This window comes from Lysobacter sp. A289 (assembly GCF_054072675.1).
This window is the reverse complement of the sequence record NZ_JBSVRN010000001.1, coordinates 1,428,726-1,485,094: the sequence shown is the minus strand read 5'-3', so window position 1 is coordinate 1,485,094 and position 56,369 is coordinate 1,428,726. Positions and strand designations below refer to the sequence as shown.

54 protein-coding genes (2 of these 54 cut by a window edge) are annotated in these 56,369 nt (G+C 63.3%); 11 read left to right on the top strand and 43 right to left on the bottom strand.

Going from position 1 to position 56,369, the window contains the following annotated elements:
• Together ACW5DN_RS06785 and ACW5DN_RS06780 are read right to left on the bottom strand one after the other, a co-directional pair.
• Positions 1-1,789 carry the 5' portion of a tetratricopeptide repeat protein gene (locus ACW5DN_RS06785; RefSeq protein ID WP_456961969.1) on the bottom strand. Its footprint begins 956 nt before the window's first position, so 1,789 of the gene's 2,745 nt are visible here — the first part of the coding sequence; the start codon lies at positions 1,787-1,789; the stop codon falls past the left edge of the window.
• Positions 1,789-2,376, bottom strand: a complete 588-nt coding sequence (locus ACW5DN_RS06780) for an ECF-type sigma factor (protein WP_456961968.1) — start codon at positions 2,374-2,376, stop codon at positions 1,789-1,791. Before ACW5DN_RS06780 ends, ACW5DN_RS06785 begins: the two co-directional genes overlap by 1 nt.
• Positions 2,377-2,511: 135 nt before the next feature.
• Here ACW5DN_RS06780 and ACW5DN_RS06775 point away from each other — a divergent pair, with 135 nt between their 5' ends.
• From ACW5DN_RS06775 to ACW5DN_RS06745, 7 genes are all read left to right on the top strand, one after another.
• On the top strand, positions 2,512-2,946 hold the full coding sequence (locus ACW5DN_RS06775; RefSeq protein WP_456961967.1) for a hypothetical protein: 435 nt from the start codon (positions 2,512-2,514) through the stop codon (positions 2,944-2,946).
• Positions 2,947-2,993: 47 nt separating this feature from the next.
• Entirely contained in the window at positions 2,994-3,524 is a 531-nt protein-coding gene (locus tag ACW5DN_RS06770; protein WP_456961966.1) for a hypothetical protein, read from the top strand.
• A gap of 144 nt (positions 3,525-3,668) precedes the next feature.
• On the top strand, positions 3,669-6,842 hold the full coding sequence (locus ACW5DN_RS06765; RefSeq protein WP_456961965.1) for a YadA-like family protein: 3,174 nt from the start codon (positions 3,669-3,671) through the stop codon (positions 6,840-6,842).
• Between the two features lie 327 nt (positions 6,843-7,169).
• On the top strand, positions 7,170-8,498 hold the full coding sequence (locus ACW5DN_RS06760) for a Yip1 family protein (protein ID WP_456961964.1): 1,329 nt from the start codon (positions 7,170-7,172) through the stop codon (positions 8,496-8,498).
• Between the two features lie 98 nt (positions 8,499-8,596).
• A complete protein-coding gene (locus ACW5DN_RS06755; protein ID WP_456961963.1) occupies positions 8,597-9,151 on the top strand; it encodes a DUF2799 domain-containing protein in 555 nt (184 codons plus the stop codon).
• A gap of 84 nt (positions 9,152-9,235) precedes the next feature.
• Positions 9,236-10,225, top strand: a complete 990-nt coding sequence (locus tag ACW5DN_RS06750; RefSeq protein WP_456961962.1) for a hypothetical protein — start codon at positions 9,236-9,238, stop codon at positions 10,223-10,225.
• 34 nt (positions 10,226-10,259) lie between these two features.
• On the top strand, positions 10,260-11,174 hold the full coding sequence (locus ACW5DN_RS06745) for a hypothetical protein (protein WP_456961961.1): 915 nt from the start codon (positions 10,260-10,262) through the stop codon (positions 11,172-11,174).
• Between the two features lie 25 nt (positions 11,175-11,199).
• Here ACW5DN_RS06745 and ACW5DN_RS06740 read toward each other — a convergent pair whose 3' ends face one another.
• From ACW5DN_RS06740 to ACW5DN_RS06720, 5 genes are read right to left on the bottom strand one after another with little or no spacing between them, the layout of a single operon-like run.
• Entirely contained in the window at positions 11,200-12,081 is an 882-nt protein-coding gene (locus ACW5DN_RS06740) for a polyprenyl synthetase family protein (protein ID WP_456961960.1), read from the bottom strand.
• On the bottom strand, positions 12,074-12,337 hold the full coding sequence (locus tag ACW5DN_RS06735) for an exodeoxyribonuclease VII small subunit (RefSeq protein WP_456961959.1): 264 nt from the start codon (positions 12,335-12,337) through the stop codon (positions 12,074-12,076). Before ACW5DN_RS06735 ends, ACW5DN_RS06740 begins: the two co-directional genes overlap by 8 nt.
• A 31-nt stretch (positions 12,338-12,368) precedes the next feature.
• Entirely contained in the window at positions 12,369-13,697 is a 1,329-nt protein-coding gene (gene tilS / locus ACW5DN_RS06730; RefSeq protein WP_456961958.1) for a tRNA lysidine(34) synthetase TilS, read from the bottom strand.
• A 15-nt stretch (positions 13,698-13,712) separates the two neighbouring features.
• Entirely contained in the window at positions 13,713-13,979 is a 267-nt protein-coding gene (locus ACW5DN_RS06725; RefSeq protein WP_456961957.1) for a hypothetical protein, read from the bottom strand.
• 2 nt (positions 13,980-13,981) lie between these two features.
• Positions 13,982-14,941 carry an acetyl-CoA carboxylase carboxyltransferase subunit alpha gene (locus ACW5DN_RS06720; protein ID WP_456961956.1) on the bottom strand — a complete coding sequence of 320 codons (960 nt, stop codon included), beginning with the start codon at positions 14,939-14,941 and terminating at the stop codon, positions 13,982-13,984.
• Positions 14,942-15,101: 160 nt separating this feature from the next.
• On the opposite strand from ACW5DN_RS06720, the gene ACW5DN_RS06715 reads away from it, so the two are divergent.
• Positions 15,102-16,166: an NADH:flavin oxidoreductase/NADH oxidase gene (locus ACW5DN_RS06715; RefSeq protein WP_456961955.1), complete on the top strand. Its 1,065-nt coding sequence runs from the start codon at positions 15,102-15,104 to the stop codon at positions 16,164-16,166.
• A gap of 23 nt (positions 16,167-16,189) precedes the next feature.
• Here ACW5DN_RS06715 and ACW5DN_RS06710 read toward each other — a convergent pair whose 3' ends face one another.
• The 19 genes from ACW5DN_RS06710 to ACW5DN_RS06620 all read right to left on the bottom strand — a co-directional run bounded on the left by ACW5DN_RS06710 (position 16,190) and on the right by ACW5DN_RS06620 (position 33,349).
• Positions 16,190-17,488: a phage tail sheath subtilisin-like domain-containing protein gene (locus ACW5DN_RS06710; RefSeq protein ID WP_456961954.1), complete on the bottom strand. Its 1,299-nt coding sequence runs from the start codon at positions 17,486-17,488 to the stop codon at positions 16,190-16,192.
• Between the two features lie 50 nt (positions 17,489-17,538).
• Positions 17,539-17,871, bottom strand: a complete 333-nt coding sequence (locus tag ACW5DN_RS06705) for a YegP family protein (protein ID WP_456961953.1) — start codon at positions 17,869-17,871, stop codon at positions 17,539-17,541.
• 145 nt (positions 17,872-18,016) lie between these two features.
• Positions 18,017-18,565 carry a YdeI/OmpD-associated family protein gene (locus ACW5DN_RS06700; RefSeq protein WP_456961952.1) on the bottom strand — a complete coding sequence of 183 codons (549 nt, stop codon included), beginning with the start codon at positions 18,563-18,565 and terminating at the stop codon, positions 18,017-18,019.
• A gap of 34 nt (positions 18,566-18,599) precedes the next feature.
• Entirely contained in the window at positions 18,600-18,944 is a 345-nt protein-coding gene (locus ACW5DN_RS06695; RefSeq protein ID WP_456961951.1) for a TfoX/Sxy family protein, read from the bottom strand.
• Positions 18,945-19,001: 57 nt separating this feature from the next.
• A complete protein-coding gene (locus ACW5DN_RS06690; RefSeq protein ID WP_456961950.1) occupies positions 19,002-19,538 on the bottom strand; it encodes a hypothetical protein in 537 nt (178 codons plus the stop codon).
• Between the two features lie 57 nt (positions 19,539-19,595).
• A complete protein-coding gene (gene pruA / locus ACW5DN_RS06685) occupies positions 19,596-21,221 on the bottom strand; it encodes an L-glutamate gamma-semialdehyde dehydrogenase (protein WP_456961949.1) in 1,626 nt (541 codons plus the stop codon).
• 179 nt (positions 21,222-21,400) lie between these two features.
• On the bottom strand, positions 21,401-21,895 hold the full coding sequence (locus ACW5DN_RS06680; RefSeq protein WP_456961948.1) for a hypothetical protein: 495 nt from the start codon (positions 21,893-21,895) through the stop codon (positions 21,401-21,403).
• 426 nt (positions 21,896-22,321) lie between these two features.
• The gene (locus tag ACW5DN_RS06675) at positions 22,322-22,729 is read right to left on the bottom strand and encodes a hypothetical protein (protein WP_456961947.1); all 408 of its coding nucleotides are present in this window, start codon (positions 22,727-22,729) and stop codon (positions 22,322-22,324) included.
• Positions 22,730-22,806: 77 nt separating this feature from the next.
• A complete protein-coding gene (locus ACW5DN_RS06670; RefSeq protein ID WP_456961946.1) occupies positions 22,807-23,349 on the bottom strand; it encodes a hypothetical protein in 543 nt (180 codons plus the stop codon).
• An 89-nt stretch (positions 23,350-23,438) separates the two neighbouring features.
• Positions 23,439-23,771 (bottom strand): YecR family lipoprotein, encoded by a 333-nt coding sequence (gene yecR, locus ACW5DN_RS06665; RefSeq protein ID WP_456961945.1) that lies wholly within the window; start codon positions 23,769-23,771, stop codon positions 23,439-23,441.
• Between the two features lie 102 nt (positions 23,772-23,873).
• Positions 23,874-24,296 carry a hypothetical protein gene (locus tag ACW5DN_RS06660; RefSeq protein ID WP_456961944.1) on the bottom strand — a complete coding sequence of 141 codons (423 nt, stop codon included), beginning with the start codon at positions 24,294-24,296 and terminating at the stop codon, positions 23,874-23,876.
• A gap of 120 nt (positions 24,297-24,416) precedes the next feature.
• Complete coding sequence (locus ACW5DN_RS06655; protein WP_456961943.1) at positions 24,417-24,980, bottom strand: hypothetical protein; 564 nt, start codon at positions 24,978-24,980, stop codon at positions 24,417-24,419.
• Positions 24,940-25,491: a hypothetical protein gene (locus ACW5DN_RS06650; RefSeq protein WP_456961942.1), complete on the bottom strand. Its 552-nt coding sequence runs from the start codon at positions 25,489-25,491 to the stop codon at positions 24,940-24,942. The genes ACW5DN_RS06655 and ACW5DN_RS06650 overlap by 41 nt, the downstream gene beginning before the upstream one ends.
• A 133-nt stretch (positions 25,492-25,624) precedes the next feature.
• Entirely contained in the window at positions 25,625-26,095 is a 471-nt protein-coding gene (locus ACW5DN_RS06645) for a hypothetical protein (RefSeq protein ID WP_456961941.1), read from the bottom strand.
• 252 nt (positions 26,096-26,347) lie between these two features.
• Positions 26,348-27,715, bottom strand: a complete 1,368-nt coding sequence (locus tag ACW5DN_RS06640) for an HNH endonuclease family protein (protein WP_456961940.1) — start codon at positions 27,713-27,715, stop codon at positions 26,348-26,350.
• A gap of 70 nt (positions 27,716-27,785) precedes the next feature.
• Positions 27,786-28,232, bottom strand: a complete 447-nt coding sequence (locus ACW5DN_RS06635; RefSeq protein WP_456961939.1) for a hypothetical protein — start codon at positions 28,230-28,232, stop codon at positions 27,786-27,788.
• Between the two features lie 126 nt (positions 28,233-28,358).
• Positions 28,359-28,877, bottom strand: coding sequence for an SLATT domain-containing protein (locus ACW5DN_RS06630; protein WP_456961938.1), 519 nt, complete (start codon positions 28,875-28,877; stop codon positions 28,359-28,361).
• Positions 28,878-28,993: 116 nt separating this feature from the next.
• Positions 28,994-32,584: a DNA polymerase III subunit alpha gene (dnaE, locus tag ACW5DN_RS06625; protein ID WP_456961937.1), complete on the bottom strand. Its 3,591-nt coding sequence runs from the start codon at positions 32,582-32,584 to the stop codon at positions 28,994-28,996.
• A 93-nt stretch (positions 32,585-32,677) separates the two neighbouring features.
• Positions 32,678-33,349 carry a hypothetical protein gene (locus ACW5DN_RS06620; protein ID WP_456961936.1) on the bottom strand — a complete coding sequence of 224 codons (672 nt, stop codon included), beginning with the start codon at positions 33,347-33,349 and terminating at the stop codon, positions 32,678-32,680.
• Between the two features lie 136 nt (positions 33,350-33,485).
• Here ACW5DN_RS06620 and ACW5DN_RS06615 point away from each other — a divergent pair, with 136 nt between their 5' ends.
• Both ACW5DN_RS06615 and ACW5DN_RS06610 read left to right on the top strand, forming a co-directional pair.
• Positions 33,486-35,735, top strand: coding sequence for a tetratricopeptide repeat protein (locus ACW5DN_RS06615; RefSeq protein WP_456961935.1), 2,250 nt, complete (start codon positions 33,486-33,488; stop codon positions 35,733-35,735).
• A 64-nt stretch (positions 35,736-35,799) separates the two neighbouring features.
• Positions 35,800-36,240, top strand: a complete 441-nt coding sequence (locus tag ACW5DN_RS06610) for a hypothetical protein (RefSeq protein WP_456961934.1) — start codon at positions 35,800-35,802, stop codon at positions 36,238-36,240.
• Positions 36,241-36,255: 15 nt separating this feature from the next.
• On the opposite strand, the gene ACW5DN_RS06605 is transcribed toward ACW5DN_RS06610, so the two are convergent.
• The 13 genes from ACW5DN_RS06605 to pyrH form a co-directional block, all read right to left on the bottom strand.
• A complete protein-coding gene (locus ACW5DN_RS06605; protein ID WP_456961933.1) occupies positions 36,256-36,915 on the bottom strand; it encodes a ribonuclease HII in 660 nt (219 codons plus the stop codon).
• Positions 36,908-38,122: a lipid-A-disaccharide synthase gene (gene lpxB / locus ACW5DN_RS06600; RefSeq protein WP_456961932.1), complete on the bottom strand. Its 1,215-nt coding sequence runs from the start codon at positions 38,120-38,122 to the stop codon at positions 36,908-36,910. The genes ACW5DN_RS06605 and lpxB overlap by 8 nt, the downstream gene beginning before the upstream one ends.
• Positions 38,119-38,904 (bottom strand): acyl-ACP--UDP-N-acetylglucosamine O-acyltransferase, encoded by a 786-nt coding sequence (gene lpxA, locus ACW5DN_RS06595; RefSeq protein ID WP_456961931.1) that lies wholly within the window; start codon positions 38,902-38,904, stop codon positions 38,119-38,121. Before lpxA ends, lpxB begins: the two co-directional genes overlap by 4 nt.
• Positions 38,901-39,362, bottom strand: coding sequence for a 3-hydroxyacyl-ACP dehydratase FabZ (fabZ, locus tag ACW5DN_RS06590; RefSeq protein WP_456961930.1), 462 nt, complete (start codon positions 39,360-39,362; stop codon positions 38,901-38,903). The genes lpxA and fabZ overlap by 4 nt, the downstream gene beginning before the upstream one ends.
• On the bottom strand, positions 39,359-40,402 hold the full coding sequence (gene lpxD, locus ACW5DN_RS06585; RefSeq protein WP_456961929.1) for a UDP-3-O-(3-hydroxymyristoyl)glucosamine N-acyltransferase: 1,044 nt from the start codon (positions 40,400-40,402) through the stop codon (positions 39,359-39,361). The genes fabZ and lpxD overlap by 4 nt, the downstream gene beginning before the upstream one ends.
• A 17-nt stretch (positions 40,403-40,419) precedes the next feature.
• Positions 40,420-42,936 carry an outer membrane protein assembly factor BamA gene (gene bamA / locus ACW5DN_RS06580; RefSeq protein WP_456962978.1) on the bottom strand — a complete coding sequence of 839 codons (2,517 nt, stop codon included), beginning with the start codon at positions 42,934-42,936 and terminating at the stop codon, positions 40,420-40,422.
• Positions 42,937-43,013: 77 nt separating this feature from the next.
• Positions 43,014-44,396 carry an RIP metalloprotease RseP gene (gene rseP / locus ACW5DN_RS06575; RefSeq protein WP_456961928.1) on the bottom strand — a complete coding sequence of 461 codons (1,383 nt, stop codon included), beginning with the start codon at positions 44,394-44,396 and terminating at the stop codon, positions 43,014-43,016.
• On the bottom strand, positions 44,389-45,621 hold the full coding sequence (locus ACW5DN_RS06570) for a 1-deoxy-D-xylulose-5-phosphate reductoisomerase (RefSeq protein WP_456961927.1): 1,233 nt from the start codon (positions 45,619-45,621) through the stop codon (positions 44,389-44,391). The genes rseP and ACW5DN_RS06570 overlap by 8 nt, the downstream gene beginning before the upstream one ends.
• A 17-nt stretch (positions 45,622-45,638) precedes the next feature.
• The gene (locus tag ACW5DN_RS06565; RefSeq protein WP_456961926.1) at positions 45,639-46,475 is read right to left on the bottom strand and encodes a phosphatidate cytidylyltransferase; all 837 of its coding nucleotides are present in this window, start codon (positions 46,473-46,475) and stop codon (positions 45,639-45,641) included.
• A complete protein-coding gene (gene uppS, locus ACW5DN_RS06560) occupies positions 46,472-47,230 on the bottom strand; it encodes a polyprenyl diphosphate synthase (protein ID WP_456962977.1) in 759 nt (252 codons plus the stop codon). Before uppS ends, ACW5DN_RS06565 begins: the two co-directional genes overlap by 4 nt.
• A 20-nt stretch (positions 47,231-47,250) precedes the next feature.
• The gene (gene frr / locus ACW5DN_RS06555) at positions 47,251-47,808 is read right to left on the bottom strand and encodes a ribosome recycling factor (RefSeq protein WP_456961925.1); all 558 of its coding nucleotides are present in this window, start codon (positions 47,806-47,808) and stop codon (positions 47,251-47,253) included.
• Positions 47,809-47,876: 68 nt separating this feature from the next.
• A complete protein-coding gene (locus ACW5DN_RS06550; protein WP_456961924.1) occupies positions 47,877-48,767 on the bottom strand; it encodes a cation diffusion facilitator family transporter in 891 nt (296 codons plus the stop codon).
• Between the two features lie 74 nt (positions 48,768-48,841).
• Positions 48,842-49,564, bottom strand: coding sequence for a UMP kinase (gene pyrH / locus ACW5DN_RS06545; protein WP_456961923.1), 723 nt, complete (start codon positions 49,562-49,564; stop codon positions 48,842-48,844).
• A 303-nt stretch (positions 49,565-49,867) separates the two neighbouring features.
• On the opposite strand from pyrH, the gene ACW5DN_RS06540 reads away from it, so the two are divergent.
• Complete coding sequence (locus ACW5DN_RS06540) at positions 49,868-52,918, top strand: TonB-dependent receptor (protein ID WP_456961922.1); 3,051 nt, start codon at positions 49,868-49,870, stop codon at positions 52,916-52,918.
• 206 nt (positions 52,919-53,124) lie between these two features.
• On the opposite strand, the gene tsf is transcribed toward ACW5DN_RS06540, so the two are convergent.
• From tsf to ACW5DN_RS06520, 4 genes are all read right to left on the bottom strand, one after another.
• A complete protein-coding gene (gene tsf / locus ACW5DN_RS06535) occupies positions 53,125-54,009 on the bottom strand; it encodes a translation elongation factor Ts (RefSeq protein WP_456961921.1) in 885 nt (294 codons plus the stop codon).
• 71 nt (positions 54,010-54,080) lie between these two features.
• Positions 54,081-55,019 carry a 30S ribosomal protein S2 gene (rpsB, locus tag ACW5DN_RS06530; RefSeq protein WP_456961920.1) on the bottom strand — a complete coding sequence of 313 codons (939 nt, stop codon included), beginning with the start codon at positions 55,017-55,019 and terminating at the stop codon, positions 54,081-54,083.
• Between the two features lie 367 nt (positions 55,020-55,386).
• The gene (locus tag ACW5DN_RS06525; protein ID WP_456961919.1) at positions 55,387-55,704 is read right to left on the bottom strand and encodes a hypothetical protein; all 318 of its coding nucleotides are present in this window, start codon (positions 55,702-55,704) and stop codon (positions 55,387-55,389) included.
• A 217-nt stretch (positions 55,705-55,921) separates the two neighbouring features.
• A protein-coding gene (locus ACW5DN_RS06520; protein ID WP_456961918.1) for a Csu type fimbrial protein crosses the window boundary here: on the bottom strand, positions 55,922-56,369 show its final stretch. It continues 578 nt past the right edge of the window; the window shows 448 of its 1,026 coding nt (coding positions 579-1,026); the start codon falls outside the window, past its right edge — the gene reads right to left on this strand; it ends in the stop codon at positions 55,922-55,924.

Sequence of the window (56,369 nt, the reverse complement as noted above, 5' to 3'; positions counted from 1 at the left end):
GCAGTGCCCCACCAAGGTCGTGTTGCGTGGAGGCCACCTGCAACGGGTCGGGGTGGGCCAGCTCCAGGCGCCCGGCCAGCACGTCGCGCAGCAGGGTCTCCGCCTTGTCGTCCTGCTGGCGTCGCAGCGCCAGCGTCGCCATGGCCTGCATGGTGTCCAGCGCCTCAGGATGGTTCGGGCCATGGCGGTCGCGTTGCAGCGCCAGCGCCCGGGTCAGCAAGGTTTCTGCCTCCTCGTATTTGCCCAGGCTGGTGTAGACGGCGCCGACGATGGCATCCATTTTTGCGCGGACGTCAGGCTGGTCGGCCAGTTCCGTCTGCATTCTGTCAGAGGCTTGTTCCAGTACCTCGCGTACGCTGATCTCCTCGCCCCGGGCCTGCGCCGGGTCGGCCGACTCCAGCATGCTGACCAGAAGACCGGTGACCTGCCGGGCCTTGGTCGCCTCGATGCGCGCCAGATCGCGTTCGTGGGTGATGTTGTTGACGTGCAGCGCGGCAGAGGCCACGGCAGCGATCACGACCAGCGCAGCTGCGGCCACACCACGCCGGTGCCGACGCAGGAACACGCCGGCACGGTATGTCGCCGTACCCCGCCTGGCAGTGACTGTTTCGCCATCGATGTGGCGCCGGATGTCATCGGCCAGTTGCCCGACCGATGCGTAACGCTGATCCGGGTCGCGGTGGATGGCCTTGAGCACGATGCTGTCGAGGTCGCCGCGAAGCTGGCGCGCGAGTTTCCCTGGCGTGGTGCCCCGAAGGGCTGCGACGGCGGCATCCTCGCGGCTCGCGGTCAGACTGGGCAGTGCCGGCGAGTCCTCCAGAATGGCGCGCTGCATGTCCCCGGGTGTGGACACGGCGGCCCCAAAAGGGTGCGTGCCGGTCAGGAGCTCATGCAGCAGCAGGCCCAGTGCATACACGTCGGAGGCCATGGTGGCCTGTTCGCCGCGAATCTGTTCGGGCGCGGCATAGCGTGGCGTCAGCAGCCGCTCGCCATGTTGGGTCGAGGCGCGTGCGGTCAGGTCGGCGGCCGGGACTGGTCGGTTTTCCGCCTCGCCGTCCCCGTCCCGCTCATTGTCGTCCGCGTCATCACCGAGCCCCTCGGCGATGATCCGGGCGATACCGAAGTCCAGCAGCTTGATCGTCGCGTCGCCCCGGCGATCTTCCTGCACCATCACGTTGGCCGGTTTCAGGTCGCGATGGATGACCAGGCTGCGATGCGCATGGGCGACGGCCGCGCACACGTCGCGGAACAATCCCAGCCGGGCACGGACATCCAACTGCTTGTGGTCGGCATAGGTAGTGATTGACTCGCCCTGGACGTACTCCATGACGAAGTAGGGGCGGCCGTCGGCGAGGCTGCCGCCATCGAGCAGGTAGGCGATGCCGGGGTGTTTCAGCTGGGCGAGGATGCGGCGCTCGTCACGGAAGCGTTCCAGCAGGTTGCCGCCGACGCCATGGCGCACCACCTTGATCGCCACCTCCTGCTTGAACTGGCCGTCGTTGCGCTCGCCGAGGTACACCGTGCCCATGCCGCCACGGCCGATCTCGCGGATGATGCGGTAGGCGCCGATCTGCTCCGGTTGCGCAACCTCCCCCTGGCCCAGCGCGTCGCGCAGCTCGCCGAAGTACGAGTTGGCTTCGTCGTCCAGCGCCACCAGCCGCTCCACCTCGGCTCTCAGGCCGGCATCGTCTCCGCAGGCTTCGGCAATCCGCGCCGCGCGTTGATCGGGTGCAAGCTCATCCAGCGCGCCCAGGATCTCTTTTGCGCGTAACCAGCGCTCGGCGTCCATCACCAATGCTGCCGCAACTCGCCATACAACCACGCGCGTGCGGCGCTCCAGTCGCGGGTGACAGTGCGCCGGGTGATGCCCAGCGCGTCGGCGGTTTCCTCCGCGCTGAGGCCGCCGAAAATGCGGCATTCCACCACTTGAGCGGCGCGCGGATCGACATCCTTCAATCGCTCGAGCGCTTCGTCCAGTGCCAGCAACTCCTCGCTGCGTTGCTCCGGTATCAGCAGCGCCTCCTCCAGCGGCAAGTGTGCCTCGCCGCTACCGCGCTTCTGCGATGCCTGGCGCTGGGCATAGTTGATCAACAGATGCCGCATGGCACGCGATGCGACGGCCAGGAAGTGCGAGCGGTTCTCGTACTCGCTGCCACAGCCCACCAGCTTCAGGTAGGCCTCGTGCACCAAGGCAGTCGCGTTGAGGGTCTCGTTGCCATTCCATCGCGCACGCTGCTGATGCGCGATGGTTTGCAGCGCGTCATAGACACGCGCAAACAACTCGTCATGCGCGTTGGCATCCAGCTCCTCGCCGCGGTGCAAGGCGTTGAGCAGGCGCGTCACGTCGCCCTCGATGGGTGCAGGCAATGCGGACATGGTGTTCGGTGGTACCCCCTCGGTCGCCGCCAACTTAGGCTCCCGGAAACGCAAAAGCAAATCCGATGTCCTCTCCCGGGCAGCTTTCCGGTAGTAATGGGTTGGACACCAATCCTATCGAACTGGAGAACACCAATGAGAGCATCCTGCCTTTCTGCCATTGTCGCGACCGTGGCACTCCCGCTTATTACTGCCTGTGGAGTTGCCGGCGACAGTGGTGGGCAAAGCATGGCTCAAATCACGTCGACGATAGAAAAGTCCGGGTTTACCTGTGAAGTGATGAAGCGACATCCAAAGGCGGCTTCCCAGGCCAGGCAATGCCGAGCGAATCAGGACAAATACATCATTCTCACGGTCAGTCAATGGAATGACCCGAAGGAACGCGATCAGATGTACGGACACCGGCTTCCCAAGATATGCGACACGGTCGGCCTGAAGGATCAAGTCCGGTGGTCGACCTCAGATAACTGGCTGCTGGTAGCCGGTGGCGGCAAAGAAAAGGACGTGAAAGCACTCGACGAGGCAACCGCCGCGCTTGGCTTCGAGCCGCACGCAGTGGCATGCCAGTAAGAAAAAGATCCTTGTCACGTGAAATCAATTCATCCGAGGGGTGTGTCATGAATAAATCAAGTCGAAACAGTGGCGCAAAGATCGTCATTCCAATGATCGTCGCGTTCATCGCCGGTGGCGCCCTTGTCGGCTGCTCTGGCGCCGGCCAGGACGAGCCGGCCAGCGCACCGCCCGTAGCCAGCGCAGACGGCGTCCGGCCCGACGCCGCGCCCACATCGGATACGGCAATGCCCGAGCCGGCGTCCAAACCCTTGCCGGAGGGGTATCCCGGCAATGCTGCGCCGATCTACGAGCCCTCCACGATCACGCACGTCTTCAAGATGGGATCCGGCGCGACGCTCAAGTACATGGTCACGGCACAGACCGGCGATAGCGTCGATGTCGTCGCGGCATCGCTTGCCGATGACTACAAGGCGCAGGGCGCCGAAGTCTCCGAGACGCCGTTGAACGAGGAAGGCACCGGCCAGGTCGTAGCGTCCAAGGATGGCTACGGCATCATCATGACCTACTCGACGGGTGACACGCCCGGCACCACCAACATCACCTACGACGTGCACAAGCAGAGAGGCCGCCGTTAGAAAAGGTGTGGGCAAATCCGATGTCCTCTCCCGGGTGGCTTCCCGGTAATGGATGGGGAAGACGTTGTCATGGGGCACTCGCGTCGGCTTCAAGCCGCGGGTGGCCGGGCAACGTCACTACTCACCAAAAAGGGAGAACACCACATGATCAGTCGCATTCCTCACCGCCAGATCGGCAACGAACAGCGCGTCACTCCGCGCAGCAACCAACTGGCGTTGGCGGTCGCTGGTCTGCTCGCTCTGGGCATGTCCGCCGGCGCCCACGCCGCCACGGTGGAGTGCACCGACACCACCGGCAACCCGGCCGGTGTGGCCGGCTCCAACGCCGTGGCCTGCGGCGATGAAGCAGTGGCGGGCGCGTGGGCTGTGGCCGTTGGCAGGAGGGCGGTTGCAGGTGACGAGGCGGTTGCGATCGGCCAGGCCGCCAACGCGGCTGGCCTGGCCAGCGTGAGTATCGGTGAAGGTGCCAGCGCCGCCGACCAGCAGTCCACGGCACTGGGTGCCTTCGCCTATGCCCGCGTAACCGACTCGGTTGCCATTGGCAGTCGTTCGGTAGCCAGCGACTTCCAGAGTGTTTCCTTCGGCCACGCCGCCGGTGACGCGCGACCCGGTGGCGGAACTTACACCACCGATCTCAACCGACGCCTGATGCACGTCGCCACTGGCATCAACGACACTGACGCGGTCAACGTCGCCCAGCTCAACGCTTCCCTGGCGGCCGCGGGTGGTTCGCCGTATTTCGCGGCTGACGACAGCGCGGACACCACGCCGGCCAACGCCACCGGCGGCAGCACCGCGGTGGGCGTAAGCAGCATCGCCGACGGCGACAGCACGGCGATCGGTTTCGACAGCGCGGCCAAGGGCGAAAGTGTCGCCGTGGGCCATGGCGCGGATGCGAGCGCCTCGCAGACCAGCGCACTCGGGCATGGTGCGCAGGCCACGGCTGACGGTGCCACGGCGCTGGGCTTCAGCGCGTCTGCAGCCGGCGCAGGTGGCATTGCCATCGGCAACCACGGCGTCGCCAGTGGTGACAGCACTACGGCGGTCGGCGGCTGGACGGACACCAACGGCGACGGCATCGTCGATGCGGACGAGATCACGTTCGCGCGTAACCAGCACACGAGCGCCTTCGGCAGCGGAGCGCAGGCCCTCAATGCCAGGGCGACCGCGCTGGGTGCGTTAAGCCAGGCCAGCGGCGTGGGTGCTTTGGCAGCCGGGGTCAGCAGTTCGGCCACCGGGTCGTACAGTGCCGCTGTCGGGAGTTCGGCCTCCGCGACCCAGTCCAATAGCACGGCACTCGGCACCGCCGCCCTCGCCGATGGCGAATTCTCCACGGCGTTGGGCGCTCGCAGCGAAGCCACGGGCAAGTCCGCCACCGCCGTGGGGAGCTGGGAAGACAGGGACGGCGACAACATCATTGATGCCGATGAAAGAGTACTGGCATCGGGCACCAACAGCAGCGCCTTCGGCAGTGGCGCGCAGGCCACCGCCGACAACACCATAGCCAGCGGTGCGGGCAGCGTGGCCGACACGATAGGCAGCAGTGCCTACGGCGTGGGAAGTGTCGCCACCAGCACCGGGCTTGCGGGTGGTGCCAGCGCCTTCGGTTCGCGTAGCAAGGCTACCGGGAGCGTGAGCACGGCCCTGGGTGCGGACAGTGAAGCCAGCGCCCAAGGAAGTGTCGCCATAAGTTATTTGTCTCGAGCAACGGGGGAGGGCGCCGCCGCCATCGGCGTGTGGAGTGAAGCGGACGGACAGGACAGCGTTGCGTTGGGTTCGTACTCGGTGGCCGCCGGCGCCAATACGGTCTCATTCGGTCACGCCGGCAGCGATCTGGATCCCTCCGGCACCGCCTACGGCAGCGACCTCAATCGCCGCCTGATCCATGTGGATGCCGGTGTCGATGCCACCGATGCGGTCAACGTAGGACAACTGGATGCGGCCATCGCCGGCGTGACTGTCGGCGGTGGCGGCACGCCCAACGCGGTGGCCTACGACGGCACCACGCATGCCGACCTGACCCTGGCTGGCACGGGCGGCACCAGCATCCACAATCTGGCTGACGGTGTGGCGGTAGATGACGCGGTCAACAAGGGCCAGCTCGATGCAGTGGGTGGACAGGTCGCCAGCGTGGCGGGCGATGTCACGGCTATCGATGGTCGTGTCACCACCGTGGAAGGTGATATTGCCGCGCTACAGGGTGCAGCCGGCGGGCTTGACTATGTAGGCGTCGACGGTGCCGGCGACGGCAGCGATGCCGCCAGCGTGGCAGCCGGTTCACGTGGCGTGGCGGTGGGCTCCAACGCCGAAGCCGGTGGCGCGCTGGGTACCGCCATCGGTGCCGACAGCTATGCGGCTGGCGCCAACGACACCGCGCTGGGCGGCAATGCGAAGGTCAACGCTGACGGTAGCACCGCGGTCGGTGCCAATACCGTGATCGACGCGGCCGCCACCAACGCGGTGGCCGTGGGCGAGGGTGCCTCGGTGACGGCCTCCGGTGCGGTGGCATTGGGCCAGGGTGCGGTGGCCGATCAGGCCAACACGGTCTCGGTCGGCAGTGCCGGCAACGAGCGTCGCGTGGTCAACGTGGCCGATGGCACCGCTGCCACCGACGCGGTCAACAAGGGCCAGATGGATGACGGCGACACGCAGGCCCTGGCCGACGCCAAGGCGTATTCGGATGCGCAGGTGATTGCTGCCGGCGCCATCACTCCCGACCAGGTGCAGGCCCGGGTTGATGCCGGTGATGCGGCCACCCTGACCTCGGCGCAGGACCATGCCGATGCGGGCGATACGGCGACGTTGGCAACCGCCCAGGGCTATGCCGACACCGGTGATGCAGCGACGTTGGCGACTGCCCAGGGCTATGCTGACGCGGGCGATACGGCGACGTTGTCGACCGCTCAGGGCTATGCGGATGCGGGTGATACGGCGACGCTATCGACTGCCCAGGGCTATGCGGACACCGGTGATGCGGCGACCTTGCAGTCGGCGAACAATTACACCGACCAACAGGTCCTGGCTTGGGACCAGAGCCTGACCGAGTTCCGCAATCAGGTGGACGACCGTTTCTATCGCACCGATGACCGCATCAGCCGGCAAGGTGCGATGAGCGCGGCGTCGATGCAGATGGCCATGGCCGGCGCGGGTGCGAGTCGCGATGGTCGTTTGGCTGCGGGCGTGGGCTTCCAGGACGGACGTGCCGCATTGGCGATCGGTTATGCAAAGGCTGTCAGTGACCGCGTGCGCATCAACTTCGGTGGTGCGTTCAGCGGTTCGGAGTCATCGGCCGGTATCGGTATCGGCGTCGACTTGTAATACGCCGGCAGAGCGCGGGTTGCGGGCGTTGACATGCCGGCAGCCCACGTTTGGCCGGATCTGTTTGTGCTGTCGCCTGCCCGTACGAACCTCATCCCGGACGCATCGGGCAGGCGGCAGTGCAAGCGTCGTGTGACGGATCCACACGGACGATGTTTGCTACTGTCGGGCCGGGGATCAAACGACGAGTTGCCTGTTCGGCATGAATTGGTGCGGGCGCTTTCGGCGCCTGGCGGCCGCTTTAATGTCGCTTGCACGTTGGTTGGTCGGGAAAGGCGCAATGGCGCCAACACATTCCATGCAACACCAGAGGGGAGTACGGCAGTAATGGATATCGGAAAACTGGTAGAGCGAGTCACATCGATCCTGTTCTCACCCAAGAGTGAGTGGCCGGTCATCGCCGACGAGCCGGCCAGCGTCAAGAGCCTGTACACCGGCTACATCATGATCCTGGCGGCAATACCGGCCGTGTTCGGTTTCATCAAGGGCAGCCTGATTGGCCACAGTGCATTCGGCGTGTCGGTGACGACATCGATCATGGCGGGCTTGTTCGGGATGGTCGTCAGCTACATCCTGAGCCTGGTGATGCTGTATGTCATCGCGCTGATCATCAACGCGTTGGCGCCGACGTTCGGCGGCCAGAAGAACCAGTTGCAGGCGCTCAAGGTCGTTGGTTATGCGTGGACTGCGGCCTGGATTGCCGGCATCGCGACCATCATCCCGTGGCTGGGTTGGCTGATCGCGCTGGCGGGCGGCATCTACAGCATCTATCTGCTTTACCTTGGCCTGCCGCACACGATGAAGTGCCCGCCGGAGAAGGCGGCTGGCTACACCGCCGTCAGCGTGATCATTGCGGTGGTGCTGAGCGTGTTGCTGGGCGTGGTGGTCGCCGGATTCATGGGCATGGCCGGCCTGACCGGTGCTGCGGTCAATGGCAGCGCACGGGGGGGCGACAACGTCACCTTCGACGAGGACAGCCAGCTCGGTCGGTTGGCCGCAATGGGACAGCGCATGCAGGCGGCGGCCGAGGCCCAGGCCGAAGCGGCCAATGGCGGTTCCGATAATTCCGGTAGTGCTGGTGCCAGCTCCAGCTCTGATGGGTCAGGCGGCGATGCGCAAGCGCAGGCGGAACAAGCCATGGGCGCGATGATGGGCGCCATGCTCGGCGGCAAGGATGGCAAGGTCGCCGCTTCGCTGACGCCCGATCAACTCAAGGCATTCCTGCCCGAATCGATCGGCAATCTCGCGCGTGAAAGCGCGTCGTCCAGCCGCAATGGCGCCATGGGCATGCAGATCACTGAAGCCAAAGCCAGCTACGCCAATGCCGACCGCAGTCAACGCGTGGACCTTCAACTGACTGACGCGCCTGCTACGGGCGGGTTGATGGCGATGGCCAACGCGTTTGGCGGCGGCGGTGAGTCCGAGAGCCAGAGTGCCGACGGCTACGAAAAGACCTACACCCTCGACGGTCAGCGGATCCACGAGCAGTGGAACAACAAATCCCAGCGCGGCGAGTACAGCATCTCGGTCGGCGGCCGCTTCCAGGTCGAGGCCAAAGGTCAGGTCGACAGCATGGACCAGCTCAAGGGAATTGTTGGCAGCCTCGACCTGAAAGGCCTTGCTGCGATGAAGGGTGCGGACGAGCAGAAGCAGTAGGCGATTCCATATCCGCCTGTCCTGTCCGTGCGGCTTTTCCGGTAACAGATGCTACGGATAGGTAGATTCGGATCCGCACCGTTCACAAGGAAGATTTCATGACGTGTCGTCACTATTTCGCTGCACTTGCCATCGTCGCGGCATTGTCAGGTTGCACCACTTTGTCGCAGGGCGAATGCCTGACCGGTGACTGGTACGCGGTGGGTCGCAATGACGGCAGCCGCGGCATGACAACTTCGCGCCTGTTCGAGCATCACAAGGCCTGTGTCGAATACGGCGCCCGTCCCGATCCGGTGGCCTATGACGCCGGACGCGAGGCTGGATTGTTGCTGTATTGCACACCGTACAAGGGCTTCACCGAGGGGCGCGACGGTCACCCCTACCGCAACGTGTGCCCATTGGATACCGAGCGTGACTTCATGGCCGGCTACCGCAGCGGCAGCATCATCCACGACGCCCAGGAAGCGTTGGACGACGTCCAGCGCGAGATCAAGACCCGCCAGTTCCGCATCGACGACAAGGACACCAGCGACAAGGAGCGGGCCCGGCTGCTGCGGGAGCTGCGTGACCTGCATCGCGACCGCAACTTCCTGGAGCGCGAGGTCAGCCGTCTCAAGTACCTTCATGCGCCGCCAGGGGGGCGCTATCGCTGAGCAGGCGGCGGGAGTCGAGCGGCCAATAACGCGGTTGATGCGGCGCGGCCAATGGTTGGGCGCGCCTGGTGATAGGAGATCACGATGAAGCAGATGGTTTCGGTGCTTGTATTCCTGCTGATGGCCGGTGTCGCGCCGGCTGCTCACTCGTTGGTACTTCCGGCCGAGCTCGGGGAACAACTGGAGCAGCGCATCGATGTATTCGTCGCTGCGCCGGGCTATGAACCACTGGATGTCGAATCCATGGTGGACGAGGACTGGTACGCCCAATTCCACAACGCCGGGGAGTCGGCGTTGCCACCTGACGCCGACCTGGACCCGGTAACGCGCAGCATGCTGCTGTTCGACAGCCGGGAGGCGCCACTTGGCGCGGACGGTATCCAGGCCAGGGCCCGCTATCGCATCACCCGCCATCAAGACTCGCTCGGCGACGACTGGTCTGACGTCCGGCATTCCTACATCGAGATCACCCGCTACAACCTGGCGCCGTCCTGGCACCGGATGCTGGTCGCCGAATACGGCGATCGCGCGGCACCGGCCGGGCCGGCCATGGAGCTTCCTCACGTCAGTTGGCGCCTGGTCACGACCGGGGTGATGGGGCAGCGTGCCTCCGTTGTCGCCGCCAGCCATCGCGTGATCACACCGGACGAAGCGTCACAGGCGGTGTGCCTGGGACAGCCGTGCCTGGCACTTGAGCCAATGGAGCCGACGGATACAGCTGATTTTGAGCCGATGCCGGCACCGGAGCTTGCACCCGCGATCTATCGCGGATCGACGGTTGCCCAGAGCGAGCCGGAGTTCGCCATTGCCGCGCCGGCACGCATCGCCCAGGCGTTTTTCCAGCTGGCCACTGGCGAATATGACGAACTGCACGAAGGCGCCACGCCCGAGCGGCCGGAGATCACCATGTTGATCGGCCTCAACAGCAGCGGGCAGGAGCGCAATTCAAGCGCGCTGATGCACTTGACCGCCTTGATGGACGACGCCATATCGGCGAGCTGGATCCAGCGGCTGGAAACCCCTGGCAACGTGGAGTGGCAGCGCGTCGATGTCGCGCGATCACGTGGCCATTAGTTATTACGCGCAGCACATGCACAGGAGCAACTCCATGAAAGTGACGACATTTGAACCACTGCGCAGGGCGACGCTGCCACTGGCGCTGATTGCTGCCGGCATGCTCGCTGGTTGCAGCGGTGGCACCCCCGAGTCCGCAGACGCGGATGTATCAACGACGCCCGGAACGTCAACGCCGTCCCAACCGGCGACGAAATCGGAGGTGCGTGCGCCGGCGGATTTCGAAGGCACCATGCAGCAGTTGATGATCTCGCTGGGGCCTGATGCGATCAGCTCGATTGCCGGCAGCAGCGATCTGGAAGCCATTCTTGCGCTCTCGCCCGACCGGGTCATCGAGGCCGTCAACAACGGGGAGGTGGAAGCCGAGTCGATCCAAAAATCGACAGTGGAGATCGACGGTCCGATGGGCCGGGTGGAGTACGAAGGCCAGTCGGGTTACACCATCATCGATGGTGAGCAGCAGGCGATACGCGTGGTGGATGGCGACAACCGCACGATCATGACCATGCGCCCGAACGAAATGGCGGCTGGGAAGAACGGAGAAGAGTCCAGTCCAGTGGAGCCCGACATCGAGACGCTCGGAAAACGCGAGATTCGTGGCTTCGATGCGACCGGCTACCGTTTCGGATTCCTGGTTGACAGCATCGTCACGATCTGGATGTCGGAGGACCTCGGATCGAAAATTGGTGCGGTCTTCGACGTCTGGACCGACCTCAGCCCGTACGGCCACATGGACCAACTGGGCGACGGTGTGCCTGTGCGTACGGTGACGGTGAACCACGAGACGTTGGCGGCGGGCCGTGGTTTCATGCCGGCATACACCATATTGGAGCAATATGACCTGCAGGCGGGTGATATCGATGACACCCGCTTTGAACTGCCCGAAGGTTACCAGCAGATGGACATGGCCGACCTCGCACGCGGCATGCAGATGCCGTCCGGAGAGTAAGGCCCGCCGGGCGGGTGGCCATCATTCAGCGGTCGCGCTGTACCGCCAATCGTCCCAGTGACCGCAACAGGTCGGCGCGTTGGTCGAACGGTGCCAGCGCGTCGTCCATGGCGACGGTCAGTTCCTGCAACCGCTCCCGGGAGGCCTGCATGCCGATCAGCGCCGGGAAGGTGGCCTTGTCCTGGGCGATGTCCTTGCCGGTGCTCTTGCCGAGCACCGCGGTGTCACCTTCGACATCGAGGATGTCGTCGCGGACCTGGAACGCCAGGCCGAGCGCGTCGGCGTAACTGTCCAGCGCCTGCAGCGCATCCTGGCCGGCACCGCTGCAGAGCGCGCCCATCCGCACCGCGGTACGGATCAGGGCGCCGGTCTTGAGCGCATGCAGTTGCTCCAGGTCGGCGATGGTCATGCCGTGGCCGTTGCCGGTCGCCTGCAGGTCCAGCGCCTGCCCGCCGCACATCCCGCGGCTGCCCGCAGCAAGCGCCAGCGTACGCAGCAATTCGACCCGTACGTCGGCATCGACCGGCGTCTCCGCCAGCACCGCGAAGGCCAGCGATTGCAACGCGTCGCCGGCGAGAATCGCGGTGGCTTCGTCGAAGGCGACATGCACGGTGGGCTGGCCGCGGCGCAGGGCGTCGTCGTCCATTGCCGGCAAGTCGTCGTGGACCAGCGAATAGGCGTGGATCAACTCGATCGCGACCGCAGGTGCGTCGAGCACCATCGGATCGGCGACGAACAATGCGCCGCTGGCGTGGACCAGCAACGGTCGCATGCGCTTGCCGCCCAGTAGCGCGGCGTGGCGCATGGCGGCATGCAGGGTCTGGGGCTGGGTGTCGAGTGCGGGCAAGGCCGCGTCCAGCGCGGCGTCGCAGCGCTCGCGCAAGACGACCAGTTGCGGGTCAAGCATCGGGCGCGGAGGGTGGCGCGAACTCTTCCGCGCTGGCGGGATCCTGAGGATCGCTGAGCAGGCGTACGCGCAGTTCGGCCTGTTCCAGCGCGACCTGGCAACGGCGATACAGCCCGACGCCGCGCTCGTAGGCGGCCAGCGATTCTTCCAGGTTCATCTCGCCCAGTTCCATCTTCTCGACCAGTTGCTCGAGCGAGTCGAGCGAGGTTTCAAAATCGGCGACCGGCGATGCTTCGGGGGTGGCTTTGCGTGGCATGGTGCAAGTGTGCCGCCGGGCTCGGGGATGGTCAATCGAGCGATGGCTCCGGCGCCGTCGGATGCCATTGCAGGCACGCGTCGTGGTCGCGCAGCCACTGATCCAGCGCGGCGGAACGGATCCGGTCGCCGGCCGCCAGCAGTTCGCCTTCAGCTGTAGCCAACAGGGGCAGCTGCACGCGTTGCCACGGCGGTATCGCAAAGTCCTGCAGCACCTGTTTCAGTGCATGGCTGTGGCGACGCCCGGGCAGGGTAATCCGCTCGCCGCCGCGGCGCGCGTGAACCAGCAGACTGCGGCCAAAGCCGTCGGGGATGGCGGGATCAAGCGCCAGCGTTCCGCCACCGGGCAACGGCAGCGGCGCGGTGCCGTCCCAACTGGCCTGCCATTGGTCTGGCAGCGGCGGTTGCAGCGATCCGGCATGAAGCAGGTCGCGCCAGGCATGGATGACCGCGCCGTGCCAGCCAAAATTGGCCGATGCGTCGGCGGGGGATGGCAGTAGCGCGGTCTCGATCTGCGCGATGCCCGCGGCCGGTAGCGGCGGCAGGCCAAGCGTGCCGATCCAGTGGCGCAACACGCGCGCGCGCCGGGCCGGTGGCAGTTGCGCCAGGCGCGAACGCACCAGGCTTGCTGGTTCATCGGCGATAACGTCCGACAACGCCACCGCATCCTGCGTGTCGAGCAGTGTGGCGGCCTGCTCGCACAGTGCCGCCGAGCGCGCCAATGAGCCGGCCGCGTGTGGCCAGCGCTCCTGCAACAGTGGCAGCACCCGCTGGCGCAGGAAGTTGCGGTCGAACGACTCGTCGGTGTTGCTGGGGTCTTCAATCCAGCGCAGGCGATGCTCGGCCGCATAGGCTTCCAGAGTGGCGCGTGATAAGCCAAGCAGGGGGCGCCACAGATGACCCCGGCCAAACTTTCGCCACGGCTGCATCGACCCGAGACCTTCGGGGCCGGAGGCTCGCATCGCGCGCAACAGGAACGTTTCGGCCTGGTCGTCCAGGTGATGAGCGAAGGCCAGGATCTCGCCATCAGCCAGTCCTCGCGTAAAGACGCCATGACGTGCATGCCGTGCCGCGGCTTCCAGGCCCTGTCCGTCGCCGCGCGACACCGTTACCCGGGACACTGACAGCGGTAGCTCCAGCGCGTCACAAAATGCCTGGCAATGCCCGGCCCATTGGTCGGCGTCGGGGTGCAAGCCATGGTGGACATGCCAGGCACGCAGGCCACGGTCGCGAACCGCCGCGATGCCCGCCAGCGCGTGGAGCAGCACGGTCGAGTCCAGTCCACCACTTAGACCTACGCACAACGGCCCGTCAGTGGGCGCTTGCAGGGCTTCAGCGAGCAGGGCAGCGACCGGGCGCATCGCGCATCGCCGCCCTCAGCGAGGGCCCCACTTGCGGCGGTGGTCGCCGTCATGGCGCCCGTCACCGGTGGACTCGTCATCGGTGCTGCGGTCGCCCCCGGACGTTCTGGCGCGTGGCCTGGGATCCAGCAGCAGGCAGCTCAGCGCGACCAGGAACAACGCGATGGCCAAGCCGGTGAACATCATCGCGAAGATCACGTTGACCTCCAGGCTGGCCAACGCACCGACGACCATCACGGCGCCGGCGATGGCCCACAACGCGGCGTAGGTGGCATTACGCATGATCAGGCCGCCGCGTACGCGCCATAACCGCGCAGGCGCTCGTAGCGACGCTGCAGCAGTTCGGCAGTGGGCAAAGCTTCAAGGGTGTCCAGCTCGTTCATCAATACCGTCTTCAACCGGATTGCCATTTGTCTGGGATTGCGATGGGCACCGCCGGTCGGCTCGCGCACCACCTTGTCGACCAGTCCCAGCCCGCGCAGGCGCACGGCGGTCAGGCCTAACTGCTCGGCGGCGTCCTTGGCCTTGCCGGCGTCCTTCCACAGGATCGACGCGCAGCCCTCCGGTGAGATCACCGAGTAGGTGCTGTGTTGCAGCATTACCGTGCAGTCGCCGACGCCGATCGCCAGCGCGCCGCCGGAGCCGCCTTCGCCGATCACGGTGCAGATCACCGGCACCTTCAATTCGGCCATCTCCAGCAAGTTGCGCGCGATCGCCTCGGACTGGCCGCGCTCCTCCGCGCCGATGCCGGGATAGGCGCCGGGGGTATCGATGAAGGTCAGGATCGGCAGCTCGAAGCGCTCGGCCAGTTTCATCAGTCGCAGTGCCTTGCGGTAGCCCTCGGGGCGCGGCATGCCGAAGTTGCGCTTGACCTTGCTCTTGGTGTCGCGGCCCTTCTCATGGCCAATGATGACCACGCTGCGGCCGTCAATCCGGCCCAGCCCGCCGACAATCGCGGCATCGTCGCTGTAGGCGCGGTCGCCGGCGAGCTCCTGGAACTCGTCGCATATCACCCGGAGGTAGTCCTTGGTGTGCGGCCGCGCGGGATGCCGTGCCAGCTGCGAGACCTGCCACGGACTGAGGTCGCGGAAGATCTGCGCGGTCCGCCGGCGCAGCTTGTCCTGCAGCGCGTGGACCTCGGTGTCCGCGTCGACCGCCGAACCACGGCTGGCCTGCCGGAGCTCCTGGATCTTGGCTTCCAGATCGGCGATGGGTTGTTCGAAGTCGAGATAATTCGGGTTCATGCGTGGACCAGGGCCAATGGCAGCCAGTAATGGCTGTGAAGCGCACAGTCTATCCGACCGGCCCGGGCCGTACCGAGGCGTGCCCGGGCCCCCGCTGCTGACATCGCGGTGACGCCATGGCGTGTCTACTGTCGCCACACACCCACCCAGGAGTGACAACGTGTCCCGATTGTTCGACCCGCTGACCCAGCGCGGCGTGACCTTCCGCAACCGCATCATGGTCTCGCCGATGTGCCAATACTCTTCGCGCGACGGCGTGCCGGACGACTGGCACCTGGTGCATCTGGGCAGCCGTGCCGTTGGTGGCGCCGCGTCGGTGATCGCCGAGGCCTCCGCGGTCTCGCCGGAGGGCCGGATCTCGCCGGCCGATACCGGGCTGTGGAACGACGCGCAGGCGCAGGCCTGGGCCCCGATCGTCCGGTTCATCGACGGCCAGGGCGCGGTACCGGGGGTGCAGCTCGCCCACGCCGGCCGCAAGGCCAGCACCGACGCCCCGTGGCGCGGCGGTGGCGCGGTGGCGCCGGCGCAGGGCGGCTGGACGCCGGTTGCACCCTCGGCGCTGGCCTTCGACGCCGGCTCGCCGGTGCCGGACGCGCTGGACGCGGCCGGCATCGCCAAGGTCATCGAGGACTTCGTCGCCGCGACCCGGCGAGCGCTGGACGCCGGCTTCCAACTGGTCGAACTGCACGCCGCGCACGGCTACCTGCTGCACCAGTTCCTGTCGCCGCTGTCGAACCGGCGCAACGACGACTACGGCGGCAGCTTCGACAACCGCATCCGCCTGGTGCTGGAAGTCATCGACGCCGTGCGCGCGATCTGGCCGGAGCGGCTGCCACTGTGGCTGCGGATCTCGGCGACCGACTGGGTTGACGGCCAGGGCTGGGACATCGAGCAGAGCATCGCCCTGGCGCGGCTGGTCGGCGAACGCGGCGTCGACCTCATCGACGTCTCCAGCGGCGGCGCCGTGCCCAACGCAAAGATCCCACTGCAACCGGGCTACCAGGTGCCGTTCGCCTGCCGCATCCGCCGCGAGGCCGGCATCGCCACCGGCGCGGTCGGCCTGCTGACCGCGCCCGATCAAGTCGAGCGGATCATCACCGAGAACGAGGCCGACGTGGTCCTGCTTGCCCGCGAGCTGCTGCGCGACCCGTACTTCCCGCGCCGCGCGGCGCACGCCCTCGGTACCGAACTCACCCCGCCGGAGCAGTACGGGCGTGCGTGGTGAGCTGCGCGGGGTCGATTGGCACGCTATCTCTCAGGATGTGCACGTGCGCCGGCTTGAACCGCCTTTGCGCGCGGACGCAGAGCGCGGCGGGGTTCAACTTGCTCCATCCGCTTTTGCAGCTTTTTCGCGCTGCGCCACTGGACATTAAAGACGTCGAACTCGGCCGACTTGATCAGCGACACGCCAACTTGGCAATCAAGGATCGAACCGGTGAATTGACAGTTGCTGAAATAGGCATGCTGCGGATTGGCCCCTTGCAAGGCACCCCTGCGCCACTGGCTGTCGAGATAGGTTTTGATGCTGGCTTCCGCAGCGGCGGCAATCGACGGGCCCGGTGCTGCGCTTGTGAGCCAGGCGCGCAGCGAGGTATCGATCGAGTGCTCAAGATGGCGCAGGTAACGGTATCGCGAGACATACGGTTGGCCGCCTGGGTCCAGTACCCGTGCGCCCCAGATCATGGGGTTATTGCCCGGGGTAGTCTGGTGCAGCACATTGATGCTCTTGGGGTTCAAATAATCGAGTACCGGCCCCAGGTCGCGTCCCAGTGCCGGGTTCAAGATGGCGGAAAGTTCCGCACGCGTCCCCGCGGGGCTTTTAAACATACCCCTGGTGCGGTCGGTGCGCGCGATCACTCCCGCCACCGCCGCAGACGGCGGCATCGGGCGGCGGCCCGCGCTGGCGCTGGAATCATCCACGACCAGCCACGGCGCATACAGAGCGGCGTATGTGCTGTCGAGTCCGGTCCGATACGTCTTCAACCCGGCCGCGCCACTGTTTTCCGGCGCATCGATCAGGGCAAAGCGGTTGGGGCTGGTAGCGACGTGCTGGATCAGCGCCTTCATCACCGACCGCAGCGTTGCCGGGTCGCTGATGCAACAGGAGGCTCCCGGAAGCGCGACCAGGGTGACTGGCAAACCTGTGCTGGCGGCCAGGGCCCGCCGAAAATCACCGGCCGAGCTTCCGCCTGGATCGATCGCATACAAACGGTGACCCCCATTGGCAAAAAACTGCGCGGCGGCCAGCGCCCCAAAATCCGTCCCGCTTGAACGGCCGTAGACCGCCACGTACTCGGCCACGCTCTCGACCGGCCGGGCCGGTTCAACCACGTTGGCCGTCGGCACGATAAACAAAGCCGCATCGTCGTGATGATCTGCAACATTCACTGGGCCCTGCGCCGCAGCGCTTGAGCACATGACCAACGCCACCAGGAACAACCAGTATCGCGTCACCATCTGCATCACCTTGAGAAAACCGACAATCCAGCAAGCCGGGAAAATACGTCGTGTGCGAATGCACTTCTCGACACACGGTGAAAGGTACAACAGGCCGCCCGATTGGCCGGACGGCCTGCCATGGGTCGCCTGGCGAACGCTCAGGTGTTGTCGTTGATGGTGGCCGTGCCGCCGTTGACCTTGACTGACTCGATGCCGGCATCCCGCGCCGCTTCGCTGGCATACATCTGGCTGGAACCGATCACCTGGTGGTTGCCGGCCTTGAGCCTGAAATAGAACTTGCCGTTGGACGCCACGACCCGTTCGTAGCGCGCGTCGTTGCCGCAGTTGCTCTGCACCGACGCGATGCCGGCCTTGGCGGCCGCCTTGGATTCGTACATCTGGCTGGGGAGGATGACCTGGCCGTTGCCGGCCTTGAGGCTGAAGTGGATCTTGCCGTTGGTGGCTGTCTCAAGCGTGTAAGTACCTGCCATGTTGCTTTCTCCTCATTGGTGGATAGGCCGGAACACCCTAGCGCAAATGCGGCGTCACCTCCGCGACACGCTGCCAGGTAAGCATGCGGTAGCGCACATGACCGCACGTGCAGCCGCCTTCGATCGGGGCCTCCGTGGTTTCTCCCTAGTCCGCCGCCTCGGGCGGGGTGAGGCTGTTGCTGTACATCCCCGAGCGGTCGAAACAGCAGGCGCGTCGCTGGCCGCTGGCGAGCTTGTCGCAGGCGGTCTCGATCCGGCGCACCCGGGTTTCCGGGCGCTTGGGTGAGGTGATCCAGTGGATCCAGTCGCGCCGCGCGACCGGGGTGATGTCCCTCCACACCGCCCGGGCTTCCGGGGTGTCGGCCAGCGCCTTGCGCAGGTCGGCCGGGACCTTGGGCTCGGGTTCCTGCTCGACCGGGCTGATCTCCAGCGCGACCTCGTCGCCGACCTTGGCACCCGCCGCCTCGCGCAGCTTCTTGTCGACCTTGAGCCAGTGGCTGCCCTGGCCGTCCGGCTCGAGCGTGGCCTGGAACGGTGCGCCGCCGAGGGTGCCATCGACGGTGGTCATGCTGCGCGTGGGGAGCTTGCCGCTGGCGGCCTTGGGCAGGATAAGGAAGGTCCAGGTGGCCTTCGCAGGTTCTGCCGGCCGCAGGAGCCTGGTCTTGAAGTGGATGCTTGACGTGGTCTTGGTCATATCCAGTCAGTCCCGTTTTGTCGCGCCGCGAGCCTCAGGCCGGTTTGGGCTTCTTTGCCTTGGCCTTCTTCGGCTTGGGCAGCGGCAACGCCGCTTCGGTCGCCACCAGCAGGGCGCGCAACGCATCGCCATCGTCGAGCAACTCGTCGGCCACCGGGTAAAGTTTTGCGCCCGGGTAGGGCCGCCGCTGGGGCAGTCCGGCGGTCAGCGCTTCCGTCGCCGGCGTGGCCTTGATGAAGAGGCTGTTATCGCAGGCGAATGCGATCACCTTGTCGTGCAGGTACAGACCGTACTCGCCGAACATCCGCTTGTGGGTGAACGCGGCGCCGAGGTCGGCCTGCTCGGCGATGTAGTCGATGAACTCGCGGGTGGTGGCCATGGGTCGGGCTCCCTGATTGCACCGAAGCGTCGGGCAAATCGGCGGCGTTGCCAATACTTATGAGTCTTTAAATTCCACTTCGGCTCCATCCAGCAGCGGCATAAAGGGCTCGGAGGCGGAAAGTTTGAGGTCTACCCAGATGGTGACTTTCTCGACCCCCGGCGGACGCTTGGCGAAGTGTGTCTTAAAACCGGCATCGAAGGTTCCGTGCTCGACCTGTTGCAGGGTTTGTTGCAATGATCGCAGCTCGGCCTGGCCCTCAACAGTGAGCGCAAGCAGATATGTCGTGATCGGGAGGTCCGAACTCAAAAACCCACCGGGACGCGTTTCCTTTGTGACACTCAAGGCGTCCACGCCCATCTCGCTTGAGTGGGCAACGAAGGGGTTTTTAATCGAGAAATTGAGATGGGTCCTCGCTACGTCGACTTCGAAGCCTTGAGGCACCGAGAGTCTGACCCGAAGTTGTGCCGGATCGACTTGCGCCAATGAGCGCGGAGACATGCGCGACATGCTCATCATGGTTGAAAGCGGAATGGATGCGCAACCAGAAATGCACATAGTCGTTGCGAGCAGAACTCCTAAAAGAAATCGCATGTTATATCCCCTGACTAACGCTTGAATAACGCGCACTATAACTATCGGTGTTGATCTTCACCCCATAAACGGATACCGGTAGTCCGTCGCCGGCACGAACGTCTCCTTGATCGTGCGCGGGCTGATCCAGCGCATCAGGTTGAGGATCGAGCCGGCCTTGTCGTTGGTGCCTGATGCGCGGGCGCCGCCGAAGGGTTGCTGGCCGATCACGGCGCCGGTGGGTTTGTCGTTGATATAGAAGTTGCCGGCGGCGTTGCGCAGGCGTTCCAGGCCTTGCTCGATGGCGTAGCGGTCCTGGGCGAAGATCGCGCCGGTCAGTGCGTAGGGGCTGGTGCGGTCGACCAGGTCGAGCGTGTCGAGCCACTTGTTTTCGTCGTACACGTACACGGTCAGTACCGGCCCGAACAGTTCGTCGCGCAGCGTGCGGTAGTCCGGGTTGCTGGTGACGATGATGGTCGGGCGCACGAAATAACCGTCTGCATCGTCGTAGTCGCCACCGACCAGTATTTCCGCGTCACCTGATGCCTTCGCCTCGTCGATCGCGGCCTTCTGGGTCTTGAAACTCGCCGCGTCGATCACCGCGCCCATGAAATTACTGAAGTCGGCCACGTCGCCCATCGCGATACTCTCGACCTGTTCCACCAGCAGGTTCTTGAGTTGCGGCCAAAGGTTGCTTGGCACATAGACGCGGCTGGCGGCGGAGCATTTCTGGCCCTGGTATTCGAACGCGCCGCGCACGGTGGCCGTGGCCAGCGCGACCGGGTCGGCGCTGGCGTGGGCGATGATGAAGTCCTTGCCGCCGGTTTCGCCGACCAGGCGCGGGTAGCTCGCGTACTGGTCGATGTTGTTGCCGACCGTGCGCCACATCTGGTGGAACACTTTGGTCGATCCGGTGAAATGGATGCCGGCAAGGTGCTTGTTCTTCAGCACGGGATCGCCGATGTCCGCGCCACTGCCAGAGACCAGATTGATCACGCCGTCGGGCAGGCCGGCTTCTCTGAGCACCTGCATCAAAAAGTGCGCGCTGTAGACGGCAGTGCTGGCCGGTTTCCACAGTACCGTGTTGCCGCACAGCGCCGGTGCGGTCGGCAGGTTGCCGGCGATGGCGGTGAAGTTGAACGGCGAGACCGCGAACACGAAGCCTTCCAGCGGCCGATGCTCCAGCCGGTTCCACATGCCGGGCGAACTTTGCGGCTGCTCGCGCAACAGTTGTTCGTAGAACGCGACGTTGAAGCGCAGGAAGTCGATCAACTCGCAGGCGCTGTCGATCTCGGCCTGGTGGCAGGTCTTGCTCTGGCCGAGCATGGTCGCGGCATTGATCACGTCGCGATACGGACCTTCCAGAAGATCGGCGGCTTTCAGGAACACCGATGCGCGGGCTTCCCACGGCAGGTTGGCCCAGTCCTTCTGCGCACGCAGCGCGGCGGTGATCGCCGTCTGCACTTCGGTCGCGCCGCCCTGGTGGAAGTCGCCGAGCACATGCGCGTGGCGATGCGGCATCACCGCCTGGCCGAGCTTGCCGGTGCGCACGTCCTTGCCGTCGATGACCAGCGGCATCTCGATGGTCTCGCCCGACATCCGCGCCAGCGTCGCCTGCAGGCTGGCGCGCTCGGGGGATCCGGGGGCATAGGCGCGGACCGGCTCGTTGACGGGCACGGGAACGGTGGAGATGGCGAGGGACATGGCGGACTCCTGCACGGGGGATACCGATTGTAGGCATCCTGCCGTGAAGGCAGGCCCGGAAGCCTGACCCCGTTTCAGGGCAAATCGGCGGCGTTGCCAAGTGCGTGTTGCGTGCTACTGCGTTCCGGAACGAAGAAGGTCGCCCCTGCGGGCGGCCCTCGTGTGGTGCGGCTGGTCGCCTACGCCGGCTCGGCCATCGGCACCGGTTGCGACGATTCGGGCGCCGGCTCGGACGGGCCGTGGGTGAAGCGCGCCGACAGCGCACGCCGCAGCGTCGACAGGCCCTCGCTCTTGCCGGCGACCTTGAGCATCCCGTAGCCCTCCAGCGCGGCGTTGATGACGTCGCTGCCCAGCGCGATGTCGGTGTCGCGCACCTTCTCCGACAGCTTCTGCAGCCGCACCGAGCGCGCCCGCAGCGCATCGTGCGCGGCCAGGTCGCGGCGCATCTCCTCGATATCGAAATCGCGCGCCAGCACGCCCGGATTGCTCGTCATCACCTCCAGCGCGAGCCGGCAGAACGCCTCCGACTTGTCGCCCATCTTGTACAGGCGGCCGACCTGCGTGGCCGAAAGCCCGAGCAGCGCGGGGAGGTTGTCTTCGATGGTCTGCAGCGCGGCGTCGACCGCAGTCCACTGCTCGTCGGTGGGGTGCTGGGAAACCAGATTCTGCGACATGTGTCCGTACTCCTTGTCTTCGTTGTGAATGAAACCGGCCGTCATGGCCAGCGGGGGCAGGGTAGCGCGTGCGGGATGGGCGCGCGAATCCGGGAGGGTCGGCCGCGAATGTGTTGGGGCTCGTGACCGAGTGTTTGGGATTCGTGGCCGAGCAACCCCAGGCTCGCTCGCGGGTGTCTGGGCGTCGGGCGGGAGGCTTGGGAAATCACTCGCGAGTGTTGAATGATTGGCGGCGAGTCGTTGGCGGTCGAGAGCGAGTGGGAATGGGCTCGTTGGCGAAGCGTTGACACTCAGTTACGAGTGCCTAGTATTCGAGCGCGACGTCAAAAAAGTCGGACGCGATATTGGAGCAGACGAAGTGGTTCACCTGAACTCTAACGCCGGAATTAAGCCGACGCCACGAAGCGGCTTCGGCTTGATGAATTGTTAGCCGACTCTCGAGATGTCCAGTAACTTGGATAAAATTTTTCTGAGTGAGTGGACGGCCAAGCCAATTTCAGTCTGGCTTTGTCCATCGAGGAACTTCAACAGCAGGGTAGGGGTTTCGAGAAGTACAGTGATGACGTGGACTTGATGATGCGTCGTTGCTGGATAGACGTGCCGACCCGCCGAAGCTGTTGAAACAGAATTTCTGAGCTGTTGCGCGAACACAGCGTAGAGGTCAGATGCCCCTTTGCTTCCGGAGATGCTGCATTGAACAGATTGCATGTTTATCAGGGATGCCAGCTCCGAAACTTTGGCAAGCTCTAATTTTAGCTCATTCTTGGAGCGAAGCTTGCCCATGACGATAAGGGCCACAAGAATGAAGATGAAAAGGACGGTGAATTCAGTCATGGATTTTGTGCGGATAACGCCTGAATTAAATCGCGCCGCGAAGCGGCGTCGGATTGAATAAATTGTTAGGCCGTACGTCAGGTGGCGACGAAAAGGCCGGGAGTCTCTAGACCATCTAGCTTTGTGACGAGATCGCCAAGATGGTTGCTGACCCGAGTTCCAAAATAGTGTGCCGTTTCGAAGTAGACCTCACTGTCCTTTACCTTGTCCAAACACGACCATATTTCTCGAGCATGCGGTAGTATTTCAACGAAAGAGATTGCTCTGATGGAGGTAATCCAAAGCGGCATTCCACTTGCAATGAGCTTCATCTCTGCCTCTGGTCGGCTGAATGCGGCCTTCTGCAGGTTCATGATGTGTACGTTGTAAAGAGAGAACTCCCCGGACTCCTGCTTTGTCAGAAATCTAGGATTGTTCATCGCATCAAATGCCGTAAGCATCATGTTGCGACCGTTTGTATGGTCTTGGGAGGCCAGAAAGTTGAGAGAAAGCGCTACGGCCACTCGGTTCTCGGAAAGCTCTCGCGGGCCGAAGCTCCTGTAGATACTGACTGTTCGCTCAGCCTCAATAACGAACTGCTTTACAGTTTTCCCCCGAAGCCAGCCTGAAAAAATCCCCATGATTCCTCCTTGGTTAAGTGCCATCTAACGCCTGAATCAAGCCGATACCACTTGTGGTGTTCGGCTTGATCGAATTGTTATATGGGCGCCTAGTGGCTAGGTGAACCGGTGCATTGATATGGAACAGTGATTCGCCACTTGACACAGTTGCCGAATCCACGACGCACTAGACATATTTGCTGTTGGGTGCCGAATGCCTCTGCAGATTTGTAGTCCCAGGCGGTGCATTTTTGAGTGGCGATGTCATTGGCGAGATGCCTGTCAACCACGGGAACTTCTGATTTGTTGTTCTCATAAGATAGCGTCACGACGCCATCAGACCGACTGGCACCCGTAACAAGCCATTCCTTTGAGGCAGTTGCACAACCGCCAAGACAAAGCAGCGTGATGCCAGAGATAAAAAATGCTACTGATTGCTTCATAGAATCGTATCCCCTTTGAAATTGCAAAGTCCATCTAACACCAGAATTAAGACGCGCCGCGAAGCGGTGTCAGCTTGAATGAGTTGTTAGGCGGCTGCCCGTTCAGATCTTCTTAAATAGGTCAGCAAAAAGATTTGCTGCTATAGCAGCAACCCCGAACGAGACCACCAATGTTCCGTATCCAAAAATCATTGTTACCGCGACAGACTGATTCGATTTAGCTATGGCATTAAAGTCGCCGTGGAATACACCGGAAAGAGCGCCAGTCATAACGGAGAGAAGAAGGACAAGGAGAAGAAGAACAGCGCGTTCCCGACGATGCCGTCCTGCTTTCTTGAAATAGATCATGGCCAGGGTAAATACTGAGAGCACGAGGCAGCCCAAGAACACCCACGGTCCTGCGCCAAGAATTAATTGTTCCCAATGCTCCAGACTCGTAACAAGGATGAAGGCATTAGCTAGCAGGACGCCCGCCACCACGGACAGCAGTGCTTCATAAGAAGCTCGGCGGAGAAAATTCTTCATTAGACGCCTAACGCCTGAATTAATCCGACCCGCAACGCGCTGGCCGTGAGCTGACATTACAACACCAGCGACACATTTTAAAGAAGCGACAAAGCGGGTTGAATGAGTTGTTAGGGCCCATCACGGCCACCCCCAAGGAAGGTAGATGCGCTTGTTTGGGCCGATCTCTCTTGCTCGGCGCTGCCAGTCGCCATGCTGGGTCATATAAGCAGCTGGCGTAATAAATCCAGAGGAGGCCGCCATGCTGGCGCCGAGAATGATGTCGTACAGCGAGCTGATTGTATCGCCAGCAGCCCGGTGACCTAGCCCGTAAAGATCACTTGCGATCAGCGACAAGGCGCTTAGGTTGCTCGGCTCTGTCACCTGCAACTTCGTGTCGTCGCCGATGTAATTTATTGAACGAATGATACGTAGTGCTTCCCGACGAAGCTCAGAGAACCTCGCGTATTTGGTCACGATGAGGCTGGAATAGAGCCCGCTGACTATGCCGATCGGCAATGATAGAAGTAGAGAAACGAGCGATTCTTTCGACATGGGCCCTAACGCCTGAGTTAAGCCGACCTGCGCAGTGAAGGCAACGGCGTGGCAAGCTTTTTCTGCCACGACGGTGCTGTAACGAAGCAGGTTCGGCTTGAACGAATTGTTAGATTGCAATGCCGCTGACCAAAAAGCCGGCAGAAACAAGGCTAGCAATTACCTGAAATACGACCAAATAGCACTGAATCTGGCTTGCCTTGGCATGAAATCTTCCAACTACGGCGACGTCTCCTGCTCTAGCTATGTTAGTCATGTGGGTATTCAACTGCCGCCATGGCCAAAGCAGACCTTGATTGACTTGTTGGTACATGCTCTCGACGTTTAGCGGGATGCGATTGTCTGCTAATTCATTGCCCGCAGCTCGACCATCCTCGCCTGCTGCAGTACCGGCTGCTACATAGGCAGCTATGAGCTTCTGAAGCGCGGCAAGCGCTGCAGCAACGATGAAGCAAGCAGCCCCGGATTTTATGTTTGACGTACTCACATGAGCTGCAAGGGAGTCGATGTTGGCGAGGAGCAGGCCGTAAGTTGCTCCGAAACCGGCAAGAAGCCAGCCAGAGAACGAGTCGAGGGATGTGCTGAGCCTACGCGCTCCAATGGAGAGAATACGGCTTGCCGATAAGTTCGTATTGAGCGCTTCTGCAGCCTTTTCGTCCACGTTGCGGTGCTCCCCAATTGCAATCTAACGCCTGAATTAAGCCGACCCGCAACGCGCTGGTCGGTGAATTGCTGCAATGGAACAACAACACATTTGAACGAAGCGACGAAGCGGGTTCGGCTTGAATGAATTGTTAGCGCTCACCCCGCTGCCACCAACTATCAAGTGCTTCATCTGAGAGTTCTGCCTGACGCAGAACTTTCCATTTCTCTGTGGTGCGAAGCCACTGCTCAGACCGGAACTCCAACTCGTTGAGGCCAGTCTCCGCTCTTTGGCTGGCCTCGGCGTGTCCTTGCTGCTCGAAGAATGATTTTGCGCTGCTAAGGAAGCCGTGTGTCTCATCCCATGCTGCTTTTGTTCCACGAGTGCGAATAAAAAAGAACTCAATCAAAGCTCGCAACGAAAGGAGATGCCCCAGGGCATGAAGCTTGTCTTCGGACGAGGCACTCAGCTGATCTTTGAATCGAGTTTCGATTCCTTCGGTTTGAAGCATCGAGTCGCGCTCATAACCGGGCAGCACACCGAAAGAGAAGCCAGCGATATCTTGGCGATGGGATAGCGGCAGTGAGTCGTACCATGCGATGAATGAGTCTAGTGGGCTCAAGTTGCGAGTTCCTTTGATGTGAGCGCTAACACCTAGTAGATCCCCAAAGTGGGGTGTTATCTAAACTAATAGACAGAACGGCTGCATCTTTGAGGCGCTAACTGATAACACTCCCAACATGCCGCGTTATCAGTTCCAAGGCCGCCCCAGCGCCAACTTCACCGCCTTGACCCCCCGGCACTGCCTTCCAAAAACGGGGTCAGATGCACTTTCTTCTCACGGTAAGTGAGCCTGATTCCGTTTCATCAATTGTTATGTGTTCGCGCCCATAGTCGCGCCTTTCGATTGGTTGTGGTAACTACACAGTAGCTCCCCGTTCTCTAAACAGGTTTTGCCACCTTTGGCGTGCGGAATTACATGATCGGCCTGGTAGGCTGACCAACTCACTCTGGCTTCTAGCTCAGGCTTGTTCTGCCTCAGACATTCTTGGCAAAAGCCTTTTCCTCTTCTGTAGATAATGATTCGCTCAAGTTCGGAGAAAGCGCGCTTTCCATCTTTCTCTAAGAGCTCTAGCTCATTATTTTTCAGGTAATCGAAGAACACTTGTCGGAGAATTATGTCTCTTGTTTGAAGGTCTTTTGCGCCTTGCTGCCTACTATTACTAAAGGCTAACAGATCCGTATCCTCTGAGTCTTCAAACGTACTCCAGCGCTGGTGAAAGTAATAGACGAAATTACGTATGGAGTTAGCAGTCTCATCGTCTATGATGTAGTACTGACTCACATGCCGCACTAGCAAATACATGGATATTATAAAATACTCTACACGAAGCTCCTTTATGCCGTTTGACGCATCGATCATTGGGTCAGATTTGAAAATACTGTAGAACACACGCAGCGTCTTTAATACAGCAACAGCCTCCGGTTCATTCTCGTATGACTCATCTCCAATTCCATTTGGGACTTTATATTCATTTATAAAGTCTTCGATTTTTCGATCGCTCAAATCAGAATATCCGTCACCTTGCTCAATCATCAGAAACCGCGCCATGAACTGAAGATGCTTCATTCGGTTGTTGTCTACGTTCAATAGCGAAAAGAACGGCACCTTGCTCTCGTTATCGTCTATTGGTTCATAATTTTCATAATCAAAGGCTTGATCATCAGCGTACTTGACGATGAAGTTACGAGTACGGCTGGAAAGCTGCGCGTGGGCAACTTCCATGTAGTTAAGTGATTCGCCTTGTTGTAAGCGCCAGAATATTTCGGTAGCTATAATCTGGTGGTTTACATCGTGCGGGCTATCGATGTCCTTGATCGTGTCCGCTTGGTATTTTAGGGACTTGTCGATGAATTTTCGTATTGAGCTTGGCAAGTCTTCGTAGTATGCCCCAGGAAGATTCTGGTCGATGTCCTCCAGAGACGCAGGCAGCGGATACTTATTTGCAAAGAACTCCTGAACTGTCGTTATCCTCTGCTGCCCGTCTATGATTTCATTGACGGTTTGAGTTTCAGACAGCCTGACCTCCCGTATTACCAACTTCGGTATGTAATATCTGCGGAAGAGGCTGTCCATCAACGCCTGCTTTTTCTTCCGCGACCAAACCACCTTGCGTTGATAGGGGGGGCGCGTCACGTAGTCATCAGCATACTCATAGAAGTCCTTGATGCTCATTTCCATGGGGACGACCGTGTACTCGGGTTTTGGGTTAAATGGCATGTTTCCCCTTCAATGTTTCTTTACAAAATTGTTAGGCGCGGCCGGCACTCCGGAGGCGCGTGACTTGGCTTGCGATGAGCCAGGTTTGCCCCTCCCGATCTGTCTGGACTTCCCCATCCACTACCATGGCGCGCCACCCTTTTGCACCTTTTTTACCATGATCGTCTGGAGTAAATGCAACCGGGAGAATCGCGCGGGGCCGCCGCTTGCCTGTAAGCACGAGATCTACATGATGTTGCCACCGTGTGTGGCCGCGCCTCGGATTTTCTTGTGAATCTTTGAGGCTGTATCCAGAGTTGATCGTCCTCAATGGATAGCGCTGGACTTTTCCGTGCTCGTCTCTTTCCCATTGATCGTCCCACGCATCAAAAACGATCGCATCACCCAAATCATGGGACCAGGACGATCGGGACGCATGGGCGTCATGGCCTAGTTGTTCAAGGATGTACTTTCGCCGCTGGAGGGCTTCATTGGTCATTGTGAGTCTCCGCTGCTGAGCGCCTAACGCCTGAGTTAAGCCGACCCGCGCAGCGAAGCCAATAACATGGCAAGCTTTCCTGCCATGTTGTTGGTGTAGCGAAGTGGGTTCGGTTTGAACGAATTGTTAGATCTTTGCTGCTTGAAGTTGGCGAATACGTTCTTGGGAAATTTTGAATGCCTTTGCAGGAATGTCTGGTGCTTCCCCGGCAAGCTCTGAAAGCTCTTTGTTTGCGTAGTCGAGAACTTCTGGTGTGATTGGCAGTTGGGAACGGCCTGCATACAAGAGTTCAAGGCGTCGTCTAACGTCGCCGTATCTGGCTCCAAACGAGCGATGCAGCTCGGCTTTCTCTGGAAGTTTCATGAAAGTTTGGAGGCTGGAGAGAACCGCTGCGAGGACGGACAACAGCCCGACAGCAATTTTGATGTCAGTTGAAGTCGTGCTCTGCGAGATAGTGGAGAAGACAGTGGTTCCAACCAGTGCGCTAATCACTATTACCGGAACACCGAAAAACGCACCTGCTCGTCGAAAGCGTGTTGCCTGCTCGTAGTGAGTGAATTGAGATTCTCTAGCACGACGGATCCAAGCCAGCACGAGCGCATCTGGGTCATCTGGAGGTTCGTAGCCTGATGTCGGAGGCGTCATAATTGTCCTCAAAGGTCTAACTCTTAGTACACCCCGAAAGTGGGGTGCGATCTGATCTACGAGCGGAACTGCTGCGTCGGTGAGGTGCTAACTGATAACACTCCAAATATGTCGCGTTATCCGCCCCAAGGCCTTCCCAATGCCAACTTCACCGCCTTGACCCCCGGCACCGCCTTCAACGCCCCCACTAGCTCTGCATCCACCCGTACCGAGTGGCTCCCATTGAGGTCCAGCATCCCCGCTGCGCCCGACCTTATCAAATCGACCCGCAGCGGCGTCGAACCCGGCCGGTGCTTCGCCAGCAACTCGTCCACCCGGTTCCAGACTCCCGGCACCCGCAAGTCCAGCCTTAGCGACAACCGCTTCGCATGCTGCGCGCAGATCTGGCTGTAATCCCAGCAGCGGACGGCCTTCAGCGCGAAGCCGCCGCTGAAGGCGTCCTCGCGCAGGCCGCCCTGGATCACCAGCAGGCGGTCGCGGGTCAGCAGGGTGGCGTACTCGCTGTAGGTCTCGGAGAAGAAGGCGACTTCGAGGCGGCCGCGGCCGTCCTCGATCTGCACGAACATCTGGCTGTCGCCTTTCTTGCGGATGGCGACCACCTGGCCGGCGACGGCGGTCTCCAGTTCGGGGCGCCAGCCGCTGCGGGCGGACTGGGGGCGGTTCTCCCAGATCTTCTCGAGGTCGCCGAGATCAAAGCCGACCAGGTCGTTCAGCTCTTCGCGATAGGGGTCGAACGGGTGGCCACTGAGGTAGTGGCCGAGGGTCTCGCGTTCGCGGGCCAGCAGTTGGCCGAGCGGGAATTCGTCGGTTTCCTTGAGCTCCAGCCGCAGCGCGGGGGCGCTTTCGCCGCCGCCGAAGAGGCTGACCTGGCCGGCATCCCGTTCGCGGGCGAGCTGCTCGGTCGCGCGCACCACTTCGGGCAGCTGCAGCATCAGGCTGGCGCGGTTGCGGCCGAGTTTGTCCAGGGCGCCGGCGTGGGTGAGTGCTTCGAGTGCGCGGCGGTTGAGTTTGCCGCTGTCCACGCGCTTGCAGAAGTCCAGCAGGTCGGTAAACGGGCCGGCGCGGCGGGCCTCGACAATCGCATCGCAGGCGCCGTGGCCGACACCTTTCACCGCGCCCAGGCCGTAGCGGATGGTGTGGGCGGCGACAGGGCGGTTGCCGTCGGCTTTCACGGCGGTGTCGTCGGCCATGGCATCCGGCCCGGTCGCCGGGGCGTCAATCGCCTCGAACATGTAGGCGGAGGCGCCCACATCCGGCGGCTGCACGGTCAGGCCCATCACCCGACACTCGTCGAGGAAGCCGGTGACCTTGTCGGTGTTGTCCATGTCGCTGGACAGCACTGCGGCCATGAACTCGGCCGGGTAGTGCACCTTGAGCCAGGCGGTCTGGTAGGCGACCAGTGCATACGCCGCGGAGTGCGACTTGTTGAAGCCGTACTCGGCGAACTTCTCCATCAGGTCGAAGATCGGGCTGGCGATCTTGCCGGGGATCCCGCGCGCCTCGCAGCCGGTTTCGAACTTGGCCCGCTCCTTGGCCATCTCCGCGGCGTTCTTCTTGCCCATTGCGCGGCGCAGCAGGTCGGCGCCACCCAGCGAGTAGCCGGCCAGGACCTGGGCGATCTGCATCACCTGTTCCTGGTAGACGATGACGCCGTAGGTCGGCGCCAGCACCGGCTCCAGCGAGGGGTGCGGGTAGCTGACCTCGGCCACGCCGTGCTTGCGGTCGACCCAGTCCTTGTCCATGCCCGAGCCCAGCGGGCCGGGGCGGAACAGCGCCGCCAGGGCGATGATGTCCTCGAAGCAATCGGGCTTGGCGCGCTTGAGCAGCTCGCGCATGCCGCGTGATTCGAACTGGAACACAGCGACGCCTTCGCCGCGGGCGAAGAGGTCGTAGGTGGGTTTGTCGTCGAGGGGGAGGGTGGTTATGTCGAGCGGTTCTTCGCCCGTCTTGGCGCGGCGGACGTTGATCGCCTTCACCGCCCAGTCGATGATCGTCAGCGTGCGCAGGCCGAGGAAGTCGAACTTGACCAGACCGACGGCCTCGACGTCGTCCTTGTCGAACTGGGTGACCGGGCTCTTGCCGTGGCCTTCGCCGTCGTGCTCGGCGAACAGCGGGCAGAAGTCGCTCAGCGGGCTCGGGGCGATCACCACGCCGCCGGCGTGCTTGCCGGCGTTGCGGGTCAGGTTTTCCAGGCTGCGGGCGAGGTCGAGCAGGTCGCGGACATCGTCCTGGCTGGCGTAGCGCTCGATCAGCTCGGTCGAGACCAACGCCGGGTTCTTGCGCGCCGCCTCCGACTCGCCCAGGGCGTCGTCGAGCGACACCCCCAGCGTCAGCGGAATAAGTTTTGCGATGCCGTCGACAAAGCCATACGGGTGGCCGAGCACGCGGCCGCAATCGCGCACCACCGCTTTGGCGGCCATGGTGCCGTAGGTGATGATCTGGCTGACCCGGTCGCGGCCGTACTTGCGCGAGACGTAGTCGATCACCTCGTCGCGCCGGTCCATGCAGAAGTCGATGTCGAAGTCGGGCATCGACACGCGTTCGGGGTTGAGGAAGCGCTCGAACAGCAGGTCGTACGGCAACGGGTCCAGGTCGGTGATGCCCAGTGACCACGCGACCAGCGAGCCGGCACCGGAACCGCGACCGGGCCCGACCGGGATGCCTTGCTCCTTGCCCCAGTTGATGAAGTCCGCAACGATCAGGAAGTAGCCCGGGAAGCCCATCTCGAGGATGACGTCGAGTTCGGTTTCCAGGCGTGCGTCGTACACCTCGCGGCTCTTGCCTTCGGCCAGCGGGGCGGTTTCCAGTCGTGTTTCCAGACCCTCGCGCGCGGCGTTGCGCAGCCAGCTCTCGATGGTGTGGTCGCTGGGCACCGGGAACGCCGGCAAGGCGTACTGGCCGAAGGTCATCTCGACGTTGCAACGGGTCGCCAGCGCCACGGTGTTGTCGATCGCATCGGGCACGTCGGCAAACAGTTCGGCCATCTGCTCGGATGACTTCAGGTACTGCTCGGCGGTGTAGTCGTGGGGGCGCTTGGGGTCGTCAAGCACGCGGCCGGTGGAGATGCACACCCGCGCCTCGTGAGCGTCGAAGCCGTCCGCATCGAGGAAGCGCGCATCGTTGCTGGCAATGACCGGCAAGCCGCGTTTGCCGGAGGTGTGCAGGGCAAAGCGGTTGAAGGCGTCTTCGTCGCCATGCCCGGCGCGGGTCAACTCCAGGTGCAGGCGGTCGCCGAACGTGCCTTGCAAGTCTGCGACCCACGCTTCGGCCAGTTCCGGGCGGCTACCGGTCGCGAGCCGCCCGGCGAGGCTTTTCCGGCCGGCCAGTGCGAACAGACCGGTGTTGTCCTCGCGCAACCATTCCGGGCGCATCGCAACGCCGTCGACGCGGTGGCCTTCCATCCACATCCGGCTGAGCAGCCGCGACAGGGTGAGGTAGCCGGTGCGGTCGCGGCACAGCAGGGTCAAGCGGGAGGGGTTTTCGTTACCGTCGGCCAGGTCGATGTCGGCGCCGAGGATCGGTTTGACCCCGGCGGCCTCGGCCTTGCGGTAGAACTTGACCGCGGCAAACAGGTTGTTGACGTCGGTGACCGCAACCGCCGGTTGGCCCAAGGTGGCGCAGCGCTTTACCAGCTCGTCGATCCGGATCGTGGAGTCGACGAGTGAGAATTCGCTATGCAGGTGGAGGTGTATGAAGCGCGCTGGCATCGTGCCGTTGGTTGACCGGCTGGAACAGTGACCAGAGTATCAGTCCCGCCGGGGCGGACAAGGCTTGACAGACCCTGCCCGCCCGCCATGGCGTCAATGAACTTGGAACCGCACGGCATGGGTCGGGACGTGGAAATGGTCGAGGGCGTCGCGATGGGCCGCGGCAAACGCGATCTCGGCCTGCAGTGCCTGTTGCCATTGCTCCCGGCTGAACTCGAAGTCGCCGTAGTTGCAGCCACGCAGGCGCGCCTCGATCCGGCGCAGCCGACGGTAGTGGAGGTAGTTGTCGACTTCGTCACCCAGTACCGGCCAGGCGGTATCGACCACGATCACGTCGTCGAGCCGACCGACCCGCGGCAAACGGTCCGGCAACAGGTCGTTCTTCGCACGGATGTATTCGACCACCAACGTCGCCAGTAACGCGGCATCGTTGGCCGTTTCCCATGCCGGGTCGGTGACCATCAGGGCCGCGGCGGCGGCGCGACGCATCCGCTGCGCGATGCCGGGGAGCGGATTGACGCTGCCGTCGCACAACTCGCGGCCGGCGGTGGCCAGTTGGTCGCGCTCAAACGGAGCCTCGGTCCGGCCCAGGCGCGAGAGCAGGCCGTTGAAGCGGTCGACTTCGCCCTGGTCGATGGAAAAGCCGCTGATGGTGCGGCGCCGCATCTGGTGGGGGGATGCTGCCGTGGTGGCGGCTAACCGGTCCAGGGCGGCGGGGTACGAACCTGCGGTGGCGAGCATGTTGCTGGTAGGCATGGTGTTCATGACAATTCTCCGGGTCGGGCGCTGGGGAGTCGGCGCAGGTCCAGATTCCGCTCGACGCCCGAATAGGTCATGATGTCCGGGGGAGTCTTTCACCACCTTTGACACAGGTTGGCGAGGTCTTCATGAGGTTTCACCGATGAATCCGTCAGGAATCACGGGAGAGCGAGGACTGCCCGGCGTCCGCTTCCACTTCGGCGGGGTCGTCGTGGACGCGGTCGCGCATACGCTGACCCGGGACGGATTGCCACAGGCGATCGAACCCAAGGCGTTCGCGGTGCTGCTGGTGTTGCTGCGGCACGCCGATGAGCTGGTCGAGCACGAGACGTTGCTCGATGCGGTGTGGGGCCACCGCCACGTCACCCCCGGTGTCCTTACCCGCGCGATCGCGCAGCTGCGGGCCGCCCTGGATGATCATCCGCACCAACCGCGATTCATCCAGACCCAGCACGCGCTTGGTTACCGGTTCATCGGCGAGTTGGAGGCTGTGGAATCCACGGGCCCGGCCGACCCTCAGGCGGCGCCCGGCCCGCAATCCGTTCAGGCTGGGCAACCATCCCCCGAGCCGGCACCGGTCGGGGCCGCCGCGACCTTGGCGAAGCTGGCGGATCCACCGGCGTCAGGTGAAACGACGATCGGGCCCCTGCCAGTGCCGCGAGACCCGCCAGACTCGTCCTCCTCGCATGGCCATGTCGGCATGGATGAGGCGCCGCCGGCCCGCGTCCGCGGTGGCGTCAAATCGGTCTGGTTCGCCGCCGCTGTCCTGCTGTTGATCGCGATGGCCGCGTTGGCCTGGTTCAACCGCGGGATGCTGTCGCGAGAACCGGCGGATGCTTCGGTTGCGGTGCTTCCCTTCACCAGCCTCAGCGATAACCCGGATGACCGCTATTTCGCCCAAGGCCTGGCGGTGGAGATGCACAACGCGCTGGCGGGCATGCCGGGCCTGCAGGTGGCCGCCGTACGCCCCGGAGCGAGCCAGAATCCCCCCGACATCGAGGCATTGGGCCGCCGTCTCGGGGTGGCGACCGTACTGGATGCCAGTGTGCGGCGTGACGGCGACCGGCTGCGCGTGAATGCGCGCCTGTCCGATACCGCCACCGGTTTCACGTTGTGGAGTAGGAGCTTCGATCGCAAGGCCAATGATGTGTTTGCCGTCCAGAGGGAAATCGCCAACCAGGTCGTGCACGCGTTGCCCGGCGTGCTGCAGGTCGATCCCCACGCCCTGGACAAGCTGGCGCCGACCCATGACCTGAGCGCCTACGAGGCCTACCTGAAAGGACAGCAGCTGCTGTTGGGCTCGGCAAATGATGGCTACCTTGACCAGGCCATCGGATTGTTCGGGGAGGCTTTGGCTGCAGACCCGAACTTCGCTCGTGCCCAGGCCGGGATTTGCCGGGCCCGGATCATACGCTTCGAGGCTGCGCACGATACCCCGGCGTTCGACCAGGCGCAGGATGCCTGCATGCGCGCGGCGACGATGGATCCGGCACTGCGCGAAGTCAGCCTGGCGCTCGGTGAGTTGCACCGGGCCCGGGGCGATTATGTGCAGGCCAATGAGTTCTACACCGAGGCGCTGGAAGACTTCGGCTTGCGCCCTGCGGCCTACATCGGACTGGCGCGGGTGCAGAGCGTGCAGGGCAACAATGACCTTGCGCTGGAGTATTTCGAGCTGGCGCGCAAGTTGCGGCCCGGTGACGCGCAGGTCTACCGCGAGCGTGGCTACCACCAGTACCTCAATGATGATCTTGCCGGGGCGATCGAGTCGTTTCGCACCGCGACCACCTTGCGGCTCGACGACCCCAGCCTGTGGAGCAGCCTCGGCGGCCTGTACCTGACCGACGGCGACAACGTGCGCGCCGCCGATGCGTTCCAGCAGTCGCTGGCGATCAAGCCCAGCTATGCGGCGTTGAGCAACCTGGGAACCCTCAGGTATGCACAGGGTGCCTACGCGGATGCCGCCCGGCTGTATCGACAGGCCGCGGATCTGGATCCGACCGACTTCCGCATCTGGGGCAACATCGGTGATGCACTGGCCGCCCAGCCTGCTACCACCGGGCAGGCGCAGGCGCCGTATCGGCATGCCGTGCAGCTTGCCCAGGACTATCTGACCGTCAAGGACGATGATGCGCAGGCCCAGGCGCTACTGGGCTTCTATTACGCGCGTCTGGGCGATGCGGCGGCGGCGCTGGACCATATAGGCAAGGCGGAGGCGCTGGCGACCGAGCGCGGCGAAGTGGCGTTCATCGATGCCCAGTCGCTGGTGTTGCTGGGTGACACGGCCGGTGCGCGCAAGCGTCTGGTGCAGGCGCGTCGGGAGGGCATCGCCGAGCAACGGCTCAAGGCGTCCCCGGTGCTGCACGAATTGCTTGCGGGCCAACCGCGGCAATGACGGCAATGACTCAGACGATCCCTAAACGGCCTGCACGGTGCAGGCACCCACCAAGGAGTGCGTCATGCAACCGAAATTGATGGCAATCACCATCGCGCTGGTCGCGGCAGGCTGCAGCAGCACCGGTCCGACCACGGATGGCGAAGGCTCGCCCACAACGCCCGCCGATCCCGATGGGGTGGCCTGCCAGGACTCAGCCGGTGCAACTGCCGTGCACATTGACGTGGAGTACGACGGCAACGCGGTGAGCACGCCGGATGCGGTCTGCACCGTGGACCGGGGCACCGAGATCACCTGGCGCGCGCCTGCAGGCAGCAGCGTGGCGTTCCAGTTGCAGTTCTCCGATGCCAGCCCCAGCGCCCGTGGGATGCCCCTGAGCGTGGGTTCGTCGGAGCAGGACGGCCGGCAGAAAGTGATGATCACCGCAGGCAACGCCAGCGGCACTTATGAGTACGACATCCAGACCCGCCTTGGCGGCATCGATCCGGCCATCATCATCCGTTAGTGGGTCGGGCAGCAATCACGCCCAGGCAGGGTGCTGCATGTCAGATGCGTGCGACTGGGCGCTCGCGGCGCGCACCGGGGCGAAGCTGCGCCGATGTTGCGGGCAGGGCCCGTGCGTGACCAGCGCCGCCAGGTGAGCCGGGGTCGGATACCCCTTGTGGGCGTCGAAACCGTAGTGCGGGTATTGCTGGTGCAGGTCGGCCATCAGGCGATCGCGGGTGACCTTGGCCAGGATCGAGGCGGCCATGATCGCGCGGTCACGGGCGTCGCCACCGATCCATGCCTCGGCCGGGCAGGGCAGGCCACGCGGCAATGCGTTGCCGTCGATGCGCGCCAGTTCGGCCACGTGCAGCACGCCCTCCAGTGCGCGGCGCATGCCGACCATGGTGGCCTGGAAGATGTTGATGCGGTCGATTTCCTCTACCTCCACTGCGACCACGTGCCAGGCCAGTGCGCGCTCGACGATGCGGTCGTAGAGGGCCTCACGGCGTTTGGCGTTGAGCTGCTTGGAATCGTTGAGTCCATTGACCGGGGTGCGGCCAGGTCCCAGCACCACCGCGGCGATCACCACCGGTCCGGCGAGCGGGCCGCGCCCGGCTTCGTCGATGCCGGCAATGCGTTGGGCGCGGGGCGCAACCGCCAGGTCGAGCGTGGTCTGGATGACGATGTCAGCCATTTGCCTCGGACACCAGGTCGACGATGGCGTCGGCGGCCTGTGCAGAGGCCTCGCGCTTCAGCGTCTGGTGCAAGGCGAGAAAGCGTGGCTGCAATGCTTCGGCGGCCGCGGGGTCGTGTAGCCAGCGCAAGGTCGCGGCGGCAAGTTTTTCCGGGGTGCAGTCGTGTTGCATCAACTCCGGTACGACCTCGGTGCCAGCCAGGACGTTGGGCAGCGCGTAATGGTCGACCTTGAGCATGCCCAGACCCTTGACCAGGCGATAGGTCAGCGGGGCGACCTTGTAGCCGACCACCATGGGCCGCTTCGCCAGCATGGCTTCCAACGTCGCCGTACCCGACGCCAGCAGGATCACGTCGCTGGCGACCATCAGGGTGCGGGCACGACCAGTGATCTCGCGCAAGGCAGGTGCCAGCGCCTCGCGGTCCGGATGGGCAGCAAGCACGCGTTGGAAAGCTTCGTGCGCCTGTGGATTGGCCATCGGCACCACGATCTGCAACTTCGGCTCGGCGGCGAGCACCTGCGCCGCGGCGCCAAGAAAGTCCGCGCCCAGCCGCTCGATCTCGCCAACCCGCGAGCCTGGCAGTAACGCCAGCAGCGGCCGGTTCTGGTCCAGGTTGAGCACCCGACGCGCCAGGGCGCGGTCGGGCTGCAGCGGCATTTCATCGGCGAGCGGATGGCCGACAAAGCGTGCGTCGACGTCGTGACGCGCGTAGATTTCCGGCTCCATCGGGAACAGGCACAGCACCCGGTCGGCGCTGCTACCGATCTTCGCGGCGCGCTTTTCGCGCCAGGCCCAGACCGAGGGACTGACGTAATGCACCGTGCGCACACCGTGTTGCTTCAGCCATTTTTCGACACCCAGGTTGAAGTCCGGTGCGTCGATGCCGATGAATACATCGGGCTTCCAGTCCAATACGCGGCGGCGGAATTCGCGGCGCAATCGCAGCAGCCGCGGCAGGTCGCGAAGCACCTCGGCCAATCCCATCACCGATAGCTCGGAAGCGTCGAACCAGGTTTCCATCCCGGTCTCACGCATGGCCGGCCCGCCGATGCCGACGAACTCCGCACCCGGCCATCGCTGTTGCAGTTGACTGATCAGCCCAGCGCCGAGCAGATCGCCGGAGGCCTCCCCGGCGACCAGCGCGACGCGCTTGGCACGGGTTGGGGCCGGGTCGTTGAAGATATCCACCGCGGGCGCGCCGCTCATCGCAGCAGGGGCCGTTCACCGCTGTCGATGAATTCCAGCAGCACGCGCACGTCTTCGCTGTCGCCGGCGATGTCCACCAGTTTTGCGTGAGCCTCTTCCAGCGATGCGCCTGACACGTACAGGGCGCGATACGCGCGCTTGATCGCACTGATGCGCTCGGGATCAAAGCCGAGTCGTTTCAGCCCTTCGCTGTTGATGCCGCGCGGGCGGCTATAGCCCTCCTGGGCGACCATCACAAACGGTGGCACGTCGCCATTGACGAAGGCGCCCATGCCGATGAACGCATGCGAGCCGATCCTGCAGAACTGGTGCACCCCGGCGAACCCGCTGAGGATGACGTGGTCGCCCACGACGACGTGCCCGGCCAGGGTCGCGTTGTTGGAGAACACGCAATGGTTGCCCACCAGACAATCGTGGGCGATGTGGGTATACGCCAGCAGCAGGTTGTCGTCGCCAACCCGGGTCACACCGCCGCCGCCGTGGGTACCGCGGTTGATGGTGACGAACTCGCGCACCGTGTTGCGGTCGCCAATCACCAACTCGACCCGCTCGCCGCGATATTTCTTGTCCTGCGGGTCGCCGCCAATCGCGGCGTGGCCGAGGATTCGATTGTCGCGGCCGATCCGGGCCGGACCATGCACGCTGCAATGCGGACCGATGTGGGTGTTGTCGCCGATTTCGACGTCGGCGCCGATATAGCTGAACGCACCCACCCGCACGCCGGCGCCAAGCCGGGCTCCCGGCTCGATTACTGCGCTGGGATGGATGGGAGCAGTATTCATGACTTCGGCACGACCTCGGCGCACAGGATGTCGGCACTGGCCGCCTGCTCACCATCGACCCGCGCAATGCCCTGGTACAAAGCCATGTTGCGGATTGTGCGCTTGAGGATGACCTCCAGATCAAGCCGGTCGCCGGGCACGACCATCCTGGAAAACCTGGCCGCGTCGATCTTGACCAGGTAGAACAGCTTGTTCTCGGCGGTTCGGCCCATCGACAGTTGGGTCAACAAGCCGCCGGCCTGGGCCAGTGCCTCCAGTACCAGTACCCCGGGCATCACCGGTTGTCCGGGGAAATGGCCGTTGAAGAATGGCTCGTTGCAGGTCACGTTCTTATAGGCGAGCACGCGCTTGTTGGCTTCGAACTCGACCACCCGGTCGACCAGCAGAAACGGGTAGCGGTGAGGAAGCAGCTCCTGGATCGTGGTGACATCGATCGGCAGTTTCAGGGTGTCGCTCATTCTTTCTGATCCTTGTTCTGTTGGCCGCGCAACTGACGGGCCATCTTGTCCAGTTGCCTGAACCGCGCCGCGTTCCTGCGCCAGCTGCGATTGTCCATTAGTCCGGTCCCCGACGAGTACTCTCCGGGTTCGCGGATCGAACGGGTGACCAGGCTCATTGCGGTGATCACGACGCGGTCGCAGATCTCCAGATGCCCGACGATGCCGGCGCCACCACCGATCTGGCAGTAGCGGCCGATCGTGCTGCTGCCGGCAATTGCGGCGCAGCCGGCGATCGCGGTGTGTGCCCCGATGCGGACGTTGTGGCCGACCTGTATCTGGTTATCCAGCCGCACGTCGTCTTCCAGCACGGTGTCCTCGATGGCGCCGCGGTCGATGGTGGTGTTGGCGCCGATCTCGCAATCATCGCCCACCAGCACCCCACCCAATTGCGGCACCTTGATCCAGTGTTGCTCGCCATCAGGCGACCGGTCCATGGCCAGGCCGAAGCCGTCGGCACCCAACACTGCGCCGGGATGAATCCGTACGCGTTTGCCCAGCCGCACCCGCGTGACCAGGGTGACCCGGGCAGTCAACTGGCTGTCGTCACCGACCACGCAATCGTCACCAATTACGCAGCCCGGCCCGATCACGACGCCCGTCTCGATGCGGCTGCGCGCTCCGATACTGGCAAACGCACCGATGTGCGCACCGGGATCTATCGTGGCGCTGGGATCGACTTCAGCCAGGGGATGGATACCCGGCGGATGTGAAGCCGGCCGCTCGAACAAGGCGGCCAGCTTGGCGAAGGCGCTGTAGGGGTCATCGGCCAGCAAGGCGGTGCCGTCATATCCTGCGGCGTCCGATTCGCGCATCACCACCACGCCGGCCCGGCTGGCAGCCAGCTGGGCGCGGTACTTCGGGTTGGCGAGAAACGCCAACTGGGTCGGCCCGGCGTTGGCAAGGGTGCCGACGCCGTCAACCCGGGTGTCGCCATTGCCCTGAAGTCGGAGCAGGAAACGATCTGCCAGCTCGGCGGCGGAATGGTGGGTGGGTTGCATGTCCTCTATCAGCGACCTTAGAACGAGCCGCCAAAGGTGAACTGCAAGCGCTCCAGGTCATCGCTGTCTTCCTTCTTGATCGGGAAGGCGTAGCTGATCGTGATCGGCCCCATCGGCGAGCGCCACATCAGGGCAAGGCCGGTGGAAGCGCGCAGTTCGCCTGCGTCAAAGGCGTCGACATCGGTATACACGTTGCCGAAATCAACGAACGCCGACGCCCGTGCCGCGGAACTGTCGATCAGCGTGGGGAAGATCATTTCCACCGAGCCGACGGTCTTCAGCGAGCCGCCGATGGGCTGCAGGTAAGAGGTGTTGCTTGCCGATTCGCGCGGGCCCAGGGTGTTGTCGGTGAAGCCGCGAACCGAGCGCGTACCACCGGCGTAGAAGTTCTCGAAGAACGGCAGGCCGTCGGCGGTGATGGTCTTGACGTAATCCGGAGAGCCCGGTCCGCAGGGGTCGGAAGGATCCGCGCCCGGGGTGTAGACCGGTGGCGTCGCCGGGTCGTTGTCATGATCGACCGTGGTCGGGGCGGTGTAGCAGACGTCGCGGACGAAGGAATCGCCGTAGCTGTCGCCGTAACCCAGTTCCATCCGGGTATTGAGCACCAGGTGGCGTGAGATTGGCCAGAACTTCGAGAAGCTGTAGTTGAGCTTGAAGTACTCGACGGTTGATCCCGGTAGCGCGGCTTCCAGCCACACGCGTTGCGTTGAGCCGCGGGTCGGGGTCAATGCGCTGTTGAGCGTATTGCGGGCCCAGCCGATCTCGCCGCGCCAGGCGTGGAACGTGCGTTGGCCCACCGCATCGATGTAATCCACGATGGAGTCGGGCGTGACCCCGCGGTAGGCAAAAATCTGGTTGCTGTCGATGCCGAGCATCGCGGTGAAACTGTCGGTCTCGGTGATTGGCACGCCCAGCACCATCTGGCCCATGCCGCTGGTGGAGGAATAGCGTGCGGTGTTGAAGTTGGAGTTGTTGAACTCGCTCCAGCGCAGGTTGTAGCCCAGCGAGACCCCGTTGTCGGTGAAATACGGGTTCAGGAAGGAGAAGTCATAACGCTGCAGGTAGTCGTTGCGCTGCGCTTGTACCGCGATGCGGTTGCCGCTGCCGAGGAAGTTGTTCTGCGAGACCTGGACCTGGGTGCTCAATCCGGTCAGCTGGGAGTAACCAAGGCCGAACATGAAGCTGCCGGCGGCTACTTCGTTGACGGTGTAGACGACGTCAACCTGGTCATGGCTGCCGGGTACGGGCGTGGTCTCGACGTCGACCTTGTCGAAGTAGCCCAGGCCCTGGATGCGGATCTTGGAGCGGTCGATGGCTGCCTGTGAGTACCACGTCCCCTCGAACTGGCGCATTTGCCGGCGCAAGACTTCGTCGGCGGTGCGCGAGTTACCCTTGAACACCACCCGGCGCACGTTCACGCGCGGGCCCGGCACCACCTGGAAAGCAATGGCGACGGTCTTGTCCTCGGCGTTCACCGACGGGATCGGATTTACCTGGGCGAATGCATAACCGACGTTGCCCAGGGTTGCGGTGATCGAGTCGGAAGTGATCTCGAGCAGGCTGCGCGAGAAGATCTGGTCGGGCTTGACCAATACCAACTTCTCGATTTCTTCCTTCGGCAGCACGGTATCGCCGCTGATCTCGACCTCGGAGATCTTGTACTGCTCACCCTCGGTGACGCCGGCGGTGATGAACATGTCCTGCAGGTCGCGGCTGATCGACACCTGGGTCGAGTCGAGACTGAAATCGACATAGCCGCGGTCGAGGTAGAAATTATTCAGCTTTTCCAGGTCGCCCGAGAGCTTTTCGCGCGAGTACTGGTCATCGCGGCGGTACCAGCTCAGCCAATTGTGTTCGCCGGACTCCCAACGCTCGGTAATCTGCTCTTCGTCGAACAGCTCGTTGCCGACCAGGTTGATGTGCCGGATCTTGGCCGCCTTGCCTTCGTCCACGGCAATGGTCACGTCGACCCGGTTGCGGGGCAGGTTGGACACGCTGGGGCTGATCTTGACGTTGTATTTGCCGCGGTTGTTGTATTGCCGCGTCAACTCCTGGGTGACGCGGTCCAGGCTCAGGCGATCGAAGGTGTTGCCTTCCGTCAGCCCGATGTCGTTCAGGCCTTTCATCAAGTCGTCGGTCTTGATGTCCTTGTTGCCGGTGAGGGTCAGCTTGTTGATCGCAGGCCGTTCGGTGACCGTGACCACCAGGATGTTGCCCTGATGGCCAATCCGGACGTCTTCAAAGAAGCCGGTTGTGTACAGCGCGCGGATGGCCTCTCCGGCCTTGCCCGGGTCGACGGTGTCGCCACGCTCGATCGGCAGGTAGGTGAATACGGTACCTGCGGAAATGCGCTGCAGGCCGTCGACGCGGATATCACTGACCGTGAACGCGCTGCCGGGATCCGCCGCGGCAGGCGGTGCCGTCGTGGTTGATGGTTCGGTAGTCGTCTGTGCCGTGGCATTGAACGTCGGTACCGTGGACAACGCCGAGGCAAGTGCAATGGCAAGCAGGCGGCGGGGAATGGGTCGCGTCATCATCACGTCCGGTTGGGGGTGCGGTTGCGCGGTCAGGACCGGCAGCAGGGCAGGCGGGTTGGAAAAGTTGGTCGACATCAGTGCACCAGGTTGTTCACGATGTCGTTGTAGAAAGCCAGGCCCATCAAGCCGACAATCAATGCAAGACCGATATATTGGCCAAGCGCCATCGTCCGTTCGCTGACCGGGCTGCCCTTGACCAACTCGATAAGGTAATACAGCAGGTGACCGCCGTCCAAGATCGGGATTGGCAACAGGTTCAGGATGCCCAGGCTCAGCGAGAGCATGGCCAGCAGCGACAGGAACCACGCGGGGCCTTGGTCGGCATAGGCATTGGCCGCCCGGGCGATGGTAATCGGGCCTGCAATGGTGTTTTCTATCTCGACCCGGCCGGTGAATGCGCGGCCGATCATGGTAAGCAATTCGCTGGTCTGGTGGGCGGTTTCGCGCAGCGCCGCAGGGATCGCCGCCACCGGGCCGTAATGCAGTTCCGCGTCCATCGGGGGCATCGGCGGCCGCGCCGCGGCAATGCCCAGCGCCCAGTAGGAATCGCCGCCGTCGGCAGGCTGGGTCAGGCTTGGCTGCAATTCCAGCGCGAGTCGATCGCCATCGCGCTCGACTTCGACCATCGCCTCACCACCGCGCTCGCCCAAGCCCTGGATCAGCGGGCCAAGGTCGGCCCAGGCATGGACGGGGACGCTATCGATGGCACGGATCAGGTCGCCTTCGGCGAGCACGCCCCAGGCGGGGGTGTCGGGAGCGACGCGACCGACCAACGGGGGTACCAGCAGATGCTGCGGGGTCAGGCCCATCGCCTCGATCGCGCGGCGCTCGTCGAATTGCGCCGGCAGCTCGGACAATGCCAGGGTGCGGGTTGCCTCGTCGCCGGTGTCGGTGGATACCTGCAGCTGGATGTCGGCGTGATCCAGGGCCGCCGGAATCAGTGCCAACTGGACGTCACTCCAGGTCGGCGTCTGGCGATCGCCAATCCGGGTGATGGTGTCACCGCGTTGCAGCCCGGCCGCCGCGGCGATGCCGTCAACGTGACCGACCACCGGCTGGTAATCGGGACGACCGATCACGAACATCGCCCACAACAACGCCACGCACAGGACCAGGTTGGCCAGCGGTCCGGCGATCACGATCGCGATCCGCTTCCATACCGACTGGCGGTTGAATGCCTGCGCGAGTTGCTCAGGCGGCAGATCCGCGGCGTCCTGTTCGTCGAGTCGGGACTCATCAAGCATGCTGACGTAGCCGCCCAGCGGGATCGCGGCGATGGCGTACTCGGTGCCATCGGCGCCGCGACGCATCCACAGCGGCTTGCCGAAGCCGACCGAGAAGCGCAGCACCTTCACTCCGCAACGGCGCGCCACCCAGTAGTGGCCGAACTCATGGAACGTGACCAACACGCCGAGACTGACGATGAGCCACCAGATCGAACCGAGTAGTTCAGTCATGTGTCGATTCCCGGGTCATGTCGCCGTTGGCAGCCACGGCCTGACTCGCATGGCGGCGGGCCCGGGCATCGGCGTCGTGCAGGCATTCCAATGAATCCGCTGCCGTGGCAGGGATCGCCGCGAGGGTGTCTTCGACCAGCGCGGCAATGGACAGGAAGCCTATGCGTCGCTGAAGAAACGCTGAAACCACGACCTCGTTGGCGGCATTCAGCATCGCCGGAGCGGTGCCTCCGGCCGCCAATGCGTCGAATGCCAGCCGCAAGCACGGGAACGCGGCCAGGTCGGGTGCCTCGAAATCCAGTCGCCCGCCCTGGGCCAGCAAGTCCAGGCCGGAGACACCCGAGGTGATGCGCCGTGGCCAGCCGAATCCAACGGCCAGCGCGGTGCGCATGTCGGGCAGGCCGAGCTGGGCCAGGGTGGAGCCGTCAATGAACTCCACCATCGAGTGCACCAGGCTTTGCGGGTGCACCAGCACCTCGATCCTGTTGCCGGGCACGCCAAACAGGTGATGCGCCTCGATCACCTCCAGTCCCTTGTTCATCAAGGTGGCCGAGTCGACGGAAATTTTTGGCCCCATCGACCATTTGGGGTGGCGGATCGCCTGCTCGACGGTGACATCGGCCAGCGACTCGCGTGAACGACCCCGAAACGGGCCACCGGACGCCGTCAGGATGATCCGGGCCAGGCCGAAGCTGGCCGGCGTGCCTGCCGGGTCGGCAGCGCCGGACTGTCGACCGTCAACCGGCAAGCACTGGAATATCGCGTTGTGCTCGCTGTCGATCGGCACGATGGTGGCGCCGCCTTCGCGGGCGGCCGCCATCAACAACTCGCCGGCCAACACCAGAGACTCCTTGTTGGCCAGCAGCAGGCGTTTGCCCGCACGTGCCGCGGCCAGGGTCGACGGCAGGCCGGCGGTGCCGACGATGGCCGCGACCACGGTGTCGCAGGCATCGCTGGATGCCAATGCCTCGATCGCCTCTGCGCCGGCGTGTGCCAGGGTGTCGAGACCGGCTTCGCGCAAACCGTCGCGCAACGCCGGGAAACAGGCCTCATCGGCGATCGCGGCATGGCGAGGTCGATGCCGCCGGCATAGCTCCAGCAACGCTTCCACGTTGCGTCCCGCCGCCAGCACGGTCGCGCGCAGGTGCCCGGGATGGCGACCGATCACGTCCAGCGCCGATGCCCCGATCGAGCCGGTGGCGCCCAGGACGGCGACCTCACGCATGGCAGGTGCGACCGGCATCAGAAGCCCAGCACGGCCTTGCCCAGCGCAAACGCGGGCAGGGCCGCCAACACGCCATCGAGGCGATCCAGGATGCCGCCGTGGCCGGGGATGACGTTGCCCGAATCCTTCACCCCGGCGTGGCGTTTGAGCAGGCTTTCGAACAGGTCACCGACCACCGAGAACAACGTGGCAACCAGTGCCACCAGCGCAATCGCCGGCAACTGCTCGGTGGTGGCGCCAGCCAGCAACGACATCACCACGCCGGCAGTGACCCCGGCGACCACGCCGCCGACCAGTCCTTCAATGGTCTTGTTGGGGCTGATCAGCGGCGCGAGCTTGTGCTTGCCAAACCGGCGTCCGGCGAAATAGGCCCCGCTGTCGGCCGCCCACACCACCATCAGCGCGGTCAGCAGCCAGAAGTGGCCATTGGGCGTGCTGGCATGGATCCAGGCCAGCGCACACCAGGCGGGAATCATCGCCAGCGCGCCGGCAAACAGCTTGAATACCCGCGCATGGGTGGCATGGTCGCTGGCGAATCGATGACGGCCCAGCCACATCAGCGCCAGGAACCACCAGACCACACCGATCAGGGTCATCAGCTCCAGCAACGCAAAACTGAAACCCCGGGTCGAGCGCGATGCCCACACCAGGGCGACCATCAAGGCCAGGTGAGCCAATAGCAGGACGGTGCGGGCGAGGGTGTCCTCGATATCAGCCAGGTCGAACCATTCCCACAGGCCCAGCAGGAAGACGACCGCAGCCAGTGCCATCAACCATTCCGTCGGCAGCAGCAGGATTGCGGAGATCGCGACGAATGCCATTACCAATGCGGCGATCAGGCGGATACGGGTCATTTTGGCATCTCGTCGGAGTTTGCGACCTGCGCGCCAGTGAGGCCGAAGCGGCGTTCGCAGGATGCGTAATGGTCGAGTGCGCGTTGTAGTGTTGCCGCATCCAGCTCCGGCCACAACAAGTCGGTGAACCACAATTCGGTATAGGCCAGCTGCCAGAGCAGGAAGTTGCTGATCCGTTGCTCACCCCCGGTGCGGATGAACAGATCCGGCGGCGGCAGGTCCGCCAGCGACATACGCGATGACAGCATCGTCTCGTCTATCGCTTGCGGATCCAACTGGCCGGCGGCGACCTCAAACGCCAGCGAGCGCGCCGCCTGGGTGATATCCCAGCGTCCGCCATAGCTGGCCGCGATGGTCAGCTGCAAACCGGTATTGGCCAGGGTCTGGGCCTCGGCGGCGTCCATTCGTTGTCCGATGCCGGGGCTGAACCGCCCACGCTCGCCGATGAAGCGCACCCGCACGCCGCGGCGATCGAGTTCGTCGACTTCCCGCTCCAGTGCGTTCATGAACAGCTTCATCAAGGCACCGACCTCGGCCTCCGGTCGCCCCCAGTTTTCGCTGGAAAACGCGAACAGGGTCAGCGCCTGGACGCCCTTGCCGATGCAGAAGTCGATACAGGCGTTGACCGCGCGCGCGCCAGCGCGATGGCCGATAACGCGTGGTCGGCCACGATGCTCCGCCCAGCGGCCGTTACCGTCCATGATGACGGCAAGGTGGCTGGGAATGCGTGCACCCGTAATTGGCGGCGAAGGCATGGCAGTGACGGACGCGCTCGTCAAACCGCCATCAACTCCTGTGCCTTGGCCTTGACCACGTCGTCGACGTCCTTGATCGCGGTGTCGGTCAACTTCTGGATTTCGTCTTCGACCCGCCGTACGTCGTCTTCGCTGGCTTCCTTTTCCTTCAGCAGTTCCTTGACCTGCTGGTTGGCGTCGCGGCGGATGTTGCGGATCGCGACCTTCGAATCCTCACCTTCACCGTGGACCATCTTGGACAGGTCACGGCGGCGCTCCTCGGTCAGCGCTGGCAGGTTGATGCGGATCACGGTGCCGGCGGTATTGGGTGTCAGGCCAAGATCGGAGTTGATGATCGCCTTTTCCACCGCCGCGACCATGGGCTTTTCCCACGGGGTGATGGTGAGTGAGCGGGCGTCGTTGACGGCGATGCTTGCGACTTGGCTCAGCGGCATCTCCGAACCGTAGTAGTTGACTTTCAAATGGTCGACCAGCGAGGTCGATGCGCGGCCGGTCCGGACCTTGGTCATGGACTGGCGCAGCGCATCGATGCTCTTGTTCATGCGGGTCTGGGCGTCTTTCTTGATCTCGTTGAGCATCGCCGGCTCCGGTGCTGTGCGGTAATCGCGGAAGTATAGCGAACCCCGCCCCATCCCGGCCGCCGGAGTCAGTGCCCGTGCGGTGCGCGATCGTGCAGGTCGTGCTCGCACGACTGTCCATGTTCGATCTGCAAGGTCGGGTGGTTGATGCCGAAACGTTGGTCCAGCTGGTGGTTGAGCGCATCGATGAATTGGTCGTGGTCATCGCTGGCCGGACGTACCAGGTGCGCCGTCATCGCGATCTCGCCGGCTCCCAGCGACCAGATGTGCAAGTGGTGGATCGCACTCACCCCGGGTTGCCCGCGCAGGAATTCGAGCACCTCGGCGCGGTTCACTGCACGCGGTACCGCGTCCATCGCCGCGTTGAAGCTTTCGCGCAGCAACCCGAATGCGCCCAGCGCCACCACCACGCCGACCAGCAGCGCAGTGGCTGGGTCCAGCCACGACCAGCCCAACCACCACATGCCAGCACCCGCCAGCACCGCGGCCAGTGAGACCGCCGCGTCGGCCACCAGGTGCAGGAACGCCCCGCGACGGTTGAGATCGTGCTCGTGGCCATCGCGCACCAGCCAGGCCGCGCCCAGGTTGACGACGATGCCCAGCGCCGCCACCAGCATTACCGGCAGTGCAGGAACTGCCGGCGGGGCATCAAAGCGGCGGATGGCCTCCCAGCCAAGGGCGCCGGAGAACGCCACCAGCAACACTGCGTTTGCCAGTGGCGAGAGCAGGGTGGCCCGGCGCCAGCCATAGGTGTGGGTGTCGGTTGGCGCGCGCTTGGCGAGCACCGCGGCGCCCCAGGCCAACCCGAGCCCTAGCACGTCGCCCAGGTTGTGCAGCGCGTCCGACAGCAGCGCCAGCGAATTGGTGGCAAAGCCGTACCCGGCCTCCAGCGCCGTGTAGGCCAGGTTGACCAAGGTGATGACCGCGAACGTCCGGGTCGAATGGGAATGCGAGTGCATGCACCGATCCTGTCACGCGGCCGTGCCGGACACTATTGCACCGCCGCGGCTACTGCCGCGCGGTGGTCATCGGGTCAACTGCGGCCCTGTACCAGGGTTCCGATGTCCTCGCCACGCAGGATCCTCAACAGCTCGCCCGGCTGGCTCATGTCGAAGATCCGTAGCGGCAGGTCGCTGTCGCGCGCCAATGCGAACGCGGCGGTATCCATTACCTGCAGGTTGCGCTTGATGACGTCGTCATAGGTGAGCTTGTCGTAGCGCACCGCATCCGCATGCTTGTTCGGATCCTTGTCGTACACCCCGTCGACCTTGGTGGCCTTGAGCAACAGGTCCGCCCCGATCTCGATGGCACGTAACGCGGCGCCCGAGTCGGTGGTGAAGAACGGTGCACCGACGCCGGCGGCAAAGATCACCAGCCGGCCTTTTTCCAGGTGGCGGATCGCGCGCCGGCGAATGTAGTCCTCGCAGACGTCATTGATCTTGATTGCGCTCATTACCCGGGCCTTGGCGCCGAGCTTCTCCAGCGCGTCCTGCATGGCCAAGGCGTTGATCACCGTGGCCAGCATGCCCATCTGGTCGCCGGTGACCCGGTCCATCCCGCCGGCTGCCAGCCCCGCGCCGCGGAAGATGTTGCCACCGCCGATCACCAGTGCGACCTCAGCGCCGGCGGCCTGCGCCTCCATCACCTCGCGTGCGAGCCGGTGGATCACCAGTGGGTCGATGCCGTAGTCCTCGCAACCCATCAACGCCTCGCCGGACAGCTTCAATAGGATGCGGCGGTAGGCGAGTTGGGACATGGAGACCTCGGTGGCAGAAGAGAGTGGAGCGCGGAGAAAGTGGGAAGAAGTGTACTGGATACCAATCCCGGGCTTGGTCGCGCAGACCGGTTTCCGGCCGGGAGTTGGAAGTCCCGTGACTTGTGCGTGTGCACAAAATTGTGAAATTACAAGTCACAAAGATCAGTAAAGTTCAATATAAAGTGTGGCGCGTGTCACATAACTAGAAGCGAAATTACTGAACGCTTGTTAACAGACTGTTACCGGCGTAATCGTTGTCGCGCCCAGCAGGGTTTCCGTCGCAGCGCATGGGGAGTCACCACATTGTCCAGAACATCCATTAATTACGTCTTTCGCCGCAGTGCACTCACGGTGGCACTCGGCCTTTGCTTCGCGTCCGGCGTGGCCACCGCCCAGTCCAACACGGCCGGTACCATCTTCGGTTCCACCGGCGAGCCCAATGCGACGGTCGTGATCGAAAACGTCGATACCGGCCTCACTCGGCAGGTGACCAGTGACGCAAGCGGACGCTATACCGCGACCGCCCTGCCGACCGGTGAATACAAGGTCATGCTCCAGCGTGACGGTCAGGTCCTGGCGACTCAGGAAAACATCGAGCTGACACTGGGTGGCGGCAAGGAAGTCACATTCTCCGGCGCCGGCACTGGCAGCGGTACTGTTGCTACCGAGCTTGACCGGATCGTGGTGACAGGCACCGCCGCTAGGTACATCGACGTGTCGTCGACCGACACCGTCACGACCTTTACCGCGGATCAGTTGGAGCGGCTGCCGGTCGGGCGCAGCATCGAATCGGTCGCGCTGCTGGCGCCCGGCGTTGTCCAGGCTGATTCTCGCTATCCCGGTGCAGCGTCGTTCGGCGGTTCGTCTGCTTCCGAGAATGCCTTCTACATCAATGGTTACGCAGTCACCAACCCGTTGACCAACCTGGGTTCCACTTCACTGCCCTTTGATGGCATCAGCCAGATGCAGGTGCTTACTGGTGGCTACGGTGCAGAGTTTGGTCGTGCCACTGGTGGCGTGGTCAACATCGTGACCAAGCGCGGTAGCAACGAGTGGCAGTTTGGCGGACTGCTCACCTACCGTCCAGAGAGCATGCGTGCCGATTACCGGAATATCTACTACCCGGATAACGGCACCCCCAATGATGGCTTGGTGCAAGAGAAGAAGGAGCTTGAGCACGTAAATTCATGGAGCTACGGCGTTCATGTCGGCGGTCCGATCATTCAGGATCGATTGTTCATTTACGCTTCTGGCGAAATTGAGGAGCAGGATCAGAACAACGTCGGGTCGCGTCCGGGTGGCGCCACCAACGGTGCCAGCGATTCGCACTTCGAAATCCCGCGTTGGCTGGCCAAAGTTGACTGGAACATCACCAACAACCATATCGTCGAGTTGACTGCGATCTCCGACATCACCAAGCAATCGCTCGACTATCACTCATTCACCTACGACCCGGGCACCAATGACACCAGCCCGATCGGCAGCGAGAAAACCGGCGGCTACTACTTTGAAGATGGTGGCGAGCTGTATATCGGCAAGTACACCGGCTACCTGACCGACAGCCTGACGCTCACCGCCCTGTATGGCGAGCAGACGCAAACGCACGTTGCTGCACCGTTCGGGTACGACCCCAGCGTCGTGTATGTGAGTGACGGCCGCTCCATCGCCAACCCGATCCAGCGCGGTACCTACGGCCAGCTTGATGACCCCAATGCCTACGACGAGACATCGGGTTTCCGTGTGGATCTCGAGTGGCGTGTCGGTGATCACTCGCTGCGCGTTGGCTATGACCGGCAGGATTCAACCTCGCAAGCGGGCGAGGTCACCGCAGGACCCAATGGCTATCGCTGGATCTACAACACCTGCGGTGTCGGTGCGGGCGGTGAATCGATTCCCGGCGGCGGTGGCGCTGTCTGTCCCGGCGGCAACGGCGATTACGTGTCCCAGTACCGGTACTCCAATGGCGGTACCTTCAGCGTCGATCAGGCCGCCTACTACTTCGAGGACCGGTGGCAGGTTACCGATCAGATACTCCTGACCTTGGGGCTGCGCAACGAATCGTTCGAGAACTTCAACGCGGATGGGGAAATTTACGCCGAACAGAAGGACCAGTGGGCGCCGCGACTGGGCGCAAGCTGGGATGTTTTCGGGGACGCGTCCCTCAAGATTTTCGCCAACGCCGGGCGCTACCATCTGGCCATGCCCAACAACGTCGCGTTGCGCGGCGCGGCGGGCTCGCTTTATACCAATGAGTACTTTGCGTTCACCGGTATCGACCCGGTAACAGGCGAGCCTCTGGGACAGACCGCATTGGGCGATGGTCCCTACTCGGCAAACCGGGAGTACGGGCAGGCGCCCGATCCACAGTCAGTGACCGCGTCCGACCTTGAATCCCATTACCAGGATGAGTTCGTCCTCGGTTTCGAGAAGAGCATCACCGCGAACCTCAATGGCGGTGCGCGCTATGTCCATCGTGACCTCAAGGCTGCCATTGATGACATGTGCGATTACCGACCGGCCTACAACTGGGCGATCGGGCAGGGCATGTCCGAAGCGATGGCGGACAACCTGGGCAACGCCCTGGCGTCATGCCGTTTGTTCAACCCGGGCGATGACAATACCTTCATGCTCGATGATGGCACTGGCACTCTCATCCCGGTTGCATTGAGTGCTGCGGACCTTGGCTTCCCGACGCTGAAACGCATGTATCAGGGGATCGACTTCTTCCTCGAGCGTCCATTCGACGGCAAGTGGTACGGCCGCGTGGACTACACGTTGTCGCGGAACTATGGCAATGCCGAAGGGCAGTTGAAGTCTGACATCGGACAACAGGATGTTTCGCAAACCCAGGACTGGGACCACCCGGAATTGATGGACCACTCCAACGGTTACCTGCCCAATGACCGTCGTCATTACCTGAAGGCGTACGGTTTCTACCAGGCAAGTCCTGAGTGGCGGTTCTCCGCCGCGCTCACGGCCTCGTCGGGACGGCCGAAGAACTGCATGGGCTACTACCCGCAGACGCCGGAGAATGAAGAGTTCAACACGCTCTACGCGTATGGTGGTCCGTACTACTTCTACTGCAACGGTGAGCCAACGCCGCGTGGCAGCCAGGGGCGGTTGCCTTGGGATAAAAAGTTGGATCTCGGCGTCGCCTGGGCCCCGGCCTTTGCCAACAACGCGTTGGAGTTCTCGTTCGACGTATTCAATGTGTTCGACTCCCAGACCGCGCAGAATCAGATCGAATACGGTGAGCTTGGCGGCCCGAGCGTGCCATACCAGCATGCGGGTCGGGTGATCAGCTACTCGACTCCGCGGAACGTGCGTTTTGCGATCCGTTACGACTTCAAGTAACTGATGCAAGCGATCATCGTCGGCCATCCGGCGATGATCGCGATGACGAAGGCGGAGAAACTAGCCACGCCTGATCTGTGATGTTCTCTCTACTCAGATTGATCCTGACCGCCTTCGGGCGGTCTTTTTTTATCCCGACTTTTTTACAGGCAAAAAAAACCGCGGATCTCTCCGCGGTCTTGTTCAACGTGGCCTGGGTATTTCGATCAAGCCAGTCCGGCCTGCTTCATGACTTCGGCGTGGAAGTCGTCGGCCTGCTTCTCGATGCCTTCGCCAACGGCGAGGCGGACGAAGCTGACCACTTCGGCACCGGCAGCCTTGAGCGTCTGCTCGACACTCTGGTTGGTGTCCAGCACATACGCTTGGCCGGTCAGGCACAACTCGTTGATAGTTTTGGCGACCTTGCCGGAGATCATCTTCTCGAGGATTTCCGGCGGCTTGCCGGTGTCCTTGACCTGGGCCAGGGCGATTTCCTTCTCCTTGGCGATGAAGTCGGCGGGGACGTGGGCCGGCGAGATATACGGAGGATTCATTGCCGCGACGTGCATGGCCAGGCCGCGGGCGAGGGCGTCGAGGTCGGAACCGGGGTTGCCGCCCTTCAGCTCGACCAGCGCGCCGATGCGGCCACCGTGGACATACGCGGCAAGCGTGTTTTCGCTGTCGATGCGGGCCATGCGCCGGACCTGCAGGTTCTCGCCAACCTTGGCGATGAGTGCCGAGCGGGCCTCGTCAACGGTCTCGCCGGAAGCCAGTTTGGTGGCTTTCAGGGCGTCGATGTCGGCGGCCGCCAGGGTGGCGTTGGCGACGGTCTCGGTGAAGTTGATGAAGTTCTCATCCTTGGCGACGAAGTCGGTCTCGGAATTGATCTCCACCAGTACCGCCTTGCCATCGGCCTGGGCGGCGGCGACGCGGCCCTCGGCGGCGACACGGTCAGCCTTCTTGTCGGCCTTCGCCAGTCCCTGCTTGCGCAGCCATTCCGCGGATGCCTGGATGTCGCCATTGTTCTCGATGAGGGCTTTTTTGCACTCCATCATGCCGGCGCCGGTGCGCTCGCGCAGTTCCTTGACCTGGGAGGCGGTGATCTCTGCCATGGGGTTTTACCTCGGTGTTCTGGGGGGATAGAGCCGTCGCGCGAGTGTCGCGCGACGGCGTGACAGCGGCCTTACTTCGTGGCGGGCGTGTCGCTGGCCGGCTGGTCTTCGGCTGCCTTGGCGTCGGTTGCAGGCGCAACGTCTTCAGCTTCGGCGGTATCGGCCTTCACTTCTGCATCCGCGGCTTTCGGCGCGTCGTCGGTTTCCACAGCAGCCTTCGGCGCTGCTGCCTTCTTGGCCGGAGCGCGGCGCGGCGCCTTGTCGGTGCCACCCTTGTCGGTGTCACCCTCGACGAAGTCTTCCTCGCGCACGCTGGCAGCCGACGGCGCAGCCGCCTTGCCTTCCAGCACGGCATCGGCGGCGGCACGGGCGTACAACTGCACGGCACGGATGGCGTCGTCGTTGCCCGGGATCGCGTAGTCGACCAGGTCGGGGTCGTAGTTGGTATCGACCACGGCGATGACCGGGATGCCGAGCTTCTTGGCTTCCTTGATTGCAATGTCTTCATGGCCGATGTCGATCACGAAGATCGCGTCGGGCAGGCGATTCATTTCCTTGATGCCGCCCAGCGAGGCCAGCTTCTTCTCGCGTTCGCGCTGCAGACCGAGCACTTCGTGCTTGACCAGCTTCTCGAAGGTGCCATCGGTCTCGGCCGCTTCCAGCTCCTTCAGGCGCGCCACCGACTTCTTCACCGTGGCGAAGTTGGTCAGGGTGCCGCCGAGCCAGCGCTGGGTCATGTACGGCATGCCGCAACGCTCGGCTTCTTCCTTGATCGATTCGCGGGCGCTGCGCTTGGTGCCCAGGAACAGGATGACGCCGCGCTTCTGGGCGACGCCGGAGATGAAGTTCATCGCGTCGTTGAACAACGGGACGGTCTTCTCGAGGTTGATGATGTGGATCTTGCCGCGCGCACCGAAGATGTACGGGCTCATCTTCGGGTTCCAGTAGCGGGTCTGGTGGCCGAAATGGACGCCGGCTTCCAGCATCTGGCGCATCGTGATCTGGGGCATTAGGTGTAACTCCGATAAGGGAATCCGGCCGCCGGATAGGGTATGGCGGCTGTCTCGGCGTGAACCGAGGCAAGGATTCCGGGGTTGGACTTCCCCGCTGCCTCCGTGACCGAACCTCTAGGCAACAAGCCTTGAAGCACCCCGGCACGGGCTTTGACAGCAGGTGTGTATTCGCCGGTGACGCCCGGCGTGGGCGGAGTGAAGGCATACGGCCTACGCAGCCGGGAAATTGTAACCGCGTCCGGGCGCACGGGCAAGGACGAGCCTGCTGTCAAAGAAGCGGACGGAGACCGGGCCGCCCGCCAACCATCCGGTCGCGGCGAAAGCGACACCTGCAACAGCATCGATCCCAAGCATCACGCATCGATCAGAGCGTTAACGTGGCGACCGGGAGTGGCTGCTCAGGTGAACTCGGGACGGCGTTGTCATCGGGAACGATCGCGGGCCGAGAACGGCCGTCATCATGCACGGAGCGATCCCCAAGGGCGATGCTGTAGGGGGTTTTGGCCGAGCAATCGGCCTGCACAGGATTGAATGCGCGTTCGGAGTCAAAGGCAGTGGTCTGGATGTTGCACGCCTGGACAATCGTGATCCCGACACGGATCGATGCACTTTCCGTGGCAAAAGGAGTCGCAAAGGCCATGCCAAGCAGGGCGGTGGCAACTGCGATTCTGCGTGCGTGCATCAACTACTCCGTTGCGCTCCCCGCAATGCGGTGAGACGGGTTAGTCAATATGACGGCCGATTCCGGGAAAGCTTGAGTCGGAGACGGGAACGCCTGCAGGTTATTGGTCGCTTGGTGGCGAAGTTGTGAACCCCGTCACGAGCGACGGGCGGCTATCGCGGACTTGTGTCGCGCATTCGGCTGTAGTGAGGCATTCCCCATGTTCCTGGATGGCCTGTCAGTAGGTGAGGATGACCTTGACCGTGTCGGTGTAGCGCCCGGCTTGGGTCAGTGGCTGGTCGGTGACGCTACCGTTCACGGTCCGGGTCTGCTGGGTGCCTGCGCTGATGCCGTCCACGGTGTTGCCGTCCGCCTTGACGCCCCACGGAGTGGTGCCGTCCGGCTGGGTCAGCTGATACGCAATACATGCACCACCGGGGTTGCACATCTGTCTGCTGCCGCCGCTGCTGGGTTTCATGCCATCGTCCAAGCCAACCTGCCAAGCAGTGCGATTGGTGCAGGTCAGATCGATGGTCGAGCTGCTGGTCAGGGGGCCGGTGCTGGTACCCGAAAGCGGCATGCCGCCGGGGCTGAAGTTCATGTCGCTGGCGGTGACGACGCTGCAGTGGCCGGGAACGCTTGCACTAACGAGAAAGAAGAATGGGACGCTGCCCCCGCCGCCGCCC

Bases quoted from the DNA above. Each gene is read 5' to 3' on its own strand.
- ACW5DN_RS06770 (WP_456961966.1), top strand. From the start codon at position 2,994: ATGAATAAATCAAGTCGAAACAGTGGCGCAAAGATCGTCATTCCAATG.
- pyrH (WP_456961923.1), bottom strand. From the start codon at position 49,564: ATGTCCCAACTCGCCTACCGCCGCATCCTATTGAAGCTGTCCGGCGAG.
- ACW5DN_RS06745 (WP_456961961.1), top strand. From the start codon at position 10,260: ATGAAAGTGACGACATTTGAACCACTGCGCAGGGCGACGCTGCCACTG.
- ACW5DN_RS06760 (WP_456961964.1), top strand. From the start codon at position 7,170: ATGGATATCGGAAAACTGGTAGAGCGAGTCACATCGATCCTGTTCTCA.
- ACW5DN_RS06725 (WP_456961957.1), bottom strand. From the start codon at position 13,979: ATGCGTAATGCCACCTACGCCGCGTTGTGGGCCATCGCCGGCGCCGTG.
- yecR (WP_456961945.1), bottom strand. From the start codon at position 23,771: ATGAAGCAATCAGTAGCATTTTTTATCTCTGGCATCACGCTGCTTTGT.
- ACW5DN_RS06635 (WP_456961939.1), bottom strand. From the start codon at position 28,232: ATGACCAATGAAGCCCTCCAGCGGCGAAAGTACATCCTTGAACAACTA.
- dnaE (WP_456961937.1), bottom strand. From the start codon at position 32,584: ATGCCAGCGCGCTTCATACACCTCCACCTGCATAGCGAATTCTCACTC.
- ACW5DN_RS06670 (WP_456961946.1), bottom strand. From the start codon at position 23,349: ATGGGGATTTTTTCAGGCTGGCTTCGGGGGAAAACTGTAAAGCAGTTC.
- ACW5DN_RS06695 (WP_456961951.1), bottom strand. From the start codon at position 18,944: ATGGCCACCACCCGCGAGTTCATCGACTACATCGCCGAGCAGGCCGAC.
- ACW5DN_RS06525 (WP_456961919.1), bottom strand. From the start codon at position 55,704: ATGCACGCACGCAGAATCGCAGTTGCCACCGCCCTGCTTGGCATGGCC.
- tsf (WP_456961921.1), bottom strand. From the start codon at position 54,009: ATGGCAGAGATCACCGCCTCCCAGGTCAAGGAACTGCGCGAGCGCACC.
- ACW5DN_RS06755 (WP_456961963.1), top strand. From the start codon at position 8,597: ATGACGTGTCGTCACTATTTCGCTGCACTTGCCATCGTCGCGGCATTG.
- ACW5DN_RS06605 (WP_456961933.1), bottom strand. From the start codon at position 36,915: ATGGCTGACATCGTCATCCAGACCACGCTCGACCTGGCGGTTGCGCCC.
- ACW5DN_RS06775 (WP_456961967.1), top strand. From the start codon at position 2,512: ATGAGAGCATCCTGCCTTTCTGCCATTGTCGCGACCGTGGCACTCCCG.
- uppS (WP_456962977.1), bottom strand. From the start codon at position 47,230: ATGCCTTCGCCGCCAATTACGGGTGCACGCATTCCCAGCCACCTTGCC.
- ACW5DN_RS06550 (WP_456961924.1), bottom strand. From the start codon at position 48,767: ATGCACTCGCATTCCCATTCGACCCGGACGTTCGCGGTCATCACCTTG.
- bamA (WP_456962978.1), bottom strand. From the start codon at position 42,936: ATGACGCGACCCATTCCCCGCCGCCTGCTTGCCATTGCACTTGCCTCG.
- lpxB (WP_456961932.1), bottom strand. From the start codon at position 38,122: ATGAGCGGCGCGCCCGCGGTGGATATCTTCAACGACCCGGCCCCAACC.
- ACW5DN_RS06615 (WP_456961935.1), top strand. From the start codon at position 33,486: ATGAATCCGTCAGGAATCACGGGAGAGCGAGGACTGCCCGGCGTCCGC.
- ACW5DN_RS06610 (WP_456961934.1), top strand. From the start codon at position 35,800: ATGCAACCGAAATTGATGGCAATCACCATCGCGCTGGTCGCGGCAGGC.
- ACW5DN_RS06765 (WP_456961965.1), top strand. From the start codon at position 3,669: ATGATCAGTCGCATTCCTCACCGCCAGATCGGCAACGAACAGCGCGTC.
- ACW5DN_RS06675 (WP_456961947.1), bottom strand. From the start codon at position 22,729: ATGACTGAATTCACCGTCCTTTTCATCTTCATTCTTGTGGCCCTTATC.
- ACW5DN_RS06735 (WP_456961959.1), bottom strand. From the start codon at position 12,337: ATGCCACGCAAAGCCACCCCCGAAGCATCGCCGGTCGCCGATTTTGAA.
- ACW5DN_RS06750 (WP_456961962.1), top strand. From the start codon at position 9,236: ATGAAGCAGATGGTTTCGGTGCTTGTATTCCTGCTGATGGCCGGTGTC.
- ACW5DN_RS06680 (WP_456961948.1), bottom strand. From the start codon at position 21,895: ATGTCGCAGAATCTGGTTTCCCAGCACCCCACCGACGAGCAGTGGACT.
- ACW5DN_RS06705 (WP_456961953.1), bottom strand. From the start codon at position 17,871: ATGGCAGGTACTTACACGCTTGAGACAGCCACCAACGGCAAGATCCAC.
- ACW5DN_RS06640 (WP_456961940.1), bottom strand. From the start codon at position 27,715: ATGGAAATGAGCATCAAGGACTTCTATGAGTATGCTGATGACTACGTG.
- ACW5DN_RS06570 (WP_456961927.1), bottom strand. From the start codon at position 45,621: ATGCGTGAGGTCGCCGTCCTGGGCGCCACCGGCTCGATCGGGGCATCG.
- rpsB (WP_456961920.1), bottom strand. From the start codon at position 55,019: ATGCCCCAGATCACGATGCGCCAGATGCTGGAAGCCGGCGTCCATTTC.
- ACW5DN_RS06630 (WP_456961938.1), bottom strand. From the start codon at position 28,877: ATGACGCCTCCGACATCAGGCTACGAACCTCCAGATGACCCAGATGCG.
- lpxD (WP_456961929.1), bottom strand. From the start codon at position 40,402: ATGCAACCCACCCACCATTCCGCCGCCGAGCTGGCAGATCGTTTCCTG.
- ACW5DN_RS06690 (WP_456961950.1), bottom strand. From the start codon at position 19,538: ATGCGATTTCTTTTAGGAGTTCTGCTCGCAACGACTATGTGCATTTCT.
- ACW5DN_RS06565 (WP_456961926.1), bottom strand. From the start codon at position 46,475: ATGACCCGTATCCGCCTGATCGCCGCATTGGTAATGGCATTCGTCGCG.
- rseP (WP_456961928.1), bottom strand. From the start codon at position 44,396: ATGACTGAACTACTCGGTTCGATCTGGTGGCTCATCGTCAGTCTCGGC.
- ACW5DN_RS06740 (WP_456961960.1), bottom strand. From the start codon at position 12,081: ATGCTTGACCCGCAACTGGTCGTCTTGCGCGAGCGCTGCGACGCCGCG.
- ACW5DN_RS06720 (WP_456961956.1), bottom strand. From the start codon at position 14,941: ATGAACCCGAATTATCTCGACTTCGAACAACCCATCGCCGATCTGGAA.
- ACW5DN_RS06780 (WP_456961968.1), bottom strand. From the start codon at position 2,376: ATGTCCGCATTGCCTGCACCCATCGAGGGCGACGTGACGCGCCTGCTC.
- tilS (WP_456961958.1), bottom strand. From the start codon at position 13,697: ATGCGCCCGGTCGCTGCCCTGCTCGCTGAAGCCCTGCAAGCGCCCACT.
- ACW5DN_RS06620 (WP_456961936.1), bottom strand. From the start codon at position 33,349: ATGAACACCATGCCTACCAGCAACATGCTCGCCACCGCAGGTTCGTAC.
- ACW5DN_RS06660 (WP_456961944.1), bottom strand. From the start codon at position 24,296: ATGAAGAATTTTCTCCGCCGAGCTTCTTATGAAGCACTGCTGTCCGTG.
- ACW5DN_RS06700 (WP_456961952.1), bottom strand. From the start codon at position 18,565: ATGACCAAGACCACGTCAAGCATCCACTTCAAGACCAGGCTCCTGCGG.
- fabZ (WP_456961930.1), bottom strand. From the start codon at position 39,362: ATGAGCGACACCCTGAAACTGCCGATCGATGTCACCACGATCCAGGAG.
- lpxA (WP_456961931.1), bottom strand. From the start codon at position 38,904: ATGAATACTGCTCCCATCCATCCCAGCGCAGTAATCGAGCCGGGAGCC.
- pruA (WP_456961949.1), bottom strand. From the start codon at position 21,221: ATGTCCCTCGCCATCTCCACCGTTCCCGTGCCCGTCAACGAGCCGGTC.
- frr (WP_456961925.1), bottom strand. From the start codon at position 47,808: ATGCTCAACGAGATCAAGAAAGACGCCCAGACCCGCATGAACAAGAGC.